The sequence below is a fragment of the Paraburkholderia sp. BR10882 genome (genome assembly GCF_040948855.1).
GTDB classification, from domain to species: Bacteria; Pseudomonadota; Gammaproteobacteria; order Burkholderiales; family Burkholderiaceae; genus Paraburkholderia; species Paraburkholderia nodosa_A.
The window spans coordinates 167,697-212,491 of record NZ_JBFPKP010000012.1 but is presented as its reverse complement, the minus strand read 5'-3'; the positions used below and the strand labels follow the sequence as shown (position 1 = coordinate 212,491).

Sequence of the window (44,795 nt, the reverse complement as noted above, 5' to 3'; positions counted from 1 at the left end):
TCCTTGACGCGCGGTTGACGAGCACCCTTACTTTGGCATACGCAGACCGACGCGTGCCAAGTCTCCCGCGCCCGGTCCGTCACTTCCACGACGGCCCGTTTCCGGGGGGAGGCGTCCATACCATCTGGAAAAGCAGGGCATGTCGTGTGAGCGGCTCGCGCGAATCGAACGGTTTCTCGACGAGAACTACGTTGCGACCGGCACGCTCGCGGGCACCGTCACGCAGGTATGGCGGCGCGGCGAACTCGCGCTGAACTCGGTGCTGGGTCTCGCGGACCGCGAACGGCGCACGCCGATGGCCGAGGACTCCATCTTCCGCATCTACTCGATGACCAAACCCGTTACGTCGGTGGCGATCATGATGCTGGTCGAGGAGTGCAAGATTGCGCTCGACGACCCCGTCAGCAAGTACATCCCGTCGTGGGAAAAACTTGCCGTGTACGCGGGCGGTTTCATGGAGAGCTTCCAGACCCGCGCGAGCGCGCGCCCAATGCGCGTGGTCGACCTGTTGCGTCATACCTCGGGGCTGACCTACGGCTTTCAGCAGAACACCAATGTCGATGCGGCCTATCGCAAGCTGAAAGTGGGCGAGCTTGCGACCGCGGGCACGCTCGACGAAATGATCGAGAAGCTGGCCACGCTGCCGCTGGAATTCTCTCCGGGCGACGCCTGGAACTATTCGGTTTCCACGGACGTGCTCGGCTATCTCGTCGGCAAGGTCAGCGGCATGGCCTTCGAGGACTTTCTGAAAACGCGGATCTTCTTCCCGCTCGGTATGGTCGACACGGCCTTTTACGTGCCGCCGGAGAAGGTGTCGCGCTTTTGCGCCTGCTATGCCATCGGCGCGCTCGGTTCGAAGGTCGTTTCCGAAAAGGGTCCGGAGCTGCAGGACGATCCTCACACGAGCCCATATCGCGAGCCGCCCTCGTTCGTTTCGGGCGGTGGCGGCCTCGTTTCCACGGCGGCGGATTACATGCGGTTTGCGCGCATGCTGCTGCAGGGCGGCGAGTTGGACGGCGTGCGGCTCCTGGGGCCGAAGACCATCGAGCTGATGACCGCCAATCATCTGCCGGGCGGTGTCGACCTGCCGCGCCTCTCGCGCTCGATGTTCACCGAAGCGGCTTATGAAGGCGTTGGCTTCGGGCTCGGCTTCGCCACGACGATTGCGCCCGCATCCACGCTGATTCCGGGCAGTGCGGGCGACTTCTTCTGGGGCGGCGCAGCCAGCACCTTCTTCTGGGTCGATCCGCGCGAGGACATGATCGTGCTGTTTCTCACCCAGCTCCTGCCTTCGACTGCGTACCCGATTCGCCGGCAGTTGCGCACGCTCGTTTACAGCGCGATTACGGAGTGCGAACGCTGAGCGGCGCGCCTGGCGTTCGCGCGTGGCAATGGCATAAGAGGCTTGCTGGCGGGACGGCTGGCGGCCTCTTTCACGTTCCGCAATAGCTTCCCGTTAATTGGAAGATAGATTCCTGGTATCGACGGATTCTCTCGCGATTCACGAGAGCGCAGCATCTGCCGCGATGCAAGCGGTGCATGGGCACGCGAAAGCCCGCTCGCGAGCGGGCCGCGCGCGCTTACTTGATGAGCCCCTTCTGTCGTCGATAGACGTCGGTAGGCAGCCCGCCCCATCCCCAGTTTTCCGTTGGTACTTCTTCGATGACGACGAAGGTCGCCTCCAGCGGTTTGTTCAGCACGTCGAGCAGGAGTTGGCTCACGCCCTTGATGAGCTGCGCCTTTTCTTCCGCCGTGACGGAATCCGTGCCGGGCCGCGTGCCCTCGCGTGTAACCTGAATTGTGACGATCGGCATTTCGCTTTCCTCGGTGTTGATCGTTGCAGGGAGCGCCGGCCAGCGGCGCTCCCTCGTCGCCCGGTGGGGCCCCGTGGAGCGCAGTGCGCCCGTAGTGCGCCCGTAGTGCGCCTCTAGTGCGCCTCTAGTGGCCGGCGACCTGGCCGCCGTCGACGTGGAGGATTTCGCCCGTCACGAAGGGGGCAGAGTCGAGATAGAGGATGGCGTTCACGATGTCGCTCATCTCGCCCATATGCCCCATCGGATGGAGCGCGCCGAGCGCGGCGTGGGTTTCGGGCGCGTGCATCGGCGACTTGATGATGCCGGGCGATACCGCGTTGGCGCGAATGCCGCGCTTGGCATACTCGATCGCCAGCGAGCGCGTTGCGGCGGCCAGACCGCCCTTGCTCAGCGAGGCCAGCACCGACGGTACGCCGTCGATTGCGTGATCGACCAGCGTCGTCGTGATCGTCACGACGTGGCCGCTCTCGTGCTTTTCCATCTCTGCAATGGCGAGCTGCGTGATATGGAAGAAACCGTCGAGGTTGGTGCCCTTGATCGCCGCGTAGTCTTCCGCAGTGTATTGCGTGAACGGCTTCGCCACGAAAATGCCCGCATTGTTGACGAGCGTATCGACGCGGCCAAAGCGCGAGACGGCCGTTTCGATGACGCGGCGCGCCGTGGCCGGGTCGGCGATATCGCCGGCCACTGCGACGAGATCGCTATCGTCAGTCTGTTTGATGTTGCGCGACGTCGCGACCACCTTGTGGCCGAGTGCGCGGAATGCCCTGGCGGCTTCGGCGCCGATGCCTTGCGATGCGCCAGTGATCACGATGACTTTGGGGGATTGACTCATATGAACCTCGAAGTACGTTGGACTCAGTTTCTGATCGGGCTTGCTGCTCCGATGACGACCAATTTACGCATCCGCGCTCCCCGTTTGAATACAGGACGCGGACAAACAGTTGTGAGTCGCAGGAACAAATGAGAGCGGGCAGGGGGCGACGGCGTGCGGCGGAAAAGGTCATGCGAATGACGCTTGCGTCGATTTGGATAACTGATTGATTGGGGAAGACCTTGCCGCGCCAATCCTCACACGCGGTTGTCTGCGAAGCTCAGGAGGCGTGCGTGCGCGGATCGTGGTCGAATTCGAGCCTGATCCCGCCCGGTTCGTACACCATGGTATGGCGTTTCGGCCCCGGACCGAGGTTTTCCGGCGCAAATTCGATGTTCACGCCGGGCCAGTCGGACACGCGCGAAAAGATATCGTTGAGCGCTTCTTCGCTGCCTACGCGCAGGGCAAGATGATGCAGGCCCACATGGGTCTTGCGGTCGAACTCGACCAGGCGGCTTGGGTCGGCGACTTGCCAGAGGGTCAACATGACGTGACCGTCCGAAACGAACGCCGCCGGATAACTGGGTCTTTCGCCAACCTGTTTCCAACCCAGGCAATGCACGAAGAAGTCACGCGTGAGATTCAGGTCGCGCACAGTCAGTCCGACGTGATCGATGCCCAGCGTAAGCGGTTTGTCAGTCATGTTTCGATTCTCCTGAATAAAGAGTGCGTCGATCCCGCGTTCCGCACTTCACGGATCAAAACTCTGCCGAAATAATATAGCTGTGAAGATCGGCGTCGATTATCGCTTGCCGGTCACATCACTTTTTACACCGTGTATCGCGTCGCGCAGAGGGCGGTTGGGCGAGGCGCCGGCCCGTCTCATGCGGCTTCGGAAACTTTCTTGCACACATCTGCAAGGTCAGATATAGTCTGCATCAGATATCGAGGAGGGCAATCGATGAACGATCCCGTCAATGAAGATTTCGAGCGGACGCAGAAGCTGGTGTTCGCGCTGGGTCAGGCGCATCACCTGATGGCCACCGAACTCAGGGCAGGCCTCAGGGACGCCGGGCTGAACCTGCAGGAGCGCGGCATTGTGCTGACGCTGGCCAGCGGCAGCGCGAACACGCCGGCGGCACTGGCGAAGCTGCTTGGCGTCCATCCGGCCCGGATGACTCGCGTGCTGGACAAGCTCGAAGCCAGCGGGCTCGTGGAGCGTGCGCGCAATGGCACGGACCGGCGGCTCGTGGACGTTTCGTTGACGCGGGAGGGCCACCTTGTCGCCGCGCGAAATACAGACGTCTCGCCTGGCGCGTGGAGCGAGCGGCTCTCGCACCTCTCGAAGTCCGACTTCGACGCCTTGAGCACGCTGCTGTTCAGATTGCTTCATGGCTAGGACGGCATTTTTTTGCCCAATTATCAGACATGTCAGATAACGGCCCGTGGTTGACGGGACATTCGCATCCAGACGAGAGAACCTAACATGAATTCATCGACCAACCCAGGCGGGCCGCCCCAGCTGACTGGCGCGAAGTTCGCACTGGGTACCTTCGCCGTGGCGCTCGCCACCTTCATGAACGTGCTGGATTCGTCGATCGCCAACGTTGCGATTCCCACGCTCTCCGGTAACCTCGGTGTGTCGATCGACGAAGGGACATGGGTCATCACGCTGTTTGCCGCGGCCAATGCGGTGTCCATTCCGTTGACCGGGTGGCTGACGCAGCGTGTGGGCCAGGTCAAGCTGTTCGTCTGGGCGATCCTGCTGTTCGTGCTTTCGTCGGCAGCGTGCGGCATGGCCCCGAACCTGCTGACACTGCTGGTCGCCCGTATCGTTCAGGGCGCCGTGGCGGGGCCACTTGTGCCATTGTCGCAAGCCTTGCTGCTCGCTTCTTTCCCCAAAGAAAAGAGTTCGAACGCGCTGGCGCTGTGGGCGATGACCGCAACCGTCGGACCGATCGCGGGCCCGGCGCTCGGCGGCTGGATCACCGACAGCTACAGCTGGTCGTGGATCTTCTACATCAACGTACCGGTCGGCCTCTTTGCCGCGGGCGTGGTATGGGCAATCTATCGCGACCGCGAGACGCCGGCACGCAAACTGCCCATCGACAAGGTCGGGCTGATCTCGCTTATCGCGTGGGTCGCGCCGCTGCAGATCATGCTCGACAAGGGCAAGGACCTCGACTGGTTCAGCTCGCCGGTCATCTGGGTGCTCACGATCGTCGCCGCGGTCAGCTTCGTGTTCTTCCTGATCTGGGAATTGACAGAGGAAAAACCGATCGTCAACCTGCGGCTGTTCGCCAAACGCAACTTCCTCGGCGGCACGATTGCGATTTCGGTCGCGTATGCGATTTTCTTTGCAAACCTCGTGATCCTGCCGCAGTGGATTCAGGGCTTTCTCGGCTACCGCGCGGTGGATGCGGGGCTCGTTACCGCGCCGCTGGGGATTTTCGCGGTGATCCTGGCCCCCGTGATGGGCAAGGTCATGCCGCGCTCCGATTTGCGGGTGCTAGCCACCCTGGCGTTCGTGGGCTTCGCCGCCGTGTTCTTCATGCGCTCGAACTACACGACCGGCGTGGATGCGTGGACGCTGATTCTGCCGACGCTGCTGCAAGGCATTCCCACGGCGCTGTTCTTCACGCCGCTCACCGGCATCATCCTCTCGGGTCTGCGGCCCGACGAGATTCCGGCGGCCGCGGGTCTGTCCAACTTCGCGCGCATTTTCGCCGGCGCCGTGGGTACGTCGCTGATGAGCAACGCCTGGAACGACCGCACTATCCTCCACCACGCCCGGCTCGCCGAGCAGACGAGCGTCGAGAATCCCGCGTTCACCGGCGCGATTGCGCACCTGCAGGCGACGCTGGGCGGCGGCGTTCCCAAGGCCACGGCCTTCTACGAGAGCTCGCTCAACGCGCAAGCCACCATGCTGGGGTTGAACGACATCTTCTGGATATCGGCGGTGATCTTCGTCGTCATCATCCCGCTGATCTGGGTGACGAGGCCGGTCAAGGGCGGTGGCGCGGGCGCGGCAGCCGCTGGCGGACACTGAATTCTGCAGTTGAACCCGGTCCGGAGGGCCGACGAGTCTCGCGTGTTTTTCTTGACAGTATCTGATAATGCAGATATTGTGCCGTTCAACACGGAGGATGTCGCGATGGACCACTACACGACGAGAAATTTCATGCTTACGGAAAGTGTCGGTTTCAGGATCGTCAAGGCGCGCAATCTGATCGTCGCTGAGATGGATTCCGCGCTCAAGGACCTCGACATCACGGGCCAGCAAATGGGCATTCTGCTTTCGCTGAAGCAGGGTGTGGCGACCACGCCGTTCGAACTGTCGAAGCTGCTCGGCATCGATACGGGCCTCATGACGCGGATGCTGGACAAGCTGGAAACCAAGGGATTGCTGGAGCGTTCGCGCGACGCAGACGACCGTCGTGTGGTCAATCTGAACCTCACGCCAAAGGGACTGGAAACGGCAGCGCAGATTCCGGAAGTCGCGCCGCAAGTGTTGAACGCACGCCTGCGCAAATTCACCAAGGCGGAGTTCGCCGAACTGAACCGCCTGCTTCGCAAGTTCACAGACGACTGAACGGTGCGGCCGTGGCGCCGCGCTTTTTTTCGACCATTAATCTGATATGTCAGAAAATGAAATCTCAGACTTCTAAAGCAAGCATCGGTACCCATACGCTGAAGCTGGGCGTATCGGCGATCGCAATGGCCACGCTGGCGGCTTGCGCCAACTACGCGGGCATCCACAGCGACAAGCAGATGGCCCAGCCGCAACGGTTCGAGACGGCGCAGAGCCTGCCGCAGGAGCAGGGGCACTGGCCGTCCGCCGATTGGGTCGACCAGTTCGGCGACGCGCAGCTCAAGGCGCTGATTGCCGAAGCGCTGCAGGGCAGCCCGAGCGTCGAGCAGGCCAAGGCGCGGGTGGCCCAGGCGCAGGCCTATAGCGAAACCGCGAAAGCGGGCACGCTGCCGCGCGTGGACGCCAGCTACACGCTGACACGCCAGCAGTACAGCAGCACGGCGCTGATTCCGCCGCCGTATGCCGGCTCGTGGCAGACCGAAAACAAGGGGCTGCTTACCGCATCCTACGATCTCGATCTGTGGGGCAAGAACCGCGAGGCACTGCGCGCAGCCGTTTCGGAGACGGCCGCGAGCGAGGCCGACGAGGAAGTGGTCAAGCTCACGCTGGATACCTCGATCGCACGCACCTACAACCAGCTGGCGCGGCTCTACGCGCTGCGCGACATCGCGCAGGAAGAAGTCACGCGCCGCGAGCAGATCGACCGCATCACGGCGGGCCGCATTGCCACGGGTCTCGACACGCAGGTGGAACGCAAGACCGCGCAGGCGAACCTGGCGACGAGCCGTTCTCGCGTGAGCGCGCTCGACGGCAGCATTCTCACGACGCGCTACCAGCTGGCCGCGCTGCTGGGCAAGGGCCCCGACCGCGGACTCGCGATCACGCGGCCGACGCTCGGCGTGGGCGACGAGGTGCGTTTGCCGGACAACCTGCCCGCCGACCTCGTGAGCCGGCGCCCGGATATCGTCGCGGCGCGCTGGCGCGTGGACGCGATCACGCACGAGGTCAAGGAGGCGAAGGCCGAGTTCTATCCGGACATCAACCTGAGCGCCGCGCTCGGTCTGGACGCCTTCGGCTTCGGCCGCTTCCTGACCGCCGCGAGCCGCACGGCGTCGGTTGGCCCCGCGGTCCATCTGCCGATCTTCGACGGCGGCGAACTGCGTGCGCAGTTGAAGGGCCGCTACGCCGAGTTCGACTACGCCGTGGCCGCTTACGACCAGACGCTCATTGGCGCGCTCAGCGGCGTGGCCACGCAGCTCGCGCAGATCCATTCGAGCGACGCACAGCTCGTCGATGCCGAAACCGCGCAGCAGGCGGCACGCGACGCCGACCAGCTCGCGATCACGCAATACAAGGGCGGCCTGACCAATCAGCTCACGGTGCTCAACGCCGACGTCACGGCACTGAACGCCGACGAAGCCATCGCCAACCTGAAGATGGATCGCCGCGACCAGCAGATTGCGCTGGCTTCGGATCTGGGTGGCGGCTATGTCGACACTTCGGCCGATGCCGGTCACCACGCCGACCTTGCCGCCCAACCGAACCCTCAAACCAATTCCATCATTGCCGCCGCGCGTTGAACGGCATGTTTGCATACCCGTCAGGAGAACTGAAATGAGCGAAACGATCGCGACCGACCGCGAGCCGGTGGATCAACTCGACGAGAGCAAAGGCGGCGCGCAAGCGACCCCGGCCAAGGACGACCAGCAGGCCACGCCCCCGGGCCGCCGCAAGCGTCTGATCGCGCTGCTCGGCGCCGTGACGTTGATTGCGGGCGCGGCGTACGGCGCGTACTACTTCACGGAAGGCCGCTTTTACGAATCGACCGACGATGCCTATGTGAGCGGCAATCTCGTGCAGCTCACGCCGCAGGTCACGGGTACGGTGGTGGCCGTCGACACCGACGACACGCAGATCGTGAAGCAGGGCGACCCGGTCGTGACGCTCGATCCGGCCGACGCAAGAATCGCGCTGGCCGATGCCGAAGCGTCGCTCGGCCAAACCGTGCGACGCGTAAGCGGCCTCTATGTCAACAACGACTTTTATGCAGCGAATGTGGCGCAACGCGAATCGGACCTGGCCCGCGCCAACGACGATCTGCGCCGTCGCACGGCCGTCGCGGACTCGGGCGCTGTGTCCGCAGAAGACATCGCCCACGCGCGCGACGCCGTGCAGGCCGCCCAGGCCGCGCTCGACGCCGCACGCCAGCAAGGGGCGGCGAATCACGCGCTGACCGATCGTACATCGGTCGAACAGCATCCGGATGTGCAGGCGGCCGCCTCGAAAGTGCGTGCGGCCTGGCTCGCGTATGCGCGCGATACCTTGCCCGCGCCCGTGACGGGTTATGTGGCGCAGCGCCAGGTGCAGGTGGGCGAGCGCGTGTCGCCCGGCACGCCGCTCATGGCAATCGTGCCGCTCGACGGCGTGTGGGTGGACGCGAACTTCAAGGAAGTGCAGCTCAAGCACATGCGCATTGGCCAGCCGGTGACGCTCGTTGCGGATGTCTATGGCTCGAGCGTGAAGTATCACGGTCGTATCGAAGGCTTTTCGGCTGGCACGGGCAGCGCATTCGCGACGCTGCCGGCGCAGAACGCCACGGGCAACTGGATCAAGATCGTCCAGCGCCTGCCGGTGCGCATCGCGCTCGATCCACGCGAACTCGCGGCGCGTCCGCTGCGCATCGGCCTTTCGATGACGGTTGATGCCGATACGCGCGACGAATCGGGCTCGCAGCTCGGCGCGGCGCAAAACACGCGCTATCGCACCGACGTCTTTGCACAGTACGACGCGCAAGCCGACGGCGAGATCGAAAAGATCATCAAGCAAAACGAAATGGCTGCACCGGCGACTGCGTCACAACCCTCGTCGCAACGTGTGGCTGCGCGCGATCATAAGGGCAACGCGGGCTAAGGAGGCTGGCTGCCGGGCCAGGCGCTTGCGCATCCGCTGCAAGCGCTTTGGGCACCACCTCGCGCAGGTAGTCCATGAACGTCTTGATCCTGGCCTATAAATGCAGGCGAATCTGCTCGGCAAAGGTCCGTATCACTTCTTCGTTACGTGAAAGAAACATCCATTGTCCGATTCGCGTCGAAACGAGCAGTCCCGCTTCGACCAGTACGGCAAGATGCGCGGATACGGTGGACTGCGAGAGCCCGCTGCGCGCCTGGATGGCGTGCGCGGGCACGCCGTGGCCCAGATCGACGTGACCCTCTGGAAAGGCGTCGGCGGGGACCTTCAGCCACGCGAGGATGTCGCGCCGCAGTGGATTGGCGAGGGCCTTGTGAATCCGGTTCGCGTCTATCATGGCGTTCCTTGTGCGCTCGCGTGCTTCAATGCGGCTGCATCAACAACGTTCTGGCGATGGTTCCCGCCGCGCTTTCCCCAAGGTCTTCCCGCACGATCGACAGTGCCAGATGAATGCCGGCGCTTGCGCCGCCCGACGAATAGAGGTTGCCATCTTTCAGGCAGCCGGGATTGGACATGACGTGCACGCGTGGATGTTCCGCCGCGAGGCGGTGAGCGTCGCGCCAATGCGTGGTCAGCCAGCGACGGTCGGCAACGCCGGCGCGCGCCAGCAGGAACGCGCCATTGGAAATGCAGGCCAGCCTGCGCGTGGCGGGGCCGGCGTCGCCGAGCCACGTCACGAGTTCGCGATGCTCACGCGTCGAACTCACCACGGGAGACCCGGGCACCACGACGACATCGAACGGCGGCCGCATTTCGAACAGGCATTCCGTGGTGCCCACCGCCGTGCCGTTGGAAGACAGTACCGGCCCAGGCGAGGTCCCGACGAGGTGTGGTTCATAGAACGCGCTGCCATACAGGCGATTCGCTGCATGAAACACATCCATCGGGCCGCTCGCTTCGAGCAGTTGAAAACCTGCGTAAAGCATCATCGCGACACGCATGCGCCGTTACCCCGTGAACGCCTGCTCGACCAGCGCGGATTGCCGCGCGACGTGCGCCGAATGGTAGCCCGGCGCGGTCGATGCACCGGCATCAGGACCGGCGTAGGCGAGCTTCGCACCCGTTGGCAGGAGCTCGCGCAGCTGCGGCTCGACGAAACTCCATGCGCCCTGGTTGCGCGACTCTTCCTGACACCAGACGACGGTCTTCAGGTTGGGATAGCGCGCGAGTTCGGCGGCCAACTGTTGTGCGGGAAACGGATACAGCTGTTCGACGCGGATGATCGGCGTGTCGGTCGCGTCCGCCCGGCGATGCTCGAGCAATTCGTAGTACACCTTGCCCGTGGCCACGATGACGCGCTCGACGCTGGATGCCCGCGATGCCTCGACCTGCGTATCCGGCAGAACTTCGCGGAATTCGCCCTCGCTCAACGCTTCGAACGTGCTGACCGCTTCAGGGTGCCGCAACAGCGACTTGGGTGTCATGACGACAAGCGGGCGACGATCGGCGGCGAGTGCCTGCCTGCGCAGCAAATGGAACAGCTGCGCGGGCGTGGTCGGCTGCGCGACGCGCATGTTGTCCTGCGCGCTCAACTGCAGATAGCGTTCGAGCCTCGCCGATGCATGCTCGGGTCCCGCGCCTTCCTGCCCGTGAGGAAGGAAGAGCGTCAGGCCGCTGCGTTGCCCCCACTTGGCGGCGGCCGCTGCGATGAACTGGTCGATTACCACCTGCGCGCCGTTTGCGAAGTCACCGAATTGCGCTTCCCAGATCACCAGCGCATCGCGGTTCACCGTCGTGTAACCGTATTCGAACGCGAGCACCGCTGCTTCGGAGAGGATGGAGTTCGTCACGCTGAAGCGGCCAGGTGCGTTGCCACTCGCATCAGCGAGATGATCGAGCGGAATATAAACGCCATCCGGCCGGTTCATGCGCGTTTGATCGTGCAGCACGGCGTGACGATGATTGAACGTCCCGCGCGCGCTATCCTGCCCGCTCAGTCGAACGCTGATCCCATCGGCGAGCAGCGAAGCGAAGGCCAGATGCTCGCCCATGCCCCAGTCGAGTGGCCGTTTTCCCGAGGCCATTTCCTGGCGGCCGGTGATCATCTTCTTGACGAGCGGGTGCAGCGCCAGGCCTTCGGGAACGGTCGAAATCTGCTGCGCGAGACTGCGCAGCGCTTTCGTTGACGGGGCGGACCAGGAGATCGGACTGGGCGCTTCCTCCCGTGACGAGGCGGCCTCTGAGCTGTCGGTTTCGTTCGCCCGCTTGAGCAGTTCACGCCGCTCGCTGACATAGCCATTCGCTTCTTCGGCTGTCAACACGCCTTGTTGAACCAGCTTCTGTGCGTAGCGCGTTCTCACGCCGGGATGACTTGCGATCGCGCGATACATTAGCGGCTGGGTGATGCCCGGCGTGTCCTGTTCCTGGTGCCCGAATTTGCGGAAGCACACGAGATCGATGACCACGCTGCGCTTGAACGCGGTGCGATAGTCGAGGGCAAGGCGCACCGCCATCGCGACGGCTTCGGGGTCGTCGCCGTTCACGTGCAGGATAGGCGCCTCGATCATCTTCGCGACGTCCGTGGTGTAGAACGACGAACGCGTGTCGCGCGGATCGGAGGTCGTGAAGCCGATCTGATTGTTGACGACGATATGAACCGTGCCGCCCGTGCCGTGGCCGCGCGTATAGGAGAGGCTCAACGTTTCCATCACGACACCCTGGCCGGACATCGCCGCGTCGCCGTGAATCTCGACCGGCAGAACCTCCACGCCGTCGGCGCTACCGAGGAGCTCGCCCTTGGCGCGCGCCATGCCTTGCACGACCGGGTTGACGATTTCCAGATGCGACGGATTGAACGCGAGCATCACTTCGACCGGCCCGTCAGGCGTATCGACCGTACTCGTAAAGCCCTTGTGATACTTCACGTCGCCCGCGGTAAGTCGTTCGGGATCCTTGCCATCGAACTCGTCGAACAGCGCGCGCAACGGCTTGCCGACGATATTCACCAGAACATTCAGGCGTCCGCGGTGCGCCATGCCCATCACCACCGCGCGCAGCTTTTTCGAAGCGCCGTAGCGGACGACTTCGTCGAGCATCGGAATCAGCGACTCCGCGCCCTCGAGCGAGAAGCGCGTTTGCCCGACGTAGCGTGCGTGAAGGTACTTCTCGAGGCCTTCTGCCGCGCTCAGGCGTTCCAGCAGCAGGCGTTTCTCGGTGGCCTGCAGCGACGGCCTCGCCCGCGTGGATTCGAGCTGCATCTGCCACCAGCGCCGCTGCTCTGCGTCGGTCAGATGCATGAACTCGGCGCCGAGCGTGCCCGTGTAGGTTTGCTTCAGCGCCGCGACGAGTTCCTTCAGCGTGGTGTCGTCGTCGAACAGGAACGTGTCGGCAGTGCTGAAGATCGTCGCCATGTCCGCGGCCGTCAGGCCGTAGTAAGCCGGGGTCAACTCGGCGTAGGCGCGTGGCGGCGTCCACATCAGCGGATCGAGATCGGCCGTGCGCGTACCGATCATGCGGAACGCGGCGATCAGCGACTGTACCGCGACCTGCTTGCGTGCGAGGCCGAGGCCGGCGTCATTCGCGAGGGTAGTGTCGGCATGAGCGATCGCGCGCGGCGGCCGCTTCGCAAGCTCGACAAAGCTGGAAATGACGGGGGCGTGCGGTTCGTCGTCGCGATCGCTGCCGTCGATAGCCGGCGTTTCGCGCAGTGCATCGAACCACGCCCGCCATTCACCGGTGACCGCATCCGGGTCAGCCAGGTAAGTTTCATATTGCTCTTCGACGTAAGGGGCGTTGCCCCCGAAGAGGAAAGAGCTCTGACGTTCTTTCAACATGATCAATCTGCCTTTGGTCGGTGTGCGGTCCAACGTCGGGCGCAACACGTGGAATGATGGCGACAACGCCTTCCGGTCCGCCCGGGTTGTTTGCCCAGCCGCAGTCGTGAACACAGTCTAGTTATGCGGGGCAACGGGCGAAATACGCGCGTGGTGCCGCCGCCTGCCAACTAGTGGACGTTTTGGGCCACACTGCCGATTTGTTACACCGACGCAAAATACTTTTTCCGGGGGCAGACTGCATGCGCTAACGACGATGCGTTAAGCTGCGCCACGGTCCTGGTTGGGACACCACCTCTGAAGGTCACGGCATGAAAGTCGCCATTGTTGTATTCGATGGTGTGCAGGCGCTGGATGTTGCAGGCCCACTCGATGTATTCGCCGAGGCGAACACATTCCTCTCCGAGCATCAGCGCTACGAGGTGACGCTCGTCGGGCGCGAGGCGGGCGCCGTAACCTGTTCGAACGGCATGCAACTGGCGGTCTCGCGCGGCTATGCGGACAGCGACACGCAATGGGACCTGCTGCTCGTGGCCGGCGGCCCTCAGTTGCCCGACGTGCATCCGTCGAATGAGTTTCTGGCCTGGCTGCAAGGTCAGGCGCGCAGCGCGAGCCGCTTCGGTTCGGTGTGCAACGGCGCATTCGTGCTGGCGCATGCGGGGCTGCTCGATGGCAAGGAAGTGACGACCCACTGGTCGGATGCCGGGCGCCTGTCCAACGAATTCCCGCACGCCAACGTGCAGCCGGACCGCATTTTCGTGCGCGACGGGCGGCTGTTCACGTCGGCGGGCGTGACCGCGGGCATCGATCTGTGCCTCGCGCTGGTGGCGGAAGACTGGGGACACGAACTGGCGGTGCGGGTGGCGAAGCGGCTGGTGGTGTATATCCAGCGCGAAGGCGGTCAATCTCAGTACAGCCCGTATATCGGCGCCGGCAAGGACGAGGACCCGATACTCAGCAAGGTGTATCGCTACGTGAGCGAACATATCACCGATACGCTTTCGATCGAGGCGCTGGCGAGTGCGGCTGCCGTGAGCCGGCGCACCTTGTCGCGCATCTTCGCCAAAAATGCCAAGGTCACGCCCTCCGTATTCGTCGAGCAGGTTCGCGTCGACACGGCGAGAAAGCTTCTGGAAGATACGGATGCGCCGCTCAAGACGGTCGCATTCAAATGCGGCTTTCATAGCGCCACCCATATGCGCACGACGTTTTCGCGGCGCCTGAACGTTACGCCAAAACAATATCGCCTGCGATTCCGCGGGGAGGCGAGTGCATAGCGACGATTCCCTGGCGGAGCTGGCAAACGCCAATGCCGCGCCATTCCTTCCCGATATCATCGCGCCCGGCTTGTCGGTATTGTTTTGCGGGATCAATCCAGGCATGCGTGCGGCGGCCACGGGGCGCCACTTCGATGGCAGAGGGAACCGCTTCTGGCGTGTGCTCCATCGTGCAGGTTTTACGCCGCAGGAGTTTCGCCCCGAGAACGACCGTGAGTTGCTGCAGCATGGCTTTGGTCTGACTACGGCGGTCTCGCGCGCGACGGCACGCGCGGACGAGTTGTCGAGAGCGGAGATACAGGCTGCCGCGGCGCAATTCGAGTTGAAGGTTCAACACTACGCACCGCGATTTATCGCCTTTCTCGGCAAGATGGCGCTTGCCGAAATGTCCGGCAAGCGCGATATCCAGTGGGGTTTGCAATCCGGTAGCTTCGGCGGCGCGCGCGTGTGGGTTCTGCCGAACCCGAGCGGCTTGAATCGCGCATTCAGCCTCGACGCGCTCGTGGGCGCGTACCGCGAACTGCGTACCGCAGCTCAGTCGTCTTCAGTTGCCGAGTGAATGAACAAGCGGTTGTAGATATGGGGCATGCGCTTCGGAATGCCTCGTGGCGAGTTCGCGATTGCCTTGACATGGAACGCATTCGCCTTCGCTCGTCAATCCGCTCGCACATTGAAGATTCGTGTTGTTGCGCAGCGTTTCGGTGACGAACTCCACGAAGGAGCGGATCTTTCCACTCGTCCCGCGCCGTTCGACATGAAGCAGGCTGACCGGCGTCGATTCGGGCTCATAGGCCCGCAAAATCGGCACCAGATTTCCGGACGCGACTTCGCTTGCGGCCTGATAAGACAGCAACTGCGTGATACCCACGCCGTCTTCCGCGGCCGAAATGGCGGCGGGCGCCAGATTCACGATCAGGCGCGGCTGCAGCCGCACAGGAATCTTTGCGTTATTTTCGTAAAACGTCCACTCGAGCGGTTGGGAGACGCCGGTAAAGGAAACGCAATGGTGGCCGACCAGGTCTCGCGGATGCATGGGCTCTCCATGCGCGGCGAGATAAGCGGGGGACGCAAAGGTCTGCCGCCGCACGGACCCCAGGCGCACCGCGAATGTCGACGAGTCTTCGAGATGACCAATCCGTATGGCGATATCCACGCCTTCTTCGAGCAGGCGCGTGGGACGATCGAGGTAAACAGCGTTCACGCTGACGTCGGGATAGCGCAGCGTGTAGGCGTTGACGAGCGGCGCGATGAAGCGCTGGCCGAGTTGCACCGGGGCTGTAATCGTGAGCGTGCCCACCGGGTTGGCGAGATCCGTGGCGATGTGCGACTCAGCATCGCTGATGCCATCCAGCAGCTTGCGGCAGGCTTCAACGTAAGCGACACCCGCGTCCGTGGGCCGGACCGAGCGTGTCGTACGCGCGAGCAGCTGGGCGCCCAGGCGCGTTTCGAGCGAGTTGACCGCCCGCGAGACCGCCGCGCGCGATAAGCCGAATTTATCGGATGCGGCGCTGAAGCTGCCGCGTTCGACGATGGCTACAAACACCTCCATCTCACGTAATCTGTCCATCTTGACTTCCCAATCTGAATCTCTTGCAAACGGAAAACAACAGTAAAAACCGTTTGGCGTCTACCGTTGCCGGTTCGTTTTCAAACCTTCGTAAATCGTGTCTATCGCGATCAACGCGCGGCCTGAATGCCTACGCCGCGATTCTAAGCATCGTGTGCCGTCTGGTATCGCCGTACGACCTCAATTGGCCCAAAAGCGTGCAGAAATGACCCGCGCATAATCAGACAGGTTTGCGTTGACGCAGCGCATACGCGCCGGGCAGATCACGACCGGACAGCCTGGCAAAATTCTCGTACTAGATGGCCCAAAATCAGACCAGGCGAGACTTTAAGAAATTGGGTTCATCTCTGACAATAAAGCCGTCAGTGAACAGCAACAATGCGCGGCGAAACCGGAGGTGTGGTCATCGCCTGGCGTGAGGATGCAGGACGCTGAATAGCCTCACAGTGAACTAGCTACATCAAACAGTACAGCTAACGAAACCCGGGAAGTTTCTGATCGCCATGACAACTGCGAACCCTTTGACGACTGGAACGGAAGCGGTAACGGCCCCACAGGCGTTGGAACCACGTCCTGTGCGCGAAGCCGCGGCGCCGGCGCAGCCTGCCCCCGCGCAAGTGGCGTTCACGGGGCGCATCGTGGTGGGCCTGCTCGGCATGTTGTTCGCTTCGTTGCTGGCCATCCTCAACGAACAGGTGACCGCTGCGGCGATGGCCGATATCCAGGGCGCGTTCCTGATCGGGCATGACGACGGGACGTGGCTCACCTCGCTCTTCGAAGCCGCCAACGTCGCGACGATGGTGTTCGCCCCCTGGTTCGGCATCACCTTTACGCTCAAGCGCTTCACGATCGGCGCTGTGCTCGCCACGATGTTGTTCGGGTTGCTGTGCCCGTTCGCTCCGAATCTGGCGACGCTCTATGTCCTGCGTATCTTCCAGGGAATCGCGGGCGGCTGTCTGCCCCCCATGCTGATCATCGTGGCGCTGCGTTATCTGCCGCCCAGGTTCAAGCTGTATGGGCTCGCCGGCTATGCGCTCACGGCAACCTTCGGGCCGGCGCTCGGGACACCGCTCGCCGCGTTGTGGACGGAGTTCGTGAGCTGGCGCATGGCGTTCTGGCAAATCGTTCCGCTTGGCGTGCTGTGCTGTATCGCGATTCAGCAGGGGCTGCCCGCCGATCCGGTCAAGCTCGAGCGCTTTCGTACTTTTAACTGGATAGGTTTGGTCACGGGCTTCCCGGCGTTCGCCATGCTCGTGACCGGGCTTTTGCAAGGCGACCGGCTCGACTGGATCGAATCGGAGTTTATCCGCGTGATGTTGGGCGGCGGCGCACTGCTGCTCGTGGTCTTCCTCGTCAACGAGTGGTTTCAGCCCGTGCCTTTTTTCAAGCTCCAGTTACTCGAGCGCAGGAATTTCACGCACGGCCTCTCGACCTTGGTCGGCACCGTGATCCTGCTGGTGGGCGTCGCCGCTATACCCGGGCAGTTTCTCGCCAAAGTTCATGCGTACCGGCCGCTGCAGACGGCGCCGCTCTCGCTGCTGCTCGCCATTCCGCTGCTGATTACGCTTCCCTTGACGGCGGCTCTGTTGAATACGCGGCGCGCCGATCACCGCTGGGTGATCGCAATCGGTCTGTCGCTGATGTTCACGACCTGCGCACTCGGCAGTTTCATGACGTCCGAGTGGATTCGCGACAACTTCTACGTGCTGCAGGCGCTGCAGATCATCGCGCAGCCCATGGTGATCATGTCGATCCTCATGGGCGTCACGACGGGGTTGCCGCCAACGGAGGGCCCGTTCGCTTCGGCCATGTTCAATACGGTGAAGACGTTCGCCGCCGCCATCGCGACGGGGGTGATTGAGGGCGTAGGCACCGCGCGCGAACATTTCCATTCGAGCATGCTCGTCGACCAGTTGGGCAACCGCGCGCTGGTGACGGGCCCCGGCCTAGACACGTCTTACGCGCTGGGGCAACTCGCGCACCGTATTCACGAGCAGGCCGTCGTGCTGACGTCCGCCGATCTCTACCGGGTGATGGCGTGCGTTGCGCTCGTTCTGCTTCTTCTTGTTCCGGTGCTGCCGGTGCGGATCTATCCGCCGTGGAGCACTACGCCGCCGGCTTCGAAATGAGGTACGTTTTCCATGTCATCGACCAAACCCAACTCCACGCCGTCCAGACTGAAATGGCTACGTATTGCAGCAGTCGTCGCCGTTGTCGGCGTCGCTGCCTGGGCAGGCACGAAGCTCCTGTCTCACTCCAGTGCGGAATCCACGAACGACGCCTACGTCACCGCGGATTTCACGCTGGTCGCGCCGCGCGTCGCGGGGCAGATCACGGACGTACTGGTGAACGATAACGAGAACGTGAAGGCGGGCCAGCTGCTGGTGCGCATCGACGACCGCGACTATCACGCCGCGTTGACGAGCGCTGAGGCCGAGGTGGCGGGCGCGAAGGCGTCGGTGGCGAACTTCGACGCGCAGATCGCGCGCCAGCCCTCGCTCGTCGATCAGGCGCGTGCCACGCTGCGCTCCGACGACGCGTCGATCGGCTTCGCGCGGGCCAACGCGGCGCGCTACCAGAATCTTTCGACGGCGGGGGCAGGGACCGCGCAGGAGCAGCAACAGGCTTCGAGCACGCTCGCCCAGCAGCTTGCGCAGCAGTCGCACGACCAGGCGGTGCTGACGGCCACCCAGCAGAATCTGGACGTCCTGCGCACCGAACGCGACAAGGCCGCTGGCGCGCTTCAACACGCCGAAGCGGTGCTCGAACAGGCGAAGCTCAACCTCTCCTATACGGAAATTCGCGCCCCCGTCGACGGCAAGGTGGGGCGCCGCTCGGCGCGGGTCGGCGCCTTCGTGACGCCCGGCGCCCCCGTGCTCGCAATCGTGCCGCTTTCGGATGCGTATGTCGTCGCCAACTTCCAGGAGAGCCAGATCACCAACATGCGGCCCGGCGAAAGCGTGCGCGTGACGGTCGACAGCCTGCCCGGCGTCGTGATTCATGGCCGCATCGACAGCCTGGCGCCGGCGACTGGCGTGAGCTTCGCGCCGATCGCACCCGACAACGCCACGGGCAACTTTACGAAGGTGGTGCAGCGCGTGCCCGTGAAGATCACGATCGATCGCGGGCAGCCTGCTGCAGCGGCATTGAGCGTCGGGCTCTCGGTGGAAGCCGAAGTGGCCGTTGGCCGGGGCGCAGAAGCGACGGCTGAGGGAGCGGAAAGAAAATGAATACGAGCAAATATGCTAGCCGCGCGATCGTTCTCGCGGTGCTCGCGTGCCTGGCGTTCCTGACCATAGCCGGTTGCACGGTGGGTCCCAATTTCGAACCGCCGAAGTCGCCCACGCCGGAGGTCTTCAACCGCACGCAGACGGCGCAGGCGCCGAGCAAAGCCGTGGAAGGCCAGTTCGGACCGGAATGGTGGACGCTGTTCAACGATCCCGTATTGAACGGCCTCGAAAAGCAGCTCGCCGACGCAAACCTGGACGTGGCAGCCGCCTCCGCGCGCCTGCTGCAAAGCCGGGCCGAGCGCCGCGTAGCGGGCGCAGCCGAATATCCGATGCTCGACGGCGCCGCATCGTACAACCGCGAACGCGGCAGTGAAAACGGCATTCTCTCGCTGCTTGGCGTGACGCCCACGCAGAGTCAGCCGCAGTCGGCCTCCGGCAGCGCGCCGCTCGGCGTGGCGGCGATGCCGGGCTCCAAGGGCTCGCCGGCCTATAACCTATACCAGGTCGGCTTCGACGCGTCATGGGAGGTCGATATCTGGGGCCGCGTGCGACGCAGCGTGGAAGCGGCGACAGCGCTTTCGGCCGCCTCGTACGAGGACCGGAACGCGGTCTTGCTGAGCGCGCGCGCGGAGCTTGCACGAGACTATATCGAGCTGCGCGACACGCAGGAACTCCTGCAGATCGCGCATCAAAACCTGGACATCGCCAACGACGCGCTGAAGCTCACGCAGGTACGCGCGCATGAAGGCGTGACCACGGACCTCGATGTCTCGAACGCTTCGGCGCAGGTGGAGAATATCGAAAGCCTGATTCCCACGCTCGAAGCGCACTCCGAAACGACGATCAATGCCATCGGCCTGCTGCTCGGAGAGGAACCGGGCGCGCTGCGTCAGACGCTCGCCGCAACGCAGGAGGTGCCCGTACTGCCGGCGCAGGTGCCGATCGGCTTTCCTTCCGAACTCGTGCAGCGCCGTCCGGATATCCGCAAGGCGGAAGCCGAACTGCACGCGGCGACGGCGTCGATTGGCGTGGCGAAGGCCGATTTTTATCCGCGCATCATGCTCAATGGCAGTGCAGGCTTTCAGAGTCTTCAGCTCTCGAGTCTGGCCAGTTGGGCGTCAGGGCAGTTCGTCGTTGGCCCTTCCATTACGTTTCCTATCTTCGAAGGCGGTCGCCTGAAAGGAACGCTCCAGTTGCGTGAGGCGCAACAGCAGGAGGCGGCGATTGCCTACAAGGCGACGGTGCTGCGCGCGTGGCAGGAGGTGGACGACGCGCTCGTCACCTACGACGCCGAACAGCGTCGCCGCGACCGGCTGGCCCAGGCCGTGACGATGAACGAGCGCGCGCTCTCGGTCGCGCGGGAGCGGTACAAGGCCGGGGCGCTCGACTATCTCGACGTCTTGAACGTGCAGAAGCAACTGCTCGAAGCACAAAGCAATCTCGAACAAAGCAGAGCCACGGCGGCTACGAATCTCATTACGCTTTGTAAAGCGCTGGGAGGGGGATGGGAGTCGACTTATGGCGGGTAAGCCATAGCCCGGATGCGCGCTTGTCATTCGGAACGCGCGCCGTTTAACGATAACAATGATTCGTATGTCCGGACACGACGACGTATGGGAATCGACAGCACGACGCCGGCCGGGGATTGCGCGCAACTTTTCCAGCGTGATCGGCTTCATCAACGTCGCGCTCACGGGCAGTCTTGCCGAGGCTTCACGCCAGCTGGGTGTTTCCTCGCCTTCGTTGAGCAAGAGCATCGCGCGGCTTGAGTCCCCAGTTGAATGTACGCTTGCTGGTGCTTCGTGGCGCGCCGTCTTTGCGAGTCGGGGCTCGTGGTCTGCGCCGCGCTGGCCTGTCTTGCGCAACACGGCGCGCCGCTTGCCATCGACGATCTGCTGCGGCACAGGCTGATCTTGCAGAGAAACGCAGATTCGGGCCGGACTGCCGAATGGGTGTAGGCTATTTCGTCTGCTACCGCAACCGGCCTCGCACGCCTTTGAGAATCAAGGTGTTCGCCGACTATCTCTTCAGCTTTCTGGCCGGCTGTTGATTCCTATGTTGCCTTACGTCGATGCATCGAAGGTTAGGTGCATCCGCTCATCATTGTTCAGGACAATCAATGATTCCGCGGCGCTCGCCATGGCGCGCGTGCAAAATCATTTCCGGATGAAGATCGCATCATGACAGGAGCGTCCGTCGTGGATCTCGCTGGATATGAGCTGGTGCCGCTGCGCGATGACAGCGATTTTTCACTGTATCGCGCCCGCAAACGCAGCCATCCCGGCTCGGTGCTCACGCTGGTCGCCAGACGGGCGGACCCGGTGGGCGTGAAGCGGCTCGAGCGCGAATACGCCCTCGCCGAGCTGCTCGATTCCAGCTGGGCAGCGCGGCCGCTTGCGTTCTACCGGCACAGGGAGCCGCCCATGCTCGTGCTCGACGACGACGGCGGAGAACCACTCGATCGCTCGCTTGCTGGCCCGTTCGAACTCGCACGGCTGTTGCGCATTGCGGTCAATCTCGCGAAGGTGGTCGGCCACGTGCATCGATGCGGCCTCGTTCACAAAGACATCAAGCCAGCGAATGTGCTCGTGGACAGTGGCGGCAACGTGCGCCTCACCGGCTTCGGTATTGCTTCGCAACTGGCGCATGAACATCAGCCGCCTGCACCGCCCGAGATCGTCGCCGGAAGCTTTGCCTATATGGCGCCTGAGCAGACCGGTCGCATGAATCGTTCGATCGACACGCGCAGCGATCTCTATTCGTTCGGCGTCACGCTGTACGAGATGCTCACCGGGGCGCTGCCGTTCAAGGCCTCGGATGCGATGGAGTGGATTCACTGCCATATCGCGCGCAAGCCCACGCCGCCCCGGGCGCGCCGCGACGCAATTCCACAGGCGCTCGAGGGCATCGTGCTCAAGCTGCTCGCGAAGGCCGCCGAGGACCGCTATCAGACCGCGGCGGGACTCGAGGCCGATCTGCGTTCTTGCCTCACGGCATGGGAAGCGCACCATCGCATCGATCCATTCCCACTGGGGGAGCACGACGCGTCCGACCAGTTGCTGATTTCCGAAAAGCTGTACGGGCGCGAGCCGCAAATCGAAGCGCTGACCAGCGCGTTCGATCGCGTGGTGGGCAGCGGCTCGGTCGAACTGGTGCTTATCTCGGGCTATCCGGGCATCGGCAAGTCGTCGGTCGTGAACGAGCTGCACAGGGTGCTCGTCCCGCCGCGTGGTCTCTTCGCATCCGGCAAGTTCGACCAGTACCGGCGCGGCATTCCGTATGTGCCATTCGCGCAAGCCTTCCAGACACTGGTGCGCAACCTGCTGAGCAAGCGGGAAGCCGAGGTCGTGCCGTGGCGTCGCGCACTGATGGAAGCACTCGGGCCTAACGGTCAGCTGATCGTGAATCTGATTCCTGAACTTGCGCTCATCATCGGCGAACAGCCGGCTGCGCCGACGCTGCCGCCGCAAGACGCGCAAAACCGCTTTCAGATCGTATTTCGACGCTTTCTCGGTGTATTTGCGCGGCCGGAGCATCCGCTCGCCTTGTTTATCGACGATCTGCAATGGGTGGATACGGCGACGCTCGACCTGCTCGCGCATCTCGCCACGCATCCGGACGTGCGGCACGTGCTGCTCGTGGGCGCCTATCGGGACAACGAGGTCGACGCTTCGCACCCGTTCGCGCGCACGCTGGAGTCGATTGCCCGCGCCGAAGGCAAAGTGCAGCAAATCGAGCTTGCGCCGCTCACGAGGGACAGCGTGACACAACTCGTGGCGGATGCGCTGCACTGTGACCGCGCGAGCGCCGCTCCGCTGGCGGAACTGGCACATGAAAAGAGCGGCGGCAATCCGTTCTTCACGATTCAGTTTCTAACCGCGCTCGCCGATGAAAACCTGCTTGCATTCGACCCGCGCGCCGCGAAATGGGGCTGGGAACTGCCGCGCATTCGCGCGAAGGCCTACACGGAAAATGTCGCCGATCTCATGGCGGGAAGGTTGGGCCGGCTGCCGCCCGCGGTTCGCGACGCATTGGGCCAGTTGGCGTGCCTTGGCAACGTCGCCGAAGTCGCCGCGCTGGCCTGGGTTCAGGGCGGCTCCGAAGAGAAGCTGCACGCGGACCTGTGGGAAGCCGTGCGAACGGGGCTCGTCTTTCGCGAGGCCAATGTCTATGAATTCGCGCACGATCGCGTGCAGGAGGCAGCGTACGCGCTGATTCCCGCCAACGACCGTGCTGCCGCGCATCTGCGGATCGGGCGGGCACTGGCGTCGCGCACGCCGCCGGACGCACTGGAAGCTGCGATTTTCGACATCGTGAACCACCTCAATCGCGGCGCGGCGCTGATCGCGGACGCAACGGAGCGCGAGCAGGCGGTTGCCTTGAACCTCGTCGCGGGCAGGCGGGCCATGGGGTCGACGGCCTATGTGGCCGCACGCGGCTATCTTGCGCAAGGCGTGGCGTTGCTGTCGCCCGATGCGTGGACGCAACGCTACGAGAGCACGTTCGAACTCTATCTCGCGCTTTCGGAGTGCGAATATCTGGTGGGCGACTTTGCGAAAGCAGATGCCCTGGCGGACATGATGCTCGCGAGAGCCCGCTCCAGTCTCGATCGCGCCAGGGTCTACAGCTTACGCATCGAGTTGTACCAGCTTGCCGGACGATATGACGAAAGCTTCGCGGTCGCGCTCGTTGCGCTGCGCGGCTTTGATATCCACTTTCCCGAGACCGAAGAGGGTATTCAGGCGGCGTTCCATGCCGCCCTGCACGACGTTCAGGTCAATCAGGCGGCCCGTGCCATCGCCGAACTCGTCGCGGCACCGGTGGCGATGGACCCCGCGATCCACGCGATCGTCAATCTGCTCCTTCAGGCGATGAACTGCGCGTTTGCCGCGCGGCCCGCGTTTTATCCGCTCATCACGCTCAAGGCGGTCAATCTGTCCTTGCAGCATGGCATGACCGATAACTCGAGTTTTGCGTTCGGCAATTACGCGCTCATGCTGGTTTCGCTGATCGGCGATATTCCCACGGCGGTTCAGGTTTCGGAGATGTCACTGAAGCTCAACGAGAGGTTCGGCAATCGGCACCTGAATGGAAAGCTGCTTCATCTGTATGGCGCCCATGTCAATTTCTGGCGCCGCCACATCGCCGCGAATCTCCCGGTGCTGGAAAGGGCGACCGCCGAGTGCATGGAAGTGGGCGATTTCGTTTTTGCCGGCAACGTGGCGTTCAATGCCGTCTGGCAGTCGCTCGAGAGCGGCGCTGCGCTCGAAGACGTGCAGGCGATCGCCGAGAAGTACGCGTCGCTCATGCGGCAGAGCCACAACGACGCCGTCTACGAACTGGTTCGGGTCGAACGGCAATGCGTCATCTGTCTGCGGGGCAGGACCACTAAACCGTTCGATTTGAATGACGAGACCTTCGACGAAACCGCCTGTTTCGAGGCGATCGTCAGGTCGAATTTTGGTTGCGCCATTGGCGTCTATCGAATCATCAAGGTCATGCTCGCGTTTCTCGACGGCCGCTACGTCGACGCGCTGGCGGCCGTGCAGCAGGCGCAGGCCGTGCTGAATTCGGTGATGGCGCTGGCGATCGAACCGACCTTTCACTTTTTTCATATGCTCACCTTGGCGGCCCTTTTTCCCGAGTCATCTCCCGAGCAGCAGGAAATGTACAAACGCATGCTCGCAGAGACACTCGAGAAGTTTGAAATGTGGGCCGGACAGTGTCCCGAAAACTATCAGAACCGCCATGCGTTGCTCAGCGCGGAATTCGCGCGTCTGGAGGGGCGCGAGCTCGACGCCATGCGCCTGTACGAGGAGGCCATTCGCTCTGCCCGCGAGAACGGCTTTGCGCAGCATGAAGGACTTGCGAGCGAACTGGCGGGCCGTTTCTACTTGCGTATGGGCCTCGCGACGAGCGCCGAAGGTCATTTGCGCAATGCGCGCCGGTGCTTCGACGCGTGGGGCGCGCAAAGCAAGATCATGCAGCTCGACAGCGAATTCCCGCGCCTCGCCGACCTGGAAGGGAGCACGCTGACGTCGACGCACAGCTTCGACTGGCGCGAGTTCGACGCAGCAACACTGCTCAAGGCTTCTCACGCGCTCTCCAGCGAGATCGAACTGAAGCGGCTGGTCGAACGCCTGATGACGATCGCGCTGCAAACCGCAGGCGCCGACCGTGGGCTGCTGATCGTGCCCGAGCAGCCGGACGGCTACCGCATCGACGCGGAGGCGCGTATCGACGGCAACGGGATCGAGGTGAGGCGATTACCAGGCAGCGGCTCGGCCACCCCAGCCGCGCTACTGCGCTACGTCATGCACACGGGCAAGCGCGTCATCATCGACGATGCCGTGACGTCCGGTCTCTTTCCCGAAGACGGGTATCTGGCGAGCGGCGCCACGCGCTCCGTGTTCTGTCTGCCGCTCGTCAGGCAGGGCGAACTCAGTGGGCTGCTGTATCTGGAGAACACCGAGACCTCGCACGTGTTCACCGCACGCCGCTCCGCACTGCTCGATTTGCTCGCGTCCCAGGCCGCCATTTCCCTGGAGAATACCCACCTGTATGCGGATCTTCAGGAACGCGAAGCAAAGGTGCGGCGCCTCGTGGACTCCAATATCATTGGCATCCACATCTGGGACTTCGAAGGCAATGTCGTCGAAGCCAACGATGCGTTTCTGCGCATCGTGGGCTACACGGCCGCAGACCTGCGCTCCGGGCAGATTCGCTGGCCCGACCTGACGCCGCCGGAATGGCATGAGCGCGACGAACAGGTGAAGGCCGAATTGCAGGCCACGGGTAGCGCCAAACCGATCGAGAAGGAATATATACGCAAGGACGGCAGCCGCGTGTCCGTCATGGTCGGCGCGGCGGCGTTTGGCGACCGCGAGGGGCAGGGCGTCGCGTTCATACTCGACCTGACCGACCAGAAGCGCGCGCAACAGGAAGTGCAAGACAGCGAACGACGCTACCGCGAACTCCAGACGGTGCTGGCGCATTCGAACCGCGTGGCGACCATGGGGCAGTTGTCGGCGTCGATCGCGCATGAAGTGAAGCAGCCGATCACCGCCATCGCGGCGTACGCGAGTGCAGCCTTGCGCTGGCTCGCGGCGCGCCCGCCGAATTTCGACGAAGTGCGTCTCGCGCTGACCCGCATCGTCGCGGATAGCGACCGCGCCAACGGCATCGTCGACAGGACCCGCGCCTACTTCAAGAAAGAGCCGCTGCGCACCGATGGGCTCGACGTCAACGACATGATTCGGGAACTGATCGCGCTCGTGCGCGGCGAAGCCAGCAAGTGCGGGGTCGAACTCACGGTGCAACTCGCCGAGGGCTTGCCGCGCGTGCAGGGCGACCGGGTGCAATTGCAGCAGGTCATGCTCAATCTGATGATCAACGCCCTCGAGGCGATGAGCGAAGTGAAAGCCGGCGAGCGCACGTTAGTGATCCGAACCGGCAGGAATGACGATAACGAACTTTGCATCACCGTGCAGGATTCCGGGCCGGGACTCGCCGCCGGCAACCTCGAGGGCGTATTCGAGGCGTTCTTTACCACCAAGCCCGACGGTCTCGGCATGGGGCTGCCCATCTGCCGCTCGATCGTGCAAAGCCACGGCGGGTGCCTGTGGGTGACGCCGAACGCCCCCGTTGGCGTCAGCTTCCATTTCACGCTTCCTGCACAAGGTAACGCTTCGCCCCCAGCGCGCATTTAGCGCCGCCTCGCGAAACCATTCGACCCTTCGGATCGCCGCGATTTCCGCCTTGTCGCGATGGCCGGAAACGCGCCGGGAATGTCCCCAAACCGTCGCAGCTAGTCCCTCGGCCGGGAGCCGTAAAACGTAGACTGTTCTCGTCGGCGGTCAATGACTGCCGGTCCTGGCGGGGAGTCATGGAGATGCCCGGCCACTCGACTTGACGCGCGCTGCGATGCGGACTCTCTTCGGTCCGCGCGCAGTGCCCAGATTCCCTAAAGGAAGGTCGTATGAGCGAAGCAAACCAGGGCGCGGTGCGCCAACTGAAACATTTCATCGACGGTCAATACACCGCTGGCGTGAGCGGGCGATTCAACGACGTCTACGATCCCGCGCAGGGCCGCATTTCGGCGCGCGTGCCGGTTGCGAATACCAGTGAGGTTGCCGCCGCCGTCGCGGCCGCCAAAAGCGCGTTTGCGGCGTGGAGCGAAACCCCGCCGCTCAAGCGTGCGCGCCTGATGTTCAAGTTCAAGGAACTGCTAGAGGCGCATCTCGACGAAATCGCCGAACTCATTACGCGCGACCACGGCAAGCTGTTTTCGGACGCGAGGGGCGAAGTCATGCGCGGCATCGAAATCGTCGAATTCGCGTGCGGCATTCCGAACCTGCTCAAGACCGGTTTCACCGATCAAAGCAGCAGCGGCGTCGACAGCTGGAATTTGCGTCAGCCCGTAGGCGTGATTGCGGGCGTCACCCCGTTCAATTTCCCGGTGGTGGTGCCGTGCTGGATGTTCGTCATGGCCGCCGCGACCGGCAACACGTTCATCCTCAAGCCCTCGGAGCGCACGCCGTCGTCGTCGATCCGGCTGGCGGAACTCTTCATCGAGGCGGGCTTCCCCAAAGGCGTGTTCAACGTGGTGAACGGCGACAAGGGCACCGTCGACGCGCTGATCCAGCATCCCGATGTGGCCGCGATGTCCGTCGTCGCCTCCACGCCGGTGGCCGAATATATCTACGCAGAGGGCGCCAAACGCGGCAAGCGCGTGCAGGCGCTGGGCAGTGCAAAGAATCATCTCGTCGTCATGCCAGACGCGAATCTCGATCAGGCCGTCGATGCGCTGATCAACTCCGCATACGGCTCGGCGGGCGAGCGCTGCATGGCGACCTCGGTCGCGGTGGCGATAGGCAGCATCGGCGACGAACTGATCGAGCGTCTCGCGCCGCGCGTGCGCGCGCTGCGCATCGGCGCGGGCATGGAGCCCGATCTGGACATGGGGCCGCTCATCAGCGCCGCGCATCGCACCAAGGTGCTGGGTTACATCGATGCAGGCGTCGAGGCTGGCGCGAAGCTCGTCGTGGACGGGCGCGGCCATACCGTGGCGGGACACGAAGAGGGCTTCTTCCTGGGCGGCTCGCTTTTCGACGACGTGAAGCCGGATATGAAGATCTATCGCGAAGAGATTTTCGGGCCGGTGCTTTCGGTGGTTCGCGTGCCGGATCTGGCCAGTGCTATCGAGCTTGTCAACGCACACGAACTCGGCAATTGCGTCACGCTGTTCACGGCCGATGGCTCCGCGGCACGCACGTTTACGCGGCAGATTCAGATCGGCATGGTGGGCATCAACGTGCCGAGTCCGGTGCCGTCGGCGTGGCATTCGTTCGGGGGCTGGAAGCGCTCGCTGTTCGGCGATCATCACGCCTACGGCGAGGAAGCCGTGCGCTTCTACACGCGCTACAAGAGCGTGACGCAGCGCTGGCCCGGCAGCATCGACAAGGGCGCGGAGTTCGCCATGCCCGCTTCGAAGTAAGTCGGGCGCGGCGTGAAAACGCCGCGCGCGCTTGAAGATGGCCGGCGCGGTCATGGCCGGCTATCTCGCTTTGCAATTTGCGTAATCGATTTTTCGAAGCGAACGTTAGCTGGCCGTGATCTTCTGAACCCATTGGCTGCGCCAGGCGGGCGCTTCAAAGGGATCCGAAAAATATTGGGTCTCGTGAACGACCTTGCCGTCATGGAATTCCATGATGCTCACGGTGAAAGCGGATCGCCCCTGGTAAGCGATGATGTATTCGGTCACCCACAGATTGCCTTCGCCCTGCATTCGTCTGACTTCGAAACCGGACGGCTTGCCGGGATGATGGCCGCGCAGGGCCTGCAAATTCCTGCGCCCGAGAATGCGTTCGCCGGATTGAGGGTAGTCGCAGATGGCGTCGTCGGCGTAGATGTCGTGTTCGGCTTCGAGATCGCCGGCCGCCGACGCCTGCCAGTGCGCATTGAGCGCTTCACTTATGTTCGTGTGTTGCATGAAACACCTCCGGGACAAAGTACGGCAACACTTCGCTGTGCAACTCGTCGAGTACGTCGGCGTAAGGGCGCGGCGTGACTTTCGGATTCAGCGCGACGTGGCTCACGCCCGCTTCGCGTGCCGCTTCGAGAAAATGTCTGAGCGAACGGCTGCCGATAGCGAAGCCGCCCTTGATGGCGCGGAACGGGTAATCGGGCCGCGGATGCAGATAGAGGTACCCGCCAAAGGCAACCGGTTTGAAGGCTTCGCGGCCCATCGACCGGGCGACCTGGTCTTTCCAGCTGCGCACGAATGCGTCGAGCGCGGCGGGGCCGGGCACGAAGCCGAGGTAGCCGTCCATATGTGCCGCGATCCATTCGAGGCTCTGCTGTGCCCGGCCGACGGCAATGGCCGGGGTGCGTCCGTAAGGCGGCTTGGGCAACATGTCGAGCGTGCCGCCCGATTTACCGAAGCGTGGCGAGGAAAACACGGGAAAGGGCTGCTCGCTCACTGTTCGATAGGTCTCGAACGCGTCGCGAAACCGCTCGCCACGCGTATCGAAGTCGATGCCGAAAACGGGATACTTGGAAGGTCTGTCTCCCGAGGACATCCCTAACAGAAGCCTTCCATTCGTCAACTGGTCGAGTGAATTCACCTGCTTGGCCAGCAAAAGCGGTTCGCGCATCGGCAAGACGATGCCTGTCGTGCCGAGCGCGATTTCCTTCGTCACTGCCGCGAGGCTGGCGATATACACCAGCGGCTCGAAGATCTGGCCCGCATCGCCATACGCAGGATCGTAGAACGGAATGTCGCGCATCCACAGCGCGGCCACGCCCATTGCTTCGGCGCGCTGAGCCATGGCGATGTGATCGCGCATGGTCGGAACCGGCGAGTCCGGATGCGTTTCGAGCGGCAGGATCAGTCCGACCGTGAGCGCGTCCTCGCGAAACACGCGGCGCCACGCGGGCTGCGCTGAAAGCGCATGCTCGGCGGCCGCGGAAGCCTTCATTGCGGTGATTGCTGACATATCCATTGCGTTTCGCCTTGCGCTTTCCCATTTGCGAACCAAGGTTACGCACGAACGGCGCTGATAAAAACCACCGGCGATGAACAACAGTTGATACTCGCGCTCAATAACGCGGGGAATTCAAACAGCGGACATGCGCGCCTTGAGGCGCGGCGACATGAAGTCGAGAAACGCGCGCAGCTTGAGCGGCAGCGGCGTTTGGCCGGCATGGACGAGATGGATCGGCATGGGCGCCAGCCCGAAGGTTTCCAGAACGAGCTGCAAGCGGCCTTCCTGCACGGCGTTCGCGACCTGATAAGAGAGAACCCGCGTCAAACCGGTCCCGAGCGTCGCGGCATCGATGGCCGATTCCGCCGTGTTTGTCACGAGCCGCGCGTGGATCGGCACGTTCTGCTCCGACTTTTCGCCGGCAAACGTCCACGTGCGCGACGCATTGATTCCCTCGAAACCGATGCACGCATGATCGGCGAGATCAGCCGGGTTTTGCGGCGTGCCGCGCTCGGCGAGATACGCGGGGCTCGCGCACACCACAGGGCGCGTTTCGCCGAGGCGTATCGCCACGAGACTGCTGTCCGGCAGCTGGCCGATGCGTACCGCAACGTCCACGTGGTCTTCGAGAAAATTGACGTTGCGATCGGTCAGCACGAGGCGGGCGTCGATCTCTGGATATTGCGCGAGAAAGGCCGCCATCACAGGGACCACATGCAGCCGCCCGAAGACCACGGGCGCCGTGGCCACGAGCGAGCCCTTCGGCGCCGCGTATTCGCCGGTCACGGCGCGTTCGATTTCGCCGATGTCCTCGAGAATGCGCCGGCACGACGCGACATAAGCCTCGCCGGCCTCGGTGAGCGAGAGGTGCCGTGTGGTGCGATGGAGCAGGCGGGTCTTCAGGTGCGCTTCGAGATCGCCGACCTTGCGGCTGACTGTCGCCAGCGGCTGGCCGAGTTGCCGGGCCGCGGCTGACAAACTGCCTGCATCGACGACTGCGACCAGGATGGACATCCCTTCGAGACGGTCCATGGTCTTCTCGATCACTGGAAGGGAGATTCCCGATGTTAGCGGATTCTCTTCCGGCGCGAGCGCGCAGCGCCTTTGCGCGCGCGGCTCAGGCCGTCATGCGCTCTCGGCGTTGACGAGTTCGCCCGCAGTGCGCTCGCGCAGGCGCGGCGATGCGAAGTCGAGGAACGCGCGCAGCTTCAGCGGCAGGGGTGCTTGCCCCGCATGCACGAGATTGACGGGCAGCGGCGCGGCTTCAAATGTGTCGAGCACGACGCGAAGCTCGTTGGCCCGAACGGCGCGTGCAACCTGGTAGGACAGCACGCGTATCAAACCCACGCCGAGGACCGCGGCTTCGATGGCGGCGTCCGCCGTATTCACGGCAAGCCGCGAATGAACGGGCACGGACTGCTCTGACTTGCCGGAGCCGAAAGACCATGCCCGAAGCGACGCGAGCGCCTCGAAGGTAATGCATTGATGGCCTGCCAGGTCCGCGGGTTCGGCTGGCACGCCGTGCTTCGCGAGATAGGCGGGGCTGGCGCAAATGACGCGGCGCACCGTGCCCACGCGCGTTGCGATCAACGTGCTATCGGGCAACTCGCCAATGCGGACCGCGACGTCCGCGTGTTCATCCATCAGATGAACGACACGATCGGTCAGCAGGAGATTGATGTCGATCTCCGGATACTGCGCGAGGAATTCCGCCACCACCGGCACCACGTGCAAGCGGCCAAACGCAACGGGCGCGGTAACCACGAGTTCGCCTTTGGGCGCGGCGTATTCGCCCGTGGCTGCACGCTCGGCTTCGCCGATGTCTTCGAGAATGCGCCGGCAGGCGGCCACGTATGCGGCGCCGGCTTCCGTCAACGAAAGCTTGCGCGTCGTGCGGTGAAAGAGACGCGTCTTCAGGTGTGCTTCCAGTTCCCCAACCTTGCGGCTGACCGTGGCGAGCGGCATGTCGAGATGCCGCGCGGCAGCCGAGAGACTGCCCGCATCAGCGACCGAAACGAGGATGGCCATGGCTTCGAGGCGATTCATGGACCCTATCAAATAGTGGAAGGATGAATCTTGATCGTGAGGGATTCTCTTCGTAAATGCAAGCGCGTAACGTTCGACCTCAATCTGGATCGCGGCAATCCGCTGCAAAGACCGGAGAAATTCAACGAATAAGGAGGTTGTCGTGAGCGGCTTATCCAGCACCCCAGAAAGTGCAGCAACGCCCGCCGTCGCATCGCGCGGCAAGATCGTCATGATGGCGGTCGTCGCAGGCGCAGTGATCACAAACATCTACTGCACGCAGCCGATCCTGCCGCTGATCGCAGCGGGTCTGCGGGTCAACATCACAACGGTGGATCTCGTCGCAGCGGCGGCGCTGCTCGGCTTCTCGACCGGTCTCGCGTTGCTGCTGCCGCTTGGCGACCGCTTCGACCGGCGCAAGCTCGTGCTCACTCAAATCGCGCTCGCACTCGTTTTCGCGGCGACAGCGGCGGTGGCGCCCGGCATCTGGGCACTGATCGCGGCTTCGTTTGCGCTTGGCATCGTGAGTTGCGTGCCACAGCAGCTCGTGCCCTTCGCCGCCGTCATGTCGTTGCCGAGCGAGCGGGGGCGTAACGTCGGCACTGTCGTGAGCGGCATCATGGTCGGCATCCTCGTCGGCCGCACGATCGCGGGCGCAATTGGCGCGGCGTGGGGCTGGCGCGCGGTGTACGGCGTGGAAGCCGCGTTCATGGTGCCGGTCTTTATCGCCGCCGCTGCGTTGCTGCCGAAGGGCGTGCCCTCCACGAATCTTTCGTATGGACGTCTGCTTGCTTCGCTGTGGCCGCTCGTTCGCGACAATCGCCCGATTCGCGAATCGATGATCATCCAGGCGCTGCTGTGGGCCTGTTTCAACGCCTTCTGGGTCAATCTCGCGGCGCTGCTCAAGAGCGGGCCGTGGCACCTCGGCAGCGCGTGGGCGGGCGGCTTCGGCATCATCGGCGCGGCCGGCGCGTTCGCCGCATCGCTGGGTGGCAATGCCACCGATCGCGTGGGCTTTCGCAAGGTCATCGGCGCGAGCATCGTCATCGCGACGCTCGCCTACGTGCTTCTTTCCGGCGCGGCCACGTCGCTCACGCTGCTGATCGTGGGCGTGATCGTGCTCGATATCGGCGTGCAGTCCGGTCTCGTTTCTAACCAGACACGCGCTTTCTCAGTCGATCCGAAAGCACAAGGCCGAATCAACAGCCTCTATATGACGGCCACGTTTTTCGGCGGCGCAGTCGGTGCGACGGTCAGCGGCTGGCTCATGAGCCGCTTTGGCTGGTCGGGCATCGTCGCCTTCGGCGTTGTGCTCGGAATTGTGGCTTCCGCCATCCACTGGATCGGTGCGCCTCGCGGGTCCGCGGGCCGGATCCCATCAAACGCAGATTGATTCAAGGCATCGAGAATCTGCTTGCTGGAATCCGCCGCGGTTAGGGGCGATGCCAGCTTCAATACTGGAATTATCATGATTGGCATCGTGCGCGTCGCGCTGAAACGGCCTTATACATTTGTCGTTCTGGCCGTGTTTATCCTGATCGTCGGCGTTTTGTCGGCGTTTCGTACCCCTACAGATATTTTTCCTCCGATCAATATCCCGGTGATTAGCGTGGTATGGCAGTACACGGGGCTTTCGCCCGACCAGATGGAAGGTCGCGTGATGGCTCCGTATGAGCGGGTGTTGACGACCACCGTGAATGGCGTTCAGCACATCGAAGGCACGTCGCTTACCGGCTACGGCATCGTCAAAATCTTCTTTCAGCCTGGCACCAACATTGGTACCGCGAATGCGCAGGTGACCGCCATTTCGCAGGAGATTTTGAAGCAGCTGCCGCCCTCGGCGACGCCGCCGTTCATTATCAATTACAACGCTTCGACGGTTCCGATCATCCAGCTCGCGCTTTCGGGCAAGGGCCTCTCGGAACAGAATCTGGCGGACCTCGGCAAGAACCAGTTGCGGCCGATTCTCGCGACCGTGAACGGCGCTGCGATCCCGTTTCCGTTCGGCGGCAAGGACCGCCAGGTTCAGATCAACATCAAGCCGTCCGAACTCGAAGCGCGCTCCTTGTCGGCCGAGGACGTGCTCAATGCGTTGACGGCGCAGAACCTCGTGACGCCGGTCGGCACCGAAAAGATCGGCAACTACGAGTACACGCTGCAGCTGAACGACGCGCCGGAGACGATCGCGGCCATTGCGAACCTGCCGATCAAGTCCGCCAATGGCACCGTGGTGCACATGCACGATGTGGCTGACGTGACCGACGGCAGCCCGCCGCAGCCCAATATCGTTCACGTGGAAGGCAAGCGTTCGGTGCTGCTCACCGTGTTCAAGAACGGTTCGGCATCCACATTGTCGATCATCGGCGGCATTCGTCAGAAGGTTGCCGACGCGAAGGCCTCCTTGCCGGACGCGCTCCAGATCGACGCAATTGGCGACCAGTCGATCTTCGTGCGGTCTGCAATCAAGGGCGTGGCGCGCGAGGGCTTGATTGCCGCCTTGCTCACGAGCGTGATGATCCTGCTGTTCCTGGGTAGCTGGCGCTCGACGATCATTATCGCGACCTCGATTCCGCTCGCGATTCTCGGGTCGATTTCAGTGCTCTCGGTGCTCGGCGAAACGCTCAATATCATGACGCTCGGCGGGCTCGCGTTAGCGGTGGGGATTCTCGTGGACGACGCCACCGTGACCATCGAGAACATCAACTGGCACCTGGAGCAAGGCAAGGACGTCGAAAGCGCGATTCTCGACGGCGCGGCACAAATCGTGACACCCGCGTTCGTCTCGCTGCTTTGCATCTGCATCGTGTTCGTGCCGATGTTCTTCCTGAATGGCGTGGCGAGGTTCCTGTTCGTGCCGATGGCCGAGTCGGTGATCTTCGCGATGATTTCCTCGTTCATTCTCTCGCGCACGCTCGTGCCGACGATGGCGAAGTACCTGCTGAAGTCCCATGCGAATGAGCAAGGACATCACGAGTCTGCCGGCGTGTGGGCGCGCTTTCATCGTGGATTCGAGCAGCGCTTCGAACGCGTGCGTGCGAACTATGCCGCGATGCTCGAACGGGTGCTGGAACGTCGCCGCACGTTCGTGATTGGCTTCTTTGCATTCGTCGTGGTGTCGTTCGCGTTGATGCCGCTGCTCGGGCGCAACTTTTTCCCTGACGTCGATGCGGGCCAGATCCTGCTGCACGTGCGTGCGCCCGTGGGTACGCGTGTGGAGCGAACCGCCGAGATCTTCGCCGAGGTGCAAGCGCAGGTGCGCGCGACGATTCCGCCCTCCGAACTCGGCACCGTGGTGGACAACATTGGACTTTCCACCAGCTCCATCAATACGGCCTACAACAACACGGGCACGATCGGCCCGCAGGACGGCGACATCCAGATCTCGCTGAAAGAAGGCCATGGGCCGACGGCCGCTTATGTGCGCAAGCTGCGCGAATCGCTGCCGCGCGCGTTCCCCGGCGTGACGTTCTCGTTCCCGCCCGCGGACATCGTGAGCCAGATCCTGAACTTCGGTTCGCCCGCACCGATCGACCTGCAGATTCGCGGCAACAATCTGCCGGCCGACTTCGCCTACGCGAACTCGTTACTGCGTCAGATCCGCCACGTGCCCGGCGTCGTCGATGCGCGCATCGAGCAGTCGCAGGCCAATCCGCAGTTCAATATCGACGTCGATCGGGACCGCGCATCGCTTCAGGGCCTCACCGAACGCGATGTGACCAACAGCCTCGTGGTGCACATGGCGGGTTCGAGCCAGATCGCCCCGACCTACTGGCTCAACGCGGCCAATGGCGTGGAGTATTCGATCGTGCTGCAGACGCCGCAGTACAGCGTGGATTCGCTCTCGTCGCTCGTGAATCTGCCGGTGAGCGGCGGGGCCGAGGCCAACGATGGGCAAATTCTCGGCGGGGTCGCGAGCATTCACCGCACGGCCAGCAACGAAGTGGTGAGCAACTACAACGTGCAGCCGATGGTCGAGGTGTTCGCCACGACCCAGGGCCGCGATCTCGGCGCCGTCGCCGCCGACATTCGCCACATCGTCTCGGCCAATGCCAAGGAAGCGCCCAAGGGGGCGAAGGTCGTTCTGCTTGGCCAGGCTCAGACGATGAACAACGCCTTCGGCGGGTTGTCGTTCGGGATTCTGGGCGCGGTTGTGCTGATTTACTTGCTCATCGTCGTCAATTTCCAGTCGTGGTCCGATCCGCTCGTGATCGTGGCGGCATTGCCTGGTGCGTTGGCCGGCATCGTCTGGATGTTGTTTGCGACGGATACCACGCTCTCGGTGCCCGCACTGACCGGCGCAATCATGTGCATGGGCGTGGCTACGGCCAATTCGATTCTGGTGGTGAGTTTCTGCCGCGAACGTCTGACCGAGCACGGCGACGCGTTCAAGGCTGCATTGGAAGCCGGTACGACCCGGTTTCGGCCGGTCCTCATGACGGCACTCTCGATGATCATCGGCATGGCGCCGATGGCATTGAGTCTTGGCGAGGGCGGAGAGCAAAACGCGCCGCTGGGCCGAGCGGTGATTGGCGGACTGCTGTTCGCCACTGCCGCAACGCTTTTTCTCGTGCCCGCTATTTTTTGCATGATCCACTCGCGTCGGGGTCGCACATCGACGGCCGCGCAGATTACCGGAGATTCGATCCATGTCCTCTGAACCCACAACGCGCGCCGCACTCGCGCAGCGTCAGCTTTCTTTAACAGGCATCGTTGGCGGTGCGCTCGCCGTCCTCATCGTGGCTGGTGGCGTCTCGCTTCGCATGAAGCATGAGCACCAGCTCAAAGACTGGACCGAGGCGCAAGCCGTGCCGTCCGTGAATGTCGTCGTGCCCGCGCCAGAGGCGCCGGGCGGCGCGCTGGATCTGCCCGGCAGACTGGAGGCTTTCGAAAGCGCGCCCATCTATGCACGCGTGAGCGGATACCTGAAATCGTGGAGCGTCGACATCGGCACACCGGTGAAGGCAGGCCAGACGCTCGCCGAGATCGAAACGCCCGAACTCGATCAGCAGTTGATCCAGGCGAAGGCCGACCTCGCGAGCGCGCAAGCCGATGCCGCGCTCGCGAAAACGACCGCGGCACGCTGGCAAAGTCTTCTGGACTCCGATTCAGTATCGCGCCAGGAGGTCGATGACCGCACGCAGGACTACGTGGCGAAGCAGGCCCGCGTGGCGGCAGCGCAGGCCAATCTGGACCGGCTGGTCGCGACCAAGAGCTTCGCGCGGATCGTCGCCCCGTTCGACGGCGTGATCACTGCACGCAACACCGACGTTGGCGCATTGATCAATGCGGGCGGCGGTACGGGGCCGCAACTCTTCTCTGTATCGAGCGTGGACAAGCTGCGCGTGTACGTACGCGTGCCGCAGGAATACGTGCCGGCGGTCAAGCCCGGTGGAACTGGCACCTTCACCGTACCGGAGTATCCGGGCAAGACATTCACCGCCACGGTGGTGGGTCAGGCCGACTCGGTGAACGCCGCATCGGGCACGTCGCTCGTCCAGCTGATGGTCGATAACCCCGGTCATTTGCTGTTGCCGGGCGACTTCGTGAATCTGCATTTTTCGCTGCCGGCGCGCGCCAACGCACTGCGGGTGCCGGCGAGCGCGCTGATATTCGACAACCGGGGGCTGCGGCTGGCCACTGTCGATCGCAGCGACACCGTTCACTTCAAACCCGTTTCGATCGTGCAGGACCTCGGCAACGCGGTCGATATCGGCTCGGGGCTGGCGCAGAGCGACCGCGTGGTCGACGCGCCGCCCGATGGTCTTGTCGAAGGCGACCATGTTCAGGTGATCGCGTCCACGGCCAAAGGTGACAAGCATGACTAAGTATCTGAAACTCGCCACGCTGGTGAGTGCCGTGGTGCTCGCCGCGTGCTCGCTCGCGCCGCACTACGAGGTTCCGGAAACACCCGTGGCGGCGCAGTACCAGACCCAGGGACCATGGACCGTGGCCAGCCCCGCTGACCAGCTCGATCGCGCGGGATGGTGGAAGCTGTACAAGGAGCCGGAACTCGACGACCTCGAGCAACGGCTGATCGCGAATAACCCCGACCTGAGCGCGGCGCTGTTTCACTATGAGCAGTCGCAGGCGTACATCAGGCAGGTCAAGTCGCAGATGTACCCGCAGGTTTCCGCTGTGGGCAATGTCCAGCGCGACCGCGAGTCGGACTCGCGGCCGTTGCGCAGCCCGACTGGGCCGACCGATTACAACTCAGCCACGCTGGGTGTCGAAGTCGACTACGAAGTGGACCTTTGGGGACGCGTGCGCGATTCCGTCGCCGCAAGCAAGGACGAAGGTCAGGCGTCGAAAGCGGATCTCGCCTCGACGCAGTTGAGCCTGGAAATCGAGCTGGCCCGAAGCTATATCGACATGCGGGGTCTCGATCAGCAGATTCAGCTGATCGAGGGGACCCAGGAGGCGTACCAGAAGGCGCTCGACCTGACCCGCAACCGGCATGGCGCGGGCATCGTGTCAGGTCTCGACGTGGCGCGCGCCAGCAACCAGTTGTCATCGGTCCAGTCCGAACTCACCCAGATCAAGGCAAGGCGCGCATTGCTCGAACACGCGGTGGCGGTGCTGGTCGGCGCTTCGCCTTCTGAGTTCCAGCTCGCACCGAGTACCGATTCGATCGCGTTGCCCGTGATTCCGGTCGGGGTGCCGTCGACGTTGTTGCAAAGGCGGCCTGACGTCGCCGCAGCCGAGCGGCGCATCGCGGCGGCCAATTCAAAAATTGGCGTGGCGCGCGCGGCGTATTTCCCGACGCTCACGCTCAGCGCGCAGGGCGGCGTGCAAAGCTCGGTGCTCGGCAATCTGCTCAGTCTTTCCAGTTCGTATTGGGCGATCGGACCGTCGCTGGCGGTGTATCTGCTGGACGGCGGCAAGCGCCACGCGCAGCTGGATTCGGCGAAGGAGGCCACGGCGGAGGCGGGGGCACGCTATCGCAGCGTGGTGCTGGCGTCGTTCCGGCAGGTGGAAGACAACCTCACGTTGCTCGACGATCTGGGCACCGCGACGAATCAGCAGCAGGACGCCGCCAATGCCGCCCAAACCGCGCTCAACCTGGCGCTCGCGCGCTATCAGCGCGGCGCGGTGAGCTACCTGGATGTGGTCGAGGCTCAATCGGCCGAGCTGGAATCGCAACGCAGTGTCATCGCGCTTCGCACGCGGCAACTGGATGCGAATGTCGACCTCATTCACGCGCTCGGCGGCGGCTGGACCACGGACGACCTGAAGGCCGGTTGAATTTCATACAACAAGGACAGCAACGTCATGAACCTGCTTGACATGATCGATTTCCCGAGCAATCTGCGCGATCTGGATGAGCGTGAGCTTCAGCGCCTCGTGGACGAGGTTCGGGAATTCGTGATCGAAAGTGTGTCGAGTACCGGCGGCCACCTGGCATCGAACCTCGGTGTGGTGGAGTTGTCGGTTGCCCTTCACTATGTATTCGACACGCCGCAAGATCGCCTGGTGTGGGACGTGGGGCACCAATGCTACCCGCACAAGATCCTGACGGGCCGAAAAGCGGCCATGGCAAGCGTGCGGAAAGTGGGCGGGATGGCCGGTTTCCCCGCGCGCGAAGAGTCGCCTTACGACGCGTTCGGTGTCGGGCACGCCGGCACGTCGATTTCGGCGGCGGTCGGCATGGCCCTGGGCCTGCGCGGTCGGGACGCCCGCGTCGTTGCGGTGATCGGCGATGGCTCATTGTCCGCGGGGATGGCGTATGAAGCGCTGAATCACGCAGGGTCCTGCGAAACGCTGCCGCTGACGATCGTTCTGAATGACAACCGCATGTCGATTTCACCGGCGGTCGGCGGACTGAATGATCATCTCGAGGCGCTGGTTACGCGCTGGCGCGACGAAGCGAACGTCCCCATATCCACGCTATTCGAAACGCTAGGTCTGGACTACGTCGGTCCCATCGATGGCCACGATATGGCGAATCTACTCGCCACGCTGCGGGACGCGAAGACACGCAACCGGCCGCACGTCATCCACGTGGTGACGAAGAAAGGAAAAGGTTATCGACCTGCGGAACTGGAGCCCGTTGCGTACCACGGGCCGAGCCCGTTCAAACCCGATACCGGGTTGGTGCGCAAGAAGGGCGGCAAGCTGACCTATAGCCAGGTATTCGGTCAATGGTTGTGCGACGCGGCGGCAACGGATGAGCGCATCTTCGGCATCACGCCCGCGATGAGCGAAGGATCCTGCCTGACCGGATTCGAGCGTCGTTATCCGGATCGCTACATCGACGTGGGTATCGCAGAACAGCACGCCGTCACGCTGGCGGCCGGCCTCGCCGTTGAGGGAATGAGGCCCGTCGTCGCCATCTACTCGACGTTTCTTCAGCGCGGCTATGACCAGCTGATTCACGACGTCGCCCTGCAGAATCTGCCGGTTCTGTTCGCGCTCGACCGCGCGGGGATTGCCGGGGGCGACGGCGCCACGCATCTGGGTGCGTTCGACATCGCGGCCCTGCGTTGCGTGCCGAATATGGTGGTGATGACCCCGTCCGACGAAAAGGAATGCTATCGCATGCTGAACACCGGCCTTGCGTGGCCTGGACCGTGCGCCGTGCGATACCCGCGGGAGACAACGGGATCTGAAGTCATTGAGCAGACGAAAGAAACACTGCCGCTCGGAAGAGGCGTGGTTTGCCGCGTCTCCGGCAAGCGGGACAGCGCGCGGGTGGCGTTTCTCGCGTTCGGGCCCTTGCTCTCGGTCGCGATGGAAGTCGCAAGGGAGATCGATGCGACCGTGGTCGATATGCGCTTCGTCAAACCGCTCGATGAAGACTTGTTGCTGACGGTTGCCAACGAGCACGAGGTGATCGTGACGATCGAAGAAGGCACCGTGCTCGGCGGAGCGGGCGCCGCATGCGCCGAGCGGATCGCGGCGGAAGGGTGGGCCGTACGTATGCTGCGGCTCGGACTTCCCGACGCCTTTGTCCCGCACGGCGACCGTGCCGAACTGCTCCGTTTGAATGGTCTGGGAGTCGCAGGCGTGCGGGAAGCCGTCCTGGCGTTCACCGAAGCGGTAGACCTGCTCGACCCGGTTGAATGACTGCCCTGTGCCTCCGGTTTGGGTTACGCGATGTAAAGAGTGAATTGAGGCTGGCCTGGTTGGTGGCATGGGGCGTTGATCCTATAGTTATCGAGACTGGATATCCAGACAGAGAGGTGAAAAATGAAGTTCGCGATGAAAACTGAAATCCGCCCGGACGATCTTTCGACGATCGTCCATGCGATGAAGTCGGTGGACGCCGACGCGAAGGTCGATGTCGATGTTGGCGCGCAAACCGTGAGCGTCGATTCGTGGTTGATGCCCGAAGAGTTTCTGGTTGCGTTCTACGACGAGGACATGGATGTCGGCATTGCCGAGTGGTAGGAAACAGTCAGCCGTCAGCCACGGTGGCCCGGATGCGACGCATCCTGGCCCATAAACAGCCGTATTGCTGACGCGCGCCGCTTCAATCGTTGTCAGAATTCTTGGAACCCTTTCTCACAGTATTTCCAGGCGCACGTCAAAAGAGTGCCGGGTGGACTGTGCTTCATGCGGAGAACCCGCTGACGCTGTCGTCCACGAGCTGGTAGGGGACATACGCTGTTCTTGAGTCGGAAGGGAAATGATCCGTTGTGTTTGGCCGCTGACCGCATCAGCGCCCGTTTCCGTGCGAGCCTCGTATGTCCCAGAACCCGAATATTGCTCCAGAAAGCTCCCAGAAAGCGCCACTTCCCGGCGAACCGATGTCGGGCGCCGACATCATCTTGCGCGTACTTAGCGAACAGGGTGTCGATACCGTGTTCGGCTATAGCGGCGGCGCGATCCTGCCGACCTACGACGCCGTGTTCCGTTTCAACGAACTGCACGCCGACAAGCCCGAGCGTCAGATCAACCTCGTCGTACCCGCCAACGAACAGACCGCCGGCTTCATGGCCGCGGGATACGCGCGCGCGAGCGGAAAGGTCGGTGTGTTCATGGTGACGTCCGGTCCCGGCGCGACCAATGCGGTGACACCGATTGCCGATTGCAATGGCGACTCGGTCCCGGTGGTTCTCATCTGCGGGCAGGTGCCGCGTGCCGCTATCGGCAGCGACGCTTTCCAGGAAGCGCCGGTGTTCAACATCATGTCGGCGTGCGCCAAGCAGGTGTTTCTCGTTACCGACCCGGACAAGCTCGAACAAACGCTGCGCACGGCGTTCGAAGTCGCGCGCACCGGCCGTCCCGGCCCAGTGGTAGTGGATGTGCCCAAAGACATCCAGAACTGGACCGGCACCTGGCAGGGGCATGGCACGCTGGCGTTTCGCGGCTACTCCGACCGCCTTCGCAAGGTGGCGAAGGGAGCACGTCTCGAAGCGGGCAAGCGCGACGAATTCTTCGATCTGCTGGCGCAAAGCAAGCGCCCGCTGCTGTATGTGGGCGGGGGCATCATCACGGCCGGCGCCACGGCGGAATTGCGCCAGTTCGCCGAGCGCTACCGCATTCCCGTGGTCAACACGTTGATGGGGCTCGGCACGATATCCGTGAAGCACGAGTTGGGGCTCGGCATGCTGGGCATGCACGGCGCGGCCTGCGCGAACTACGCGGTGGAAGACTGCGACTTTCTGATTGCCGTGGGCGCGCGATTCGATGATCGGGTCGCCGGTGGCCGCCCCAATGCATTTGCTCCGCGAGCGCGCCATGTTGCGCACATCGATATCGACGAAGCCGAAATCAACAAGGTGAAGCGCGCGCACTGGACTCACGTGGGCGACGCGAAAGACGCGTTGCTTTCTCTGATGCAACACGAAGCGCACGTGCAAGCGCCTTTGGCTTGGCTCGACCACATCAGGGAGCTGAAGCAGCGCTACGGCATGAACTATGACCGCGCGAGCCCGCTCATTCAGCCGCAGTTCGTGGTGGAAAAGCTGAGCGAGATTACCGGCGGCCGGGCCATTGTCACCACGGGCGTGGGCCAGCACCAGATGTGGGCCGCGCAGTTCTTCGATTTCGTGGAGCCGCGCAGCTTTCTCACGTCGGGCAGCATGGGGACAATGGGCTTTGGCCTGCCCGCTGCAATCGGCGCCCAGATGGGACGCCCGGATGCCCTCGTGATCGACATCGACGGTGACGGCAGCATGCGCATGAATATCGGCGATCTGGAGACCGCGACCACGTATGGCGTGCCGGTCAAAGTGCTGCTGTTCAACAATGTCGGTGACGGGATGATCCGGCAGTGGCAGCGTCTTTTCTACGACGGGCGCCTGTGCGTGAGCGACAAGTCGCTTCATCGAAAGGACTTTGTCATGGCCGCGCGTGCCGACGGGTTCGAATTCGCGCAGCGCGTCGAGGTCCTGAGCGAAGTCGAGGAAGCGCTCCGGGCTTTCGTGGCGTTCGACGGTCCGGCTTTCCTCGAAGTCATGATCGATCAGGATGCCGATGTGTTTCCGATGGTTGGGCCCGGCATGAGCTATTCGGAGATGATCACCGGCCCGTTCATCCCGTCGAGGGATGGCGAGGAGTCGGGGGGCGCGCGTGCAGGTCATCAAGCGGCTTCTGACATGTTCTAGGCCAGCATGGCAACGCCACTCTGCTTGTGAAGAGCCTTTCGTCTTTCCGCCATGTAACAAAAGAAGTTCTGGCTACGGCGTTTATCGAGTGAGGCCAGAAACCTATAGTCACTCTGATGGCTGGGAGCGATGCGGGGCATGGGGTCCTGCGGGCCCCGCGTTGTCTCTTCACTTGAGCGAGCAATGAAATTGATCTATGTTGGCGATCCGATGTGTTCGTGGTGCTATGGCTTTGGCAAGGAGCTTTCCGCGCTTGTCGCGCGCGTGCCGGACTTGAAACTGGAAATCGTGGTCGGCGGGATTCGCGCCGGCGCGACCGATGTGCTCGATGCGACCGGCAAGTGTTTCCGGTTGCAGCACTGGCAACGTGTGGAAGCGCTGAGCGGCTTGCCGTTCAATCGCGAAGCGTTCATGGCGCGCGAGGGGTTCGTCTACGATACCGAGCCGATTTGCCGTGCTGTTGTGGCGGCGCGCCGCTTCGCCAGTGGCGATGCCTTGCTTTCGGTGTTCCGTGCGCTGCAGAACGGCTTCTACGTGCAAGGGCTGGATACGACCGACGGTCGCGTGCTGAGCGATATCGCCGTGACCGCGCTGGATGCTGTAGGCGTTCAGGTAAGTGCCGACGCGTTCTACCAGGCGTGGGAAGCAGCGGAAACGAAGGAAGAAACGCAGCGCGATTTCGCCCGTGCGCGAGCGCTTGGCGTCGCGTCGTTCCCGACCTTGATGCTTGAAGAACAAGGCCGGACTTACGCCGTGCATTCGGGCTATGCGAGCGTCAACGTACTCGAAGAAAGGCTCAATGAGATCGAGGGGCCGCTTGCCTGATCGTTTTGATCCGGGTTGTTCGAAGCGGGCTGCGCAAGCGATTGCGCAGCCCGCTTCGAATTGACGGACCGAGTCGGGAATCAATAGGGAGTGTGATGCAATGAACGACAGCAACGAAATCGTCGAACTCGTGCAGCGCTATTTCGATGCCACCTGGCGCGGCGATGTGGAACAGCTGAGAAAGGTGTTCGACGCGCGCGCGATCGTGGCGGGGGAGGTGAATGGCCAGCCCTACTACAAGACGATCGACGAGTATCTTGCGGGTGTGGCAATCAGGAAATCGCCGGCCGAATTGGGCGAACCGGTCGAAACAGAACTGCTGATGCTCGATGTCCAGCAGAACATCGCGACGGCGAAACTGCATGTGCGCATGCTGG

General features: G+C 63.1%; 34 protein-coding genes (1 of these 34 only partly in view). 23 read left to right on the top strand and 11 right to left on the bottom strand.

The genetic code is table 11. The annotated features are described in order from the left end of the window. Positions 1–139: 139 nt before the first annotated feature. Positions 140–1,363, top strand: a complete 1,224-nt coding sequence (locus AB3X99_RS27585) for a serine hydrolase domain-containing protein (protein ID WP_368618704.1) — start codon at positions 140–142, stop codon at positions 1,361–1,363. 217 nt (positions 1,364–1,580) lie between these two features. Here the strand turns inward: AB3X99_RS27585 and AB3X99_RS27580 are convergent, their stop codons facing one another. From AB3X99_RS27580 to AB3X99_RS27570, 3 genes are all read right to left on the bottom strand, one after another. Then, the gene (locus AB3X99_RS27580) at positions 1,581–1,814 is read right to left on the bottom strand and encodes a 4-oxalocrotonate tautomerase family protein (RefSeq protein WP_018442101.1); all 234 of its coding nucleotides are present in this window, start codon (positions 1,812–1,814) and stop codon (positions 1,581–1,583) included. Between the two features lie 124 nt (positions 1,815–1,938). Next, complete coding sequence (locus AB3X99_RS27575) at positions 1,939–2,649, bottom strand: SDR family NAD(P)-dependent oxidoreductase (RefSeq protein ID WP_368602462.1); 711 nt, start codon at positions 2,647–2,649, stop codon at positions 1,939–1,941. 259 nt (positions 2,650–2,908) lie between these two features. Further along, entirely contained in the window at positions 2,909–3,331 is a 423-nt protein-coding gene (locus tag AB3X99_RS27570; protein WP_368618703.1) for a VOC family protein, read from the bottom strand. A gap of 258 nt (positions 3,332–3,589) precedes the next feature. Here AB3X99_RS27570 and AB3X99_RS27565 point away from each other — a divergent pair, with 258 nt between their 5' ends. From AB3X99_RS27565 to AB3X99_RS27545, 5 genes are all read left to right on the top strand, one after another. Then, complete coding sequence (locus tag AB3X99_RS27565) at positions 3,590–4,027, top strand: MarR family winged helix-turn-helix transcriptional regulator (RefSeq protein ID WP_368618702.1); 438 nt, start codon at positions 3,590–3,592, stop codon at positions 4,025–4,027. A gap of 87 nt (positions 4,028–4,114) precedes the next feature. Then, complete coding sequence (locus tag AB3X99_RS27560; RefSeq protein ID WP_342948943.1) at positions 4,115–5,677, top strand: DHA2 family efflux MFS transporter permease subunit; 1,563 nt, start codon at positions 4,115–4,117, stop codon at positions 5,675–5,677. Positions 5,678–5,782: 105 nt separating this feature from the next. Next, positions 5,783–6,220, top strand: a complete 438-nt coding sequence (locus AB3X99_RS27555) for a MarR family transcriptional regulator (protein ID WP_342949097.1) — start codon at positions 5,783–5,785, stop codon at positions 6,218–6,220. 56 nt (positions 6,221–6,276) lie between these two features. After that, positions 6,277–7,800, top strand: coding sequence for an efflux transporter outer membrane subunit (locus tag AB3X99_RS27550; RefSeq protein ID WP_368618701.1), 1,524 nt, complete (start codon positions 6,277–6,279; stop codon positions 7,798–7,800). Positions 7,801–7,834: 34 nt separating this feature from the next. Then, positions 7,835–9,130 (top strand): HlyD family efflux transporter periplasmic adaptor subunit, encoded by a 1,296-nt coding sequence (locus tag AB3X99_RS27545; protein ID WP_368618700.1) that lies wholly within the window; start codon positions 7,835–7,837, stop codon positions 9,128–9,130. A 94-nt stretch (positions 9,131–9,224) separates the two neighbouring features. Here AB3X99_RS27545 and AB3X99_RS27540 read toward each other — a convergent pair whose 3' ends face one another. Genes AB3X99_RS27540 through AB3X99_RS27530 form a run of 3 tightly spaced genes read right to left on the bottom strand, consistent with a single transcriptional unit; the run spans position 9,225 to position 12,960 of the window. Then, positions 9,225–9,524, bottom strand: a complete 300-nt coding sequence (locus AB3X99_RS27540; protein ID WP_069265940.1) for a helix-turn-helix transcriptional regulator — start codon at positions 9,522–9,524, stop codon at positions 9,225–9,227. Between the two features lie 25 nt (positions 9,525–9,549). Next, a complete protein-coding gene (locus tag AB3X99_RS27535; RefSeq protein ID WP_368618699.1) occupies positions 9,550–10,116 on the bottom strand; it encodes a DJ-1/PfpI family protein in 567 nt (188 codons plus the stop codon). A gap of 18 nt (positions 10,117–10,134) precedes the next feature. Next, on the bottom strand, positions 10,135–12,960 hold the full coding sequence (locus tag AB3X99_RS27530) for a 2-oxoglutarate dehydrogenase E1 component (protein WP_368618698.1): 2,826 nt from the start codon (positions 12,958–12,960) through the stop codon (positions 10,135–10,137). Positions 12,961–13,271: 311 nt separating this feature from the next. On the opposite strand from AB3X99_RS27530, the gene AB3X99_RS27525 reads away from it, so the two are divergent. Together AB3X99_RS27525 and mug are read left to right on the top strand one after the other, a co-directional pair. Further along, positions 13,272–14,237, top strand: coding sequence for a GlxA family transcriptional regulator (locus AB3X99_RS27525; RefSeq protein ID WP_342948937.1), 966 nt, complete (start codon positions 13,272–13,274; stop codon positions 14,235–14,237). After that, entirely contained in the window at positions 14,230–14,796 is a 567-nt protein-coding gene (mug, locus tag AB3X99_RS27520) for a G/U mismatch-specific DNA glycosylase (protein WP_368618697.1), read from the top strand. Before AB3X99_RS27525 ends, mug begins: the two co-directional genes overlap by 8 nt. Here mug and AB3X99_RS27515 read toward each other — a convergent pair. Then, positions 14,782–15,804: a LysR family transcriptional regulator gene (locus AB3X99_RS27515; protein WP_368618696.1), complete on the bottom strand. Its 1,023-nt coding sequence runs from the start codon at positions 15,802–15,804 to the stop codon at positions 14,782–14,784. The two genes, mug and AB3X99_RS27515, sit on opposite strands and share 15 nt — an antisense overlap. A gap of 503 nt (positions 15,805–16,307) precedes the next feature. Between AB3X99_RS27515 and AB3X99_RS27510 the strand changes: the two genes are divergently transcribed. The 6 genes from AB3X99_RS27510 (at position 16,308) to AB3X99_RS27485 (ending at position 28,530) form a co-directional block, all read left to right on the top strand. Continuing rightward, positions 16,308–17,933: an MFS transporter gene (locus tag AB3X99_RS27510; protein ID WP_368618695.1), complete on the top strand. Its 1,626-nt coding sequence runs from the start codon at positions 16,308–16,310 to the stop codon at positions 17,931–17,933. Between the two features lie 12 nt (positions 17,934–17,945). Then, a complete protein-coding gene (locus tag AB3X99_RS27505) occupies positions 17,946–19,034 on the top strand; it encodes an HlyD family secretion protein (protein WP_368618694.1) in 1,089 nt (362 codons plus the stop codon). After that, positions 19,031–20,563, top strand: coding sequence for an efflux transporter outer membrane subunit (locus AB3X99_RS27500; RefSeq protein WP_368618693.1), 1,533 nt, complete (start codon positions 19,031–19,033; stop codon positions 20,561–20,563). Before AB3X99_RS27505 ends, AB3X99_RS27500 begins: the two co-directional genes overlap by 4 nt. Before the next feature lie 55 nt (positions 20,564–20,618). Continuing rightward, positions 20,619–20,945 carry a LysR family transcriptional regulator gene (locus AB3X99_RS27495; protein WP_368618692.1) on the top strand — a complete coding sequence of 109 codons (327 nt, stop codon included), beginning with the start codon at positions 20,619–20,621 and terminating at the stop codon, positions 20,943–20,945. A gap of 287 nt (positions 20,946–21,232) precedes the next feature. Then, positions 21,233–26,743 (top strand): AAA family ATPase, encoded by a 5,511-nt coding sequence (locus AB3X99_RS27490; RefSeq protein WP_368618691.1) that lies wholly within the window; start codon positions 21,233–21,235, stop codon positions 26,741–26,743. Between the two features lie 269 nt (positions 26,744–27,012). Next, positions 27,013–28,530 (top strand): CoA-acylating methylmalonate-semialdehyde dehydrogenase, encoded by a 1,518-nt coding sequence (locus AB3X99_RS27485; protein ID WP_368618690.1) that lies wholly within the window; start codon positions 27,013–27,015, stop codon positions 28,528–28,530. A gap of 105 nt (positions 28,531–28,635) precedes the next feature. Here AB3X99_RS27485 and AB3X99_RS27480 read toward each other — a convergent pair whose 3' ends face one another. The 4 genes from AB3X99_RS27480 to AB3X99_RS27465 all read right to left on the bottom strand — a co-directional run bounded on the left by AB3X99_RS27480 (position 28,636) and on the right by AB3X99_RS27465 (position 32,065). Beyond that, on the bottom strand, positions 28,636–29,025 hold the full coding sequence (locus tag AB3X99_RS27480; RefSeq protein WP_368618689.1) for a nuclear transport factor 2 family protein: 390 nt from the start codon (positions 29,023–29,025) through the stop codon (positions 28,636–28,638). Then, positions 29,003–30,037, bottom strand: coding sequence for an LLM class oxidoreductase (locus tag AB3X99_RS27475; RefSeq protein WP_368618688.1), 1,035 nt, complete (start codon positions 30,035–30,037; stop codon positions 29,003–29,005). Before AB3X99_RS27475 ends, AB3X99_RS27480 begins: the two co-directional genes overlap by 23 nt. 114 nt (positions 30,038–30,151) lie before the next feature. Beyond that, positions 30,152–31,051, bottom strand: a complete 900-nt coding sequence (locus AB3X99_RS27470; RefSeq protein WP_069265951.1) for a LysR family transcriptional regulator — start codon at positions 31,049–31,051, stop codon at positions 30,152–30,154. Positions 31,052–31,144: 93 nt separating this feature from the next. After that, a complete protein-coding gene (locus AB3X99_RS27465; protein WP_069265952.1) occupies positions 31,145–32,065 on the bottom strand; it encodes a LysR family transcriptional regulator in 921 nt (306 codons plus the stop codon). A gap of 142 nt (positions 32,066–32,207) precedes the next feature. On the opposite strand from AB3X99_RS27465, the gene AB3X99_RS27460 reads away from it, so the two are divergent. The 9 genes from AB3X99_RS27460 to AB3X99_RS27420 form a co-directional block, all read left to right on the top strand. Next, the gene (locus tag AB3X99_RS27460) at positions 32,208–33,437 is read left to right on the top strand and encodes an MFS transporter (protein WP_069265953.1); all 1,230 of its coding nucleotides are present in this window, start codon (positions 32,208–32,210) and stop codon (positions 33,435–33,437) included. A 75-nt stretch (positions 33,438–33,512) separates the two neighbouring features. Continuing rightward, positions 33,513–36,701 carry an efflux RND transporter permease subunit gene (locus AB3X99_RS27455; RefSeq protein ID WP_368618687.1) on the top strand — a complete coding sequence of 1,063 codons (3,189 nt, stop codon included), beginning with the start codon at positions 33,513–33,515 and terminating at the stop codon, positions 36,699–36,701. Next, positions 36,691–37,869, top strand: coding sequence for an efflux RND transporter periplasmic adaptor subunit (locus tag AB3X99_RS27450; protein WP_368602537.1), 1,179 nt, complete (start codon positions 36,691–36,693; stop codon positions 37,867–37,869). Before AB3X99_RS27455 ends, AB3X99_RS27450 begins: the two co-directional genes overlap by 11 nt. Beyond that, entirely contained in the window at positions 37,862–39,286 is a 1,425-nt protein-coding gene (locus AB3X99_RS27445) for an efflux transporter outer membrane subunit (protein ID WP_368602538.1), read from the top strand. Before AB3X99_RS27450 ends, AB3X99_RS27445 begins: the two co-directional genes overlap by 8 nt. Before the next feature lie 27 nt (positions 39,287–39,313). Next, positions 39,314–41,107, top strand: a complete 1,794-nt coding sequence (dxs, locus tag AB3X99_RS27440; protein ID WP_069265957.1) for a 1-deoxy-D-xylulose-5-phosphate synthase — start codon at positions 39,314–39,316, stop codon at positions 41,105–41,107. A gap of 123 nt (positions 41,108–41,230) precedes the next feature. Continuing rightward, positions 41,231–41,431: a hypothetical protein gene (locus AB3X99_RS27435; RefSeq protein ID WP_069265958.1), complete on the top strand. Its 201-nt coding sequence runs from the start codon at positions 41,231–41,233 to the stop codon at positions 41,429–41,431. Positions 41,432–41,727: 296 nt separating this feature from the next. Continuing rightward, positions 41,728–43,593: a biosynthetic-type acetolactate synthase large subunit gene (gene ilvB, locus AB3X99_RS27430; RefSeq protein ID WP_368618686.1), complete on the top strand. Its 1,866-nt coding sequence runs from the start codon at positions 41,728–41,730 to the stop codon at positions 43,591–43,593. Positions 43,594–43,776: 183 nt separating this feature from the next. Beyond that, positions 43,777–44,418, top strand: a complete 642-nt coding sequence (locus AB3X99_RS27425) for a DsbA family protein (RefSeq protein ID WP_368618685.1) — start codon at positions 43,777–43,779, stop codon at positions 44,416–44,418. Positions 44,419–44,518: 100 nt separating this feature from the next. Beyond that, positions 44,519–44,795: the 5' portion of a nuclear transport factor 2 family protein gene (locus tag AB3X99_RS27420; RefSeq protein ID WP_368618684.1), read on the top strand. It continues 86 nt past the right edge of the window; only the first 277 of its 363 coding nucleotides appear in the window; it begins with the start codon at positions 44,519–44,521; its stop codon lies off the right edge, out of view.

Coding starts and splice junctions, on each gene's coding strand:
- AB3X99_RS27505 (WP_368618694.1), top strand. CDS start 17,946: ATGTCATCGACCAAACCCAACTCCACGCCGTCCAGACTGAAATGGCTA.
- AB3X99_RS27525 (WP_342948937.1), top strand. CDS start 13,272: ATGAAAGTCGCCATTGTTGTATTCGATGGTGTGCAGGCGCTGGATGTT.
- AB3X99_RS27500 (WP_368618693.1), top strand. CDS start 19,031: ATGAATACGAGCAAATATGCTAGCCGCGCGATCGTTCTCGCGGTGCTC.
- AB3X99_RS27485 (WP_368618690.1), top strand. CDS start 27,013: ATGAGCGAAGCAAACCAGGGCGCGGTGCGCCAACTGAAACATTTCATC.
- AB3X99_RS27445 (WP_368602538.1), top strand. CDS start 37,862: ATGACTAAGTATCTGAAACTCGCCACGCTGGTGAGTGCCGTGGTGCTC.
- AB3X99_RS27435 (WP_069265958.1), top strand. CDS start 41,231: ATGAAGTTCGCGATGAAAACTGAAATCCGCCCGGACGATCTTTCGACG.
- AB3X99_RS27465 (WP_069265952.1), bottom strand. CDS start 32,065: ATGAATCGCCTCGAAGCCATGGCCATCCTCGTTTCGGTCGCTGATGCG.
- AB3X99_RS27450 (WP_368602537.1), top strand. CDS start 36,691: ATGTCCTCTGAACCCACAACGCGCGCCGCACTCGCGCAGCGTCAGCTT.
- AB3X99_RS27575 (WP_368602462.1), bottom strand. CDS start 2,649: ATGAGTCAATCCCCCAAAGTCATCGTGATCACTGGCGCATCGCAAGGC.
- AB3X99_RS27540 (WP_069265940.1), bottom strand. CDS start 9,524: ATGATAGACGCGAACCGGATTCACAAGGCCCTCGCCAATCCACTGCGG.
- dxs (WP_069265957.1), top strand. CDS start 39,314: ATGAACCTGCTTGACATGATCGATTTCCCGAGCAATCTGCGCGATCTG.
- AB3X99_RS27480 (WP_368618689.1), bottom strand. CDS start 29,025: ATGCAACACACGAACATAAGTGAAGCGCTCAATGCGCACTGGCAGGCG.
- AB3X99_RS27550 (WP_368618701.1), top strand. CDS start 6,277: ATGAAATCTCAGACTTCTAAAGCAAGCATCGGTACCCATACGCTGAAG.
- AB3X99_RS27510 (WP_368618695.1), top strand. CDS start 16,308: ATGACAACTGCGAACCCTTTGACGACTGGAACGGAAGCGGTAACGGCC.
- AB3X99_RS27585 (WP_368618704.1), top strand. CDS start 140: ATGTCGTGTGAGCGGCTCGCGCGAATCGAACGGTTTCTCGACGAGAAC.
- AB3X99_RS27425 (WP_368618685.1), top strand. CDS start 43,777: ATGAAATTGATCTATGTTGGCGATCCGATGTGTTCGTGGTGCTATGGC.
- AB3X99_RS27495 (WP_368618692.1), top strand. CDS start 20,619: ATGATTCGTATGTCCGGACACGACGACGTATGGGAATCGACAGCACGA.
- AB3X99_RS27570 (WP_368618703.1), bottom strand. CDS start 3,331: ATGACTGACAAACCGCTTACGCTGGGCATCGATCACGTCGGACTGACT.
- ilvB (WP_368618686.1), top strand. CDS start 41,728: ATGTCCCAGAACCCGAATATTGCTCCAGAAAGCTCCCAGAAAGCGCCA.
- AB3X99_RS27565 (WP_368618702.1), top strand. CDS start 3,590: ATGAACGATCCCGTCAATGAAGATTTCGAGCGGACGCAGAAGCTGGTG.
- AB3X99_RS27535 (WP_368618699.1), bottom strand. CDS start 10,116: ATGATGCTTTACGCAGGTTTTCAACTGCTCGAAGCGAGCGGCCCGATG.
- AB3X99_RS27560 (WP_342948943.1), top strand. CDS start 4,115: ATGAATTCATCGACCAACCCAGGCGGGCCGCCCCAGCTGACTGGCGCG.
- AB3X99_RS27545 (WP_368618700.1), top strand. CDS start 7,835: ATGAGCGAAACGATCGCGACCGACCGCGAGCCGGTGGATCAACTCGAC.
- AB3X99_RS27580 (WP_018442101.1), bottom strand. CDS start 1,814: ATGCCGATCGTCACAATTCAGGTTACACGCGAGGGCACGCGGCCCGGC.
- AB3X99_RS27475 (WP_368618688.1), bottom strand. CDS start 30,037: ATGGATATGTCAGCAATCACCGCAATGAAGGCTTCCGCGGCCGCCGAG.
- AB3X99_RS27530 (WP_368618698.1), bottom strand. CDS start 12,960: ATGTTGAAAGAACGTCAGAGCTCTTTCCTCTTCGGGGGCAACGCCCCT.
- AB3X99_RS27455 (WP_368618687.1), top strand. CDS start 33,513: ATGATTGGCATCGTGCGCGTCGCGCTGAAACGGCCTTATACATTTGTC.
- AB3X99_RS27470 (WP_069265951.1), bottom strand. CDS start 31,051: ATGGACCGTCTCGAAGGGATGTCCATCCTGGTCGCAGTCGTCGATGCA.
- AB3X99_RS27515 (WP_368618696.1), bottom strand. CDS start 15,804: ATGGACAGATTACGTGAGATGGAGGTGTTTGTAGCCATCGTCGAACGC.
- AB3X99_RS27555 (WP_342949097.1), top strand. CDS start 5,783: ATGGACCACTACACGACGAGAAATTTCATGCTTACGGAAAGTGTCGGT.